Raw genomic sequence first — 57,671 nt, 5'->3', positions numbered from 1 at the left:
TCCAGTGCATCGGCGTGCAGCCAGCCATCCCGCGCCATGCGTGCGGCGGTGGCGGCCCAGTCGTCACGTTCGCCGTCGTGCGCATCGCTCCATGCCGCCAGTGTCACGAAGCCGCGTCGCCCATGTTCGCCGATGCGGTCGAAGCGGGTGGATTCCAGGCAGGCGCGCCCCTGTGACCAGACCAGCTCGGTGTGCGCACAGGCATGGCCGTGCTCGGTCAACAATTCGGCGGCCAGGTGTTCGCCGATCAGCAGGTCGGCCCAGCGGCGCGCGGTGGGGCTGGTGTCCAGCGGTTCGCTGAACTTCACGATGACGTGGCGCGGGTTGCCGTCGGCATCGGTTACACAGGCGGTGAACTTGGGCTGTTCGCCCGCAGCCGAGGGGGCCATCCGCTCACCGGCAAGCGCAGCCTGCGCCCATTCGGCGTAGCGCTGTTCGCGTGTCGCGAGCGGGATCGCGGTGGGCGTGGCGCGCAGGGCGATGTCCAGCGCGGCTTCGCCCAGCACGAAATTGCCGGGGCCATCGTCGCCATGCAGCAACAGCGCGGCGAGCACGGCGTCCTCGTTCCAGCGCAGGATGTCCGCCGGCAGTCCCAGCTCGCGCGCCCAGTGCTGGGCGAACTGGCGGCCGAGAAAACCTTGCGGGCGCTGGTCGTCGAGGAACCAGGGCAGGCCGGGGAACAGGCCATCGACGAATTCGCCTTGCAGCCAGTCAGTGGGCGTGGTGGTGGTGACCAGGCAGCGGTCGCCATGCAGGGCGGTCAACTGGCCGAATGCGTGGGGCTGGCCATGGGTGTCGATGCGATACAGCGGCCAGTGCGAGCCCAGTCCGCGCACGTCGCGCACGCTGGCGTAGCGACGGCGCCGCGCCTGGCCGATGGGGGTTACACGTGAGCCGGCCGTTGCCAGTGCCCGCGAAATGCTGGGCTGGCTGAGGCCCAATGTCTCGCTCAGCTCGCGTGCGCTGGCGACCCCGCGCAGGCGCAAGGCGTCGAGCAGGCGCTCGGTCGGGGTGAGTTCGTCAGCCATGAAATGAATAGATACATGAATAGATACTTCGCATCAAATAGAAGTATATTCAGTGAGTTATCGAATTCATCAGGCCGTTCTTGAATAGATTCTGGAATGGCTGACCGGCCTCCCGTCATCGGCGAGGCCGGCCATGCTTCTTACTTCGAGGCCGGCAGGTACTTGGCGAACCAGTCCAGCGAGCGCTGCAGCACGTCACGCACGTGCTTGGGGTTGGCGAAGTGGTGGCCTTCGTTCGGGTACACCACCAACTGCGTGGGCACGCCGAGGGTTTTCAGTGCGTGCCAGTATTCGAACGACTGCGGCGCGGGGCATTCCTCGTCGCGGTCGCCGACCACGATCAGGGTGGGCGTCTTCGCCTGCTTGACGAAGTTGATCGCCGAGCTCTTGGCATACACGGCCGGGTCGTCGTACAGCGAGGCGCCGAAGAACGGGATCATCCACTGGTCGATGCGGTTTTCGCCGTAGTAGCTCTGCCAGTCGGAGATGCCGGCGCCCGCGACCACGGCGCGGAAGCGTTGGGTCTGGGTCGGCGCGAACATGCTCATGAAGCCGCCGTAGCTCCAGCCGGTGAGGCCGAGGCGGTGGTCGTCCACCGGCACCATCTTCTCCACCGCATCGACGCCGGCGAGGATGTCGCGCAGGTCGCCGTAGCCGAAGTCGCGACGGTTGGCCTGCACGAAGGCTTCGCCCTGGCCGTAGCTGCCGCGCGGGTTGGGCATGAACTCGAAGTAGCCGGTGGCGGCGTACATCGCGCCGGTGCCGGGCCAGCTCGACAGCACGCCCCAGGCCGGGCCGCCGTGCACGCTGACGATCATCGGGTAGGTCTTGTGCGGGTCGTAGTTGGCCGGGTACAGCAGCCAGCCCTGCACGTGGCGGCCTTCATTGGTCCACTCCACCGAAACGGCCTTGCCCCAGCTTGGCTTCAGTGCGGCGTTGAACGCGGTGACGGCTGGCGGCGGGGTGTGGCCGAGCGGGCCGGCGTGCACTTCCGGCGCATGTTCGAACGAGCTCTGCGAGAAGGCGACGGTGCGATGGTTGGCCGACAGCGACACGCCCAGCACGGCGCGACCGTTGCCGATCATCGCCGGCACGGTGAAGTACGGCGTCTGCGCCTTGGCGCGATCACCGGACACCGTATAGGCGGCCAATTGCACCTTGCCTTTGGCGTTCTGGCTGACCAGCAGCGACTGCGGGCCGGTCCAGCTGAACCACGACAGCGTGACGTCCACGCCCGGGGTGAGGTTGCTCAGCGCGCCGCCGTTGGCCGGCACGCTGTAGATGTCGCCGCCGGTGGCGCCCTGGTCGCTCATCAGGCCGCCGATGAAGGCCACGCGCGAGCCGTCCGGTGACCAGCGCGGCAAGGCCATCTGCAGGCCGTGCAGCGAGCCCTTCACCGTGGACGGATCGACCACCACGCGCGGCGTGGCACCGGGCTTGGCGTCCTGCACATAGAGCTTGTTGATCCACCAGTTGTTGTCGCCCGGCGGCGGTGCCGCGGTATAGGCGATGCGCGCGCCATCCGGCGACCAGTTGAATTCATACGCGTACAGCGAGGCCGGAGTCAGCTCGTGCAGCGTGCCGCTAGCCACGTCGAGGCTGGCCACGTGCTGCACTTCGATGCCTTCCTCGCCGATCACGCCGACTTGCTCCTTGCCTGCCGCGGTGGCGCTGGCATGGCGGGTGGCGCCGGGCACGAACAGGAAGCCCAGCGACTTGCCGTTGTTCGTCCACGCCATCGCACGGGCGTAGCCGGTCAGGCTCGCCACTTCGCGTGGCGTGGCCTTGCCACCGACGTCGGCGAGATAGACGTCGTTGTGCATCGGCTTGGTATTGGTCAGGTCGTGGCTGCAATCGGCGATGAAGGCGAGCTGGCGCGAGTCCGGCGACCAGGCGATGTCGCGCTTGCTGCATTCGGCAAGCTTGGCGCCCACATCCAGCACATGCGCGTTGCGACCGTTGGCATCGGCCAGTTCGATGACCGGCTTGCCCTTCACCGACATTGTCCAGGCCAGCTGACGACCATCGGGCGAGATCGCCACGTCGCCGATGTGCTGCACCTGATCGAGCTGCTTCAGCAGGTGTTCGATGCGCGGATCGGTGGCCGGCGTCGGCGTGGTATCGGCAAACGCCGTGGGAACGAATGCGGCTGCCAACAGCGGCAACAGCAGGTGGACAGGCTTGAGCATGACGACCGTCTCGGTGCGTGGGGAAGCCGCCACCTAAACGCATGGCATGGCTTCCGTGCAAGTGCGGCAAGGCATGCCCGTTGGGGTCGGGGGCGGGAAAAGCACCCCACCCCGACCCTCCCCTGCGTCGCAGGGGAGGGAGAAAAGCCGGCGACACCGAGGAGAGAATCCGGCGGTGCGTTGACCTTGAAGAGAAAGCCAGCGATCCGGATGTTGGCTCCTCCCCCTGCATGCAGGGGGAGGCCGGGAGGGGGTCAGCCCTTCGGTGTGGGCCCCTTTACCGCGGTGACAAACGCGTCGGTGCGGATGTGTTTCGCATAGGCCTGCTGCACGTCCTTGGCGGTGAGCTTCAGGTAGTGCTCGCCGGCGACGGTCATCGCGTTCAACGGCTTGCCTTGCTGCGACAGCGTGAGCAACTGGTGGCCGATGGCGCCGAAGCTGGATTCACGCAGCGGCAGCTGGCGCAGCAGGATGCCCTTGGCGCGCTTCAGGTCGCTGGCGGAGACCGGCGTGGCCTGCATCTGCTTCAGGTCACGCAGCACCATGGCGCGGGCGGCGGCGACCTTGTCCGGATCGCAGCCATAGCTCACGTTGTAGGTACCACGGTGCTTGTCCAGGTCGAAATGGCTGCTGACGGTGTAGACCAGCCCGGCCTTGTCGCGCAGGTCGTGGTAGAAGCGCGAGGCGTAGAAGCCGCCACCCAGCACCTGGTTGCCCAGATTGAGTGCGAAGCGCGCCGGGTCATCGCGGGTGACGTTGACGGTCTGCGCCAGGGTCACGCTGTCCTGCACCGCGCTGCTGTCGGGCACATGCAACTGGCCGACCTTGTTCGGCGGCACCGCGGCGTAGTCCACGTCCGGCTTCGGGCCGCTGGCCTTCCAGCCGCCGAAGGCCTGTTCCACCGCCTGCTTCGCCTGTGCCGGGTCGACCTTGCCGACCACCACGATCGTGGTCATGTCGGGACGGAAGGCCTGTGCGTAGTACTGCTTCACCTTGTCCAGGCTCAGCCCCATCACGCTCTGCGGCGTGGGATGGCGCAGGTCCGGATCGTGGGCCGGGAACAGCGCCTTGGCCAGCCCCAGCTGCAGCAGGGTGCCGGGCGATTGCAGCTCGCCGGCCACGCCGGCGGCGGTCTGGTGCTGGACCACGGCGAAGGCTTGCGCGGGCAACGCCGGATGCAGCTCGCCAGCGGCCAGCAGCTTGATGCCCTCATCGAAGTGCGCCGAAGGCACCGCCAGCGAGAAGCTGGAACCGTTGCTGACATGCGCGCTGATCTGGTCCAGCGCCTGCTGGAACTGCAAGCGGTTCATGTCGGTGGTGCCGAACGGGAACAGGCCGTCGAGCACGTCGGCGACGCCTTCCTCGCCCTTGGGCGCCTGCAGGTCCTGGTTGGTGTTGATGTTGCCGAACACTTCCACCGTGTCGCTGACCGATTCCGGTTGCACGATCAGCTTCAAGCCGTTGGGCAAGGTGTAGCTCACCGGCTTCAGCGCGGAACGCGGCACCTCAAGCTTGGCGAAGGCGTTGGCGGCCCAGCCCGGCAGGGTCACCGGCTTGTCCGGGCTGGACGCGAAGCTTTCCGCGCCGCCGAAACCCTTGCCGGCCACCGGCTTGCCGGAGCTTTGCGGCGTGAGGATGGCGGTGATCGCATGGGCGGGATCGAAGGTGGCCTTGGCCAGCGCGTTCACCTGCGCCGGGGTCACCGCCTCGATCGCCTGCTTGATCTCGTCGGGCGATTCCGCGCCCTGCATCGCCAGCGCGCTCGACCAGGCGTTGGCCAGGCCGTCCACCGAATTCTTCTTGAACTCCAGTGCGGCGATGGCCTTGCGCTTGGCCGCCTCCACCAGTGCCGGGTCGACACCTTTGCTCGCCGCGTCGGCCAGGATCGACTGCATGCGCTTGAGGATAGGCTGCGGGTTGCCGCCGCGAGGGAAGATGCCGATGGCGTAGTCGACGCCGGCATGCGGCAGCGCCTGGCCCATGAAACCGCCGAACAGCGCGGTACCGTCAAAGCGCATGCCGGCCAGCGCGGCGCGCTGCGAACCCAGCGCCTGGCTCAGCACCAGCGAGGTGGCGTAATCCTTCGAGGTCAGGCCCGGCGTGCGATAGGCGATGGCCACCGTGCCGTACGGCGTGTCGGTGGGCAGGCTGACCGTCTTCGCCTGTACCGGCTTGAAGTCGAACGCGGGCTTGGCCGGAACCGTGCGACGCGCGATGCCGCCGAACTCGGCCTTCACCTTGGCCAGCGTGGCGGCCGGGTCGACGTCGCCGGCGATCACCAGGATCGCGTTGTTCGGCGCGTACCAGGTGTCGTGGAATTTTTTCAGCATCGGCGCGGTGGTCTTGTCGAACGACTCGCGCGTGCCCAGCGGCGTGTGCGCGTACGGCGTGCCGGCGAACATCTGCGCCATCAGCTGGGTGCGGAACTTGAACGACGGCGAGGACAGGTCGCGCGAGACCTCCTGCTCGATCGCTCCGCGCTCCTTCGCCCATGCGGCCGGTGCCATGTCCACGCCGCGCATGCGCAGGCTTTGCACGTGCAGCGCCACATCCAGATCCTGCGACGGCGCGACGAAGTAATACTGCGTCACGCCCTGCGTGGTGTCGGCGTTGAACGCGCCGCCCATGTTCGCCGCCACCGCCGCCAGCTGGTCCTTGGAGAGCCCCGGGCTGCCGCGGAACATCATGTGTTCCACCGCGTGCGCCGTGCCGGGGAAACCGGCCGGCACTTCGTCCGAACCGGCCAGGTAATTCATCTCGGTGGTCACCACCGGCGCCAGCGTATCGCGCACGATCACCACGCGCATGCCGTTGTCGAGGGTGGCGCGGGTGACGTTGGCGTCATGCGCGGCGGCCATCGCGCCGGTGGCTGCCAGGCCTAGTGAAATGGCCGCGCTCAGGCGAAGTACTCGTTGCTTCATCGTGCTGTCCTTGTGTGAATGGCGAAAACGGACGCGTGTCTTGCGCCCGAGGTGAAGTCATGCGGTGGGTTTGTTCTTCGCGTTGTCACGCCATGCGCGTGCGGCAGCGAGGATGGGCTCACGGGAATCGCGATGCATCAGATACAGCTGCAGGAAGACCAGCACCAGGCCCACGAACCAGCATGCTGCGCTGATGGCTTTTGGCCAGTGCAGATCGAAGATGCCGGAGGATGCCGACGCCAGCACACAGATCGTGGCCACCAGCCACAGGGTTCGATGGCGTCGGGATGCCGCGCTGCGGTGTTCGTTGATCAGCGTGGACGCCTTGAGAATCGGCAGGCCGAACTCTCGCTGCAAATATCTGACGGTGACGAGTGCCATGCGCATTTCCCTTGTTTGGCATCAATTCGCAAGGAACGGATGCGGCCGTGCCAGCAAGCCGCGCCAACCACGCCGTGCCAGCCACAGCAGCGCCGCCACCAGCACGACCCAGCACGCCAGCAAGCCGTGCTCCAGGGGCGCGAGGCCATCCCATGGATGGTTGTCCGTACCCAGCAATGGAACGAAAGTGCTCAGGCAGAACAACACCGTCAGTACAACGTAAATCGGCGCCAAAACCCCCATGTGCAACTGGCGACCACCCAGCGTGCACAGCACCTGGGCCGCCATCGCACCGATGGCGGCGAACTGGGCCAGCGCTACCAGCAGGATGGCGAGCGGTGGCAAGTGCATGACGATGGCGGCTGCCAGCACACAGGCCAGCAACAACAGCTGGGCCTTGACCGGCGCGCCGAAGGCGGCATGCAGCAGTGCATGCCGGCAAGCGCGGGCATCGCCCAAACCCGGCAGCAGCGCCAGCAGTGGCAGTTCCGCATTCACGCGCTTCCAGCGTTGGTGGATCACCAGTGCAGCCATCGCGGCCAACATAAGGCCGCCGAACACGCCCAGCCAACCCACCACGCCGATACCGATCGACAGCAGTACGGATCGCACGGCATGGCCGTGGCGGGCTTCGCCGGCCTGCATGAATGCCATCACCGGGATGTATAGCAGGATCGGCAACAGCACCGGCGCCGTCGCGCGCAGATGGCCCGCCAGTGTCTTCGGCATGTACCAGCCGCCCAGCGCCACGCGCAATGCGCGTACCGGCGACTGAGGTCCCACCTTGCCGAGATTGGCGCGCGGCTGCATCCAGTCCGGGCGCTGGCGGATCAATTGGCCGCCGTCGAGTTGTTGCAAACCGTTCCATCCGCCAGTCCCGCCCTGGCGGCGGAGTTGCAGCAGCATCGAGCTGGTAAAACCCAGTTCCTTGTCGGCATCGCTGCGCAGCAATTGACGCCAGCGCAGCGCGTCGATCAGCAGCAACACGAGCAGCGCCGCCATGCCCCAAACCAGCCAGCGCGGATCGGACCACGGCGGCAGATGCGCCAGGCGATGCAGCCCGCTACCCAATGCTGGCGCGAAGCCGATCACCATGGCGCACCAGCGCGGCAACAGCACGAAGGCCATGCCACCGGCCATCGCCAGGGCCACCAGTTCGGCCACGTAGCGCATGTCCGCACCGCAGGCGCCCAGCACCAACACCGGCAGCAGCAGGCTCGGCAACGCGTACAGCCACAAGCCGAGCGCCGCCGCCCGCTGCATGCCCGGCAGGCGCAGGCGGCGGGCGTCGATCGCCAACAGCAACATGGTGGGCATCCAGAACGCCCATGCGAACCCCACGCTGAAGCAGTAGACCATCGTGCTGGCCAGCCACCAGTGCGGCTTCGACGAATACACGCCGATGGCCATCGCACCCAGGCTGCAACCCAGCATGAGGAACAGCATCAGCCAGTGCAGCGAACGGCGGCTCGAGCGCCACGGCGCGAGCAGGGCGCTGCCGAGGGCGATGCGCGGTGAGTCAGGAGCGTTCATGTCCATCGATCAGTCCTGCGGCAGGAAGGAATGCGGGCATGCATGCACGGCTATGCCACTTCGTTGGAGATTCACTTGGCGAGTTGTATCGGTTCGTAATGTCGTGATCGCCATGGATTTACCCTCGGACATTCGCCAGAAACGGATGTGGCTGCCGCCGCAATCCCCGCCAGCCACGGAAACCCAGGATCGCCAATGGGATGAGGAAGGTGGCCCATAGCATTCCCATGGCGACGGCCATGCCGGTTTTCAAAATCTGCGCGTGACCGTCGAACAACGGCAGTGCGACGACACTGCTGGCAATGATGACCAGATAGCCATAGATCAGCAGTGTGGTCGCCCATCCGTAACCGATGGCGACATGGCCCAGGACAGACAGATCGAGTGCCACCAGCAGGCCCATGCCGGCCAATTGGCTGAGCAGTAGCAAGACATCGCCATCGACATCCAGATGCAGATGGTCGGCGAGCGCGATCGTCGCCAGCAACAACACGGCTTGCAGGCCGAGCGCGGGGAACAAGCTGGCATGCAGCAGCGCACGCTGCGCTTGTGCGGCATTACCCAGGCCGGGTAATAGAGCCATCAGTGGCACCTCAGCGTTGCTGCGACTCCAGCGACGTCGCAGCAGCTGCGCATGGACGATGGCGACCATGGGGCTGACCATGCCGATGTAGAGCATCAGCATGTCGGCACCACCGATGAGCGAAAGCACATCCGCGTGCCGGTGGTCGCCTTCCAATGACAACCCGAGCAGCACGAAGGCCAGAAGCGCGGTCACCAGAAGAACACCAAGTTGCCGTACGCGGCTGGCCGGTGTCTGTGGCATGCCCCAGCCGCCCAATGCCACGCGCAGGCTGCGCAGCGGGTGACCCGGACCGCAACCGCGCAGATCGACGGTGGGTCGCAGCCAGCGTGCGCGCCCGCCGATTGCTCGCGTATCCGCATCGACGTCAACGCCGTACCAACTGCGGGAGCGCAGGATCAGCAGCAGCGGCCTGCGGCTACCTTGCATGGCGTAGCCTTGGCGCACGCCGCAGCGCCAGCGCCATCCGATCAGCAACCACAGTGCGACCGTGAAGGGTGCGGCCCATGCAAGGAAACCGGTGGGTGATGTCAGTGGCATCGGCAACCAGCGGCTTAAGTGATCGTGGATGTCGGGTGTGACGATGACCAGCACGCCGAGGACGGGTGGCAACGTGGCATACGCCATGCCGAGCCCGGCGCCCAGCGCGATCTCCGTCACGATGGCAGCCCCATTGCCGCCAATCCATGTCAGCAACACGCTGGGCAAGCCGATGCTGAGCAGCGCATACAACGCCAAACTGGCGTTCACCTCGCGACCCAGCGTGGGCAGTCGTAGTCGCCATGCCTCACGTGCCAGCAGCAGCGATTGCGACATCACGCCAGCCCAAAGCAGGGCATCCATGACGGCGACGCCGCGGGCAGCGTTGTTGATCCACGCTGTGCCGGAGCTGTAGCTGAACACGGCAACCAGTACGGTGCCGCCGATGACGGTGGCGGAACATGCCGCCACCACGCTGCGTACCGTTCGCGACCACGCCATCCACGGCAACATCAGTAGCCGCCACGCTTTCACTCGGCAATCTCCACGAACAGATCCTCCAGCCCCAGTGCGTCGATGCGCGCGCCGGGCAGCTTGGCCGCTTCCGGCCACTGGTCGTAGGCATCGCGTTCAATTACCAGGCTCAGGCTGCCGTCTTCGTGGCGGCGTCGGCTGAGTGAGTTGTCGGGCGCGGCGGCGCTCATTTTTGCCGGCAGCCACAGGCGGGCGTAGCGTTCCTTGGTTTCGTCCACGCCACAGCGCAGCAGCAGGCGGCCTTCGTGCAGGAAAGCGATCTCCGAGGCCACGCGTTCCAGGTCGGACACGATATGCGTGGAGAACAGCACGGTGGTGCCGGATTCGCCTGCGCGCAGCGCCACTTCGCGCAACAGCTCGCGACGCGCGACCGGGTCAAGTGCGGCGGCCGGTTCGTCCAGCACCAGCAGTTCCGGCTGCGAGGCCAGCGCGCGAATCAGGTCCACACGCTGGCGCTCGCCCGGCGACAGCTTGGCCAGCAGCTTGTTCGGCGCGATCTTCCAGCGCTCCAGCGTCTTGCGCGCAAACGTGGCATCCCAGCGCGGGTAGAAGCGGCCCACGTAGTCGAGCATCTGCTGCGCGGTGAGCCAGGCCAGCGCTTCGGGTTGCTGCGGCACGTAGGCGAGGCGGGCCTTGCTGTCGTCGGACAGTTTCAGCGCCGGCTCACCGAACACGAAAGCCTCACCGGCCAGTGGTTCGAGCAGGCCGAGCATGGCGCGGATCAGCGTGGACTTGCCCGCCCCGTTGCGTCCGATCAAGCCCAGCACGCTGCCCGGTTCCAGCACCAAGTCCACGCCGGCCAGCACGCTGCTGCCCTCGTAACAATGCGCCAGGCCACGCACGGCAAGCGGTGCGGTGGTGTGTACGGTGTCCTTCAGTACGGCATTCATTGGTCCTTCCCCCAATCTCGGTCAACGGTCGTCGCGATGGTGCGGCGAATGGCATGGTGAGTGATGGCCGATGCCCCTACGCCGGCCTGTGCGAAGCCTTATGGCGGCGGGTGTGCGCCAGCAAATGGGACGTCAGCCGGCACGCGCACCAGCATGGCGCGCAGGTCGATCAGCACGTGCAGCAGCATCGGCAGCAGCAGACTGCCGGTGGCCCAGTACAACCAGGCGAACAGACCACCGAGCGCGGCGGTGGCCAGCACGCCCGTCCAGCCCTGGTAGAGGTGCGCCCAGCCGAACGCCAGCGCAGCCAGCACGATCGGCACGGCGATCGGCGCGTACGGCAGCAGCGCGAACAGCAGGCCGAGGCCGAAACCGCGCCAGATCACTTCCTCGGTGATGCCGGCCGTCACGGCCAGCGCGGCGAAGCTCCAGCGTTCGGCGCGGGTACGCGGAAGCATGCGCAACAGCTTGTCGCCGCCGGCGACACGGGGCGAATGCGTGGGCGTCGCATCCTTGCGTCGGCGCGCCAGCGCCAGCCCGATCACGATGCCGCCCACCGCGGCCAGCGCCGTACCGACCGCGAACCCGGCGATCAGGCTGCTGCCAGCCGCACCGGATGGCAAACCCGTCGGCCAATGCGGTACGCGCAGGCCGAGTTGCGCCGGAGTCCATCCGGCCACGCCCAGGGTCACGAACAATGTGACCAGCAGCAAGATCCAGCCCTGCCATGTCCATTGACGGTAGAAGCGTCGCCGCGCGCCCGGTGCGTCCGCATCCAGCGCGGCCAGCAACTGGCGATGCGCATGGCGGCCCAACAGCGGTTCGGCGGTCAGCAGGTAAAGCGCGAGTACGGCGATGGCGAGCGAGGCAAGCATCTCAATCCCCCAGCAGCTTGGTCAGGCGACGCAAGACGGGTTCGGCGGGCAGCTCCAGTTCGCGCACGTGCCGCGCCAGTTCCAGCAACTGCGGTTCCAGCAAGGCCAGCCGCTGGTGCTGGGTGTGCGAAGCCTTTTGCGTGGCCGCCACCGCCATGCCCTTGCCGCGCAGGCGTTCCAGCAGGCCCTCGCCTTCGGCGATGCCGTAGGCGCGCGACACCGTCATCGGGTTCACCGCGTGGAAACCCGCCATTTCGCGCACCGACGGAAGCAACTCACCCGGCGCGATCTGCCCACCGGCAATCAATCGGCGCAACTGTTCCACGAGCTGGCGGTAAATCGGCTCGGGTGCGGCGGGTTGAATGGTGAACAGCGATGCATCCATGTGTATCAATACAACAATACACTTGAGTGGGTGTCAAGCGTGACTTGTGGCAGGAAGCGTTCGTCAAGAAGCTGTTGGACAAATAGCGAAGACGTGACTGCGCCGAGTTGGCACAAGGAGAGCGGGCCTGACCAGCGCGTCATGCCGCACATGATCGTGCGTATTCATGGCCCTCCTTGAAAACGCCCATCCGTGCTCTGGTTCAAGGCTTTGCCAAGACTGAGTCTAGGCGTCTGGCACTGCGCCTGCGTTTGCATATCCGCATCAGGCTGGCCGCACGATGAGCGGCGATGCCTGCACCCCAAGCCAGCAAGCCATATGCGACGCCAGCCGATGCACTGTCGTCGTTGACGCCCTTCGCAAACAGCAACGCGGCACCGAGGCAGATCACCGGCAGAGGGATCGTGATCATGTCGAGTATGGAACGCCGCAGACTGAACGAGGCGGCTGCTCTGGTAGAAAAAACAAGTCTTGCAAATTCAGCCTCGCCTCCTGCGTGGCGGACCAAGGGGGCCATCTGCATGTTTGAAAAGGCCATCACGCAGGACATTGTCCCAACCACGATCCCGAGAAAGGGCGAGGCAAACGCGAACAGTGCCAGAAGAACCGACGCCAAGACATATTTCCAGCCGAACCGGTGTGCCAGCCAGTTGCCTTCCAGCCGGAGCGTGGGGGTAACCAGGAATGTCGACGTCACGTCCAGCACCCTCCCTGCCAATGCAAATCCGAACGCGTACCAAATGTCTATAGCGCTTGTTGTCGCCATGCCACACCCCTGACTCGACTGGGAGGAATCTTGCACCGAGCACGACAGACATATCCACTGGAAGGGCCGGCCATCGTCCAGTCGCAACCGATGACGTCGTTACGGGACTTTTATCTGATTAGCTTCTCAATCCCATGTCGAGGCAGGTGTTCGTTTCGACCGTTGCCGTTGCCGGGTACCAAAAAGGGCGCGCATCGGCACCGATTGTGGCGCATCGATGCACGGCGTGAGTCGGCTTGCTGATGTTGTGCGCGGGATGCGCCGGAGGGACATGTCGTCCATGTACCCTTGCGGTGTGGAAGGGTGCGGAGGTCCGCGCCGTTGGTTCACTGGATCGGGGGAACACGGAAGATGAGCACGCTGCAACGTTGCATGATCCTCGCCGCCACCTGCGTGCTGGCGTTCATCCAGACCGGCGCTGCGCGCGCCGCCGATGGCGACTTGCAGGTGCGTCGCATCTCGCCGTCGGGCACGAACGTGCAGCCGGGGCAGGAGGCGGTGATTCAGTTCGATCGGGCGATGGTGCCGCTGGGCCACATGGGCCGCGACAGCGCCACGCTGCCGGTGCATATCAAGCCCGATCCGGGTTGCCAGTGGCGCTGGCTGGATACCAGCGAACTAGCTTGCCGCCTGGCCGGGCAGCAACGTTTCAGTCCGGCCACGCGCTACACCATCACCGTCGGCACCGCGCTCAAGGCGATGGACGGCAGCCACTTGGCCGCGCCGGTCACGCAGGATTTCACTACCTGGCGTCCGCAGGTGTTGTGGAGCGAGTTCCGGCACTGGCTGTCGCCGGTGATGCCGCAATACCTGTTGCGCTTCAACATGCGCGTCACCGCCGCCGAAGTGGCGCGACATATCGGTTTCGATGACGGTCACGGCCACGTGGTGGCAGCGAAGGTGACACCGTTCACCAGGAAACGGCAGGGCCCACTGTGGCTGCCGGTGCCGGGTGCGCCGGGCGCCGTGGTCGAGGTGGATGCGCCCAGCCCGGATACCCCGCTGGATGCTCACGCCGACGCCACGCAGGGTCGGCGGGTGTGGCTGGTCAAGCCGGCGCATGCGCTGGCGCCGGCGCAGCATTACACGTTGCTCGCGCAGCCGGGCATGCGCTCGCCGCTGGGCCCGTTGCCGAGCAAGCAGACCGATCTCGATGGCGATACCGGCATCACCACCTACGGCGCCTTCGCCTTCGCCGGCATCGGGTGTCGCGACAGCGGCGACCGTGCACAGATGCAGGCGCCCGGCGATGCCGTCGGTTCGCGTTGTCGCCCGAACAGCCTCAATCTGCTGTTCAGTTCGCCGGTGCCGCGCGCGACGCTGGCGGCGATTCGCTGGAAGCCGTTGCCGATGCCGCGCGATCGGCTGGCGGCGATCTGGCGTGATTACCCGCAATGGTTCCTGCGCGAGCCGCGCAGCCCGACCGATGCCGAGCGTCCGGACAGCTTCCCGCTGACCTTCAAGCTCGATCCGATGCGCGACTACGCCGTGACCGTGCCGGCCGGGGTGAAGGATCGCTTCGGCCGCACGCTGGCCAAGCCGGTGACGCTCACATTCCAGACCGGCCATCGGGTGCCGTTCATCAATCCGCCACCCAGCGAAGCCGTGCTGGAAGCCGGCCAGGCCACCATCGCGCCACTGAGTTTCACCAACCTCGACCGTCTCGATTTCAACTATCGCCGCCTGTTCGCCGGTGATCTGGCAGCCGGCACGTCGCCCGCGCCGGCACAGGATGCGGATCTGCTCAAACGACCCGACCTGGCGGTGGCGCCGGATCGGTTGGTGCGTGGCCGGCTCGGCGTGCGCAAACTGCTCGATGGCCGTTCCGGCGTGCTCTGGGGCACGCTGGACTGGTCGCCGAACCATCCCTGGCAGCCCTATGACTTCATGGGCGAAGTGACGCCGTACCAGGTGCTGGCCAAGGTCGGTCATTTCGACACTCTGGTCTGGGTCAGCCGCCTGGACACGGGGGCGCCGGTAGCCGGCATGCGCGTGGGCATGTACGTCGGGCAGGACAATGCACTGGACCCGCTCGCCCTCGTCGCCGGCAAGCCGGTGTCTACCGACGCCCATGGCGTGGCCGTGTTGCCGGGCGCGGCGACGTTGCCCACGTCCTGGTTCGAGCCGTGGAAGACGCACAAGCACTTCTACATCGGAGCCACCCGCGCCGACACGCTGGCGCTGCTGCCGCTGGACTGGTCGTTCAAGCGCTCGGTAGGTGATGCCAGCCACTACGCCTTCAGCGCCAGCAACGCGCCGGCGCATGGCCACATGCGCGTGTGGGCGGTGACCGAGCAAGGCATCTACAAACCCGACAGCGACGTGCGTTTCATCGCCTTCGTGCGCGACGAAGGCCGCGCCACCCTGGTCGCGCCGCCGGCGCTGGATTACACGCTCCAGATCACCGACCCGACCGGCAACACGGTGCTGGAGAAGAAGCACGTCAAGTTGTCGGACTTCGGCGGCATGGACGGCCAATTGCACATACCGGCTACCGCCACCACTGGCAGCTACAGCATCTCGCTGAGCTGGCCGACCGCCACCGGCACGATCAGCCAGCAGGCCGGGCAGTTCATGGTCACCGACTTCGTGCCTGCCACGTTCCAGGTGCGCGCGTTGTTGCAGGGCACGCGTTTCGGTCCCGGCGAAAAAGTGGATGTGCGCGCCACCGCCGCGCTGCATGCCGGTGGCCCGTACACCGATGCCAAGGTGCGCTTCACCACGCAACTGATCCCGCGCGCCTTTGCACCGGATACACCGGTGGCTGCAGGTTTCGACTTCAACGACGACGAGGCGACCTACGTCGGCCCGACCACCGTGGCACAGACCGAAGGCATGCTCGGCCACGACGGCGCGGCCGCCACGCAGGTGGTGTTGCCGAAGGACAGCCCGGTGCTCTACGGCGATATCGCGGTGGAAGCCGCGGTGGAATCGGCCCGCGCCACCTGGGTGGCCAACAGCGCGCATGCCGTCTACGCCGCGCGCGACCGTTTCGTCGGCGTGCGCACCAGCGACTGGATGCAGATCGCCGGCAAGCCGTTCGACGTACAGTACCTGGTGGTCGATGCGGCGGGCCAGCCGCAGGCCGGCAGCCCGGTGCAGATCGAACTTCAGCGCCAGGTGATCAGCAGCGTGCGGGTGAAGAACGGCGCCGGCGATTTCACGCCCGACCAGAAAGTCGACTGGAAGACCGAGGCCGAATGCAAGGCCAGCTCCGGCAAGGCTCCGGCGAAGTGCGCGTTGACGGCGAAACAAGCTGGCAGCTATCGCATCGTCGCCCACGTCACCGACACCCGCGGCCGCGTGCAGCGCAGCACCCTGTCGACCTGGGTCACCGGTGCCGGTGGCGTGGTCTGGCCGCAAGGCAAGGGCGTCACCCTGGTGCCGGACAAGTCCAGCTACCACGTCGGCGACATCGCCCACGTGCTGGTGCAGAACCCGTATCCGGGCGCCCGCGCGCTGATTACAGTGGAACGCTACGGCGTGCTGTGGAAGAAACTGGTGACGCTGAAGGGCGGCGCGCCGGTGATCGACGTGCCGATCGGCGCGGACTGCTTCCCCGGCGCCTATCTGTCGGTGGCGATCTTCTCGCCGCGGGTCAGCCCGCCGGCGGATCCCGATCTCGGTCGTCCCGAGCTGGCGCTGGGTTACATGGCGCTGAAGGTGAGTGGCAAGGGCAGCGCGTTGAAGGTCGACGTGAAACCCGCAGCGGCGCAGTACAAGCCGCGCCAGACCGTGCAGGTGGACGTCGACGTGCACGGCCAGGATGGCCACGCGCCCGGTAGCACCCGGCTGGTGGCGATCGTGGTCGACCAGTCGGTGGTCGATTTGTTGCAGCAGGGTGCGAAGTACTACGACCCGCTGGCACGCTTCTATGCACCGCCGGACGGCCCCGATGTCACCAACTTCAGCCTGGCCGAGCAGTTGCTGACGCAGTTGCAGCCGAAGGCCGGCAAGGGCGAAAGCCCGGGTGGCGGCGGTGGCGAAAGCGCCGGTCCGAACGTGCGCAGCAACTTCAGCTACGCCACCTACTGGAACGACAAGCTCACCACCGATGCGGCCGGCCACGCGCACTTCAGCTTCACCGTGCCGGACAACCTGACCCGCTGGCGCATCCTGGTGATCGCGATGCGGCCGGGCGCGGAGATGGGCCTGGGCGACGGCAGCGTGCAGGTCAATCTGCCGTTGCAGATCCAGCCGGCCTTGCCAAACCAGATGCATGTGGGCGACCAGTTCGGTGCCGCGTTCAATGTCACCAATCGCACCAGCAAAACCTTGCACGTGCATACCCGCATCGAGGCCAGCGGACCGATCGAAGGCGGCAAGGCCGCGGCGACCGATGCGTTGAAGCTGGGCGCCTTCGGCCACGGCCTGCGCTGGTTGCAGCTGGCGGCGACCGCGCCGGGCAGCATCACGCTCACCGCCAGTGCGCAGGCCGGCAAGCTGGGCGACGCGGTGCGCGCGCAGATTCCGGTGACGATCGCCGGCACCGAGGTGGTGGCGGCCGAGTACGGCAGCACGCTCGGCGCCAGCGCGCAGGTGCCGGTGAAGGTGCCGGCGCAGGCGTTGCCGGGCACGTCGAAAGTGGAAGTGAAACTCGCGCCGACCCTGGTCGGCGGCCTCGACGGTGCCTTCGCGGTATTGCGCGACGACTTGCTGCGCACCTGGGAAATCCGCCTCAGCCGCGGCGTGCTGGCGTCCGATTACCTGCGCCTGAAACCGGTGCTGGGCGATACCGTGACATGGCCGCACGCGGCGAAGGACATCGACGCCACGCTGGCGGCTGCCGCCGATTTCCAGGCGCCGGACGGCGGCATGGCGTTCTGGATTCCGCGCGACCATTTCGTCAGTCCCTACCTCAGCGTCTACACCGCGCTGGCCTTCGACTGGTTCGAGGAAGCCGGTCATCCGGTGCCGGCCTCGGTGCGCGAGCATCTGCAGGGTTATCTGCAGCAGAAGATCCTCGCCAAGGGCGCCAACCCGGATGATGTCGCCGCGCCGGTGTTGCGCGCCGGTGCGATGGCGGCCCTGGCGCCCAGCGGCAAACTGCCGGCGGGTGCGGTGGCCGGCATGCTGCCGGAACTGCCGAAGCTGCGGCTGTTCGGCCAGGCCTTGCTGCTGGATGCGGCGCTGGGCACGCACGACCATGCCAGCGCGCAGGTGATCGTGAAGTCGTTGCTGTCGCACGCCGAGGAATCGGCCGGCGAGATCTCGTTCAACGAGGACGAGCCGGGCATCTACCTCGACCTGCTGGGCACGCCGCTGCGTTCCAACTGCGCCGTGCTCGACGCGCTGTCGCGTTACAAGACCGAGATTGGCGACCAGGGCCTGCTCGGCACCACGCCGCAGAAGTTGATGCGCTGGGTGGCCTCGCGGCGGCGCAATGCCGGCGGCTGGCCGAACAGCCAGGAGAACGTGTTCTGCACCAGCGCCATCGTGCATTACGCCGATGCCTACGAGCCGCCGGTGCACGACTTATCGGCACAGGTGCAGTGGCCCGGGAAGGCGCCGGCCACGGCGACATTCGCGGCGCGCAGCACGCCGGGCACGTCGATCTCGGCGCCCGCGGCGGCGCCAGGCCAGAACTTCAACGTCGACGTGACGCATGGCGGCCAGGGCCGCCTGTACTACAACGTGCTGGTGAGCTACGCGATGGCGCCCGATGCGCTGCCACCGGCCGATGCCGGCTTCACCCTCAAGCGCAGCTACGCCGTGCAGCGCGGTCGCGACTGGGTGCCGGTGGGGCCGGCCAGCGTGCTCAAGCGTGGCGATATCGTGCGCGTGGCGCTGGACGTGGACGCGCCCACCGAACGCCACCACGTGGTGGTGACCGATCCGTTGCCCGGCGCCTTCGAGGCGGTCAACCGGCAACTGGCCACCGCCGCGCAGACCACGCCGTCGGCGCAGCCCGGCTTGTCGGTGCTGATGTTCGACAGTGGCCCGTGGCCGAACATGTCAATCGTCGACGGCGGCTTCTACCACCGCGAGACCGCCTTCGATGCGGTGCGCTTCTATGCCGACGACCTGCCGCCCGGGCATTACCGGCTGGTGTATTCGGCGCAGGTGATCGCGCCGGGTCGGTTCATCGCGCCGGCACCGCAGGTGAAGGAGATCTACCAGCCCGACGTGTTCGGCCGCGGTGCGCCGCAGCACCTGCGCGTGATCTTGCCGGAGAATTGAGGCGATGCGGCGGTGGCTGACAGGACTGGCTGCGCTGGCCGTGGTCGCCGCCGTCGCCCTGGCGGTGGCGACCTGGCGTGCGTTGCCGCCCCTGCCGACGACGCTGGTCTCGGCGGCGCGGTTGTCCGCGCCGCTGCATTTCGTGGCGGCCGACGGCACGCCGCTCAACCGCAGTTATCGCGGCCGCTTCAACCATGTGGATGCGCTGCCGGCGTGGCGCATTCCGGCGCTGCTGCGTACCGCCTTCGTGGCCTCCGAAGACCAGCGCTACTGGCAGCACGGCGGCGTCGACTGGCGTGCGCGTTTCGCGGCGCTGTGGGGCAATTTGCGCGCGGGGCAGGTGCAGCGCGGCGCCAGCACCATCGGCGAGCAGGTGGCGCGCATCCTGCAACCGCGTCCGCATACGTATTGGAGCCACTGGGTCGCCGGTATCGAGGCGGGCCGCCTGTTGCGCCGCTTCGGCCATGCGCAGGTGCTGGATTTCTACCTCAACCAGGTGCCGTACGGCGCGCGCCGGCGCGGCGTGGCACCGGCGGCGCACTATTACTTCGGGCGCGATCCGGACGCACTTGATCCGGCCGAACAACTGTCGTTGGCGGTGCTGGTGCGCTCGCCCAGCCGCTACGATCCGCGTCGGCATCCGCAGGCCTTGCGCCAGGCCGTGGATCAGCTGGCCGGACGCATGCGCGCAAGCGGAGCGATCGACGCGACGCAGGCCGAGGCGATTCGACGTGCGCCGATCCAGCCCGGCCAACAGGCGCTGGCGGTCGAAGCCGGCCCGTTCGTCTTGCATGCTGCCGAACGCGCCCGTGCGCTGGGCCTCACTGGCCCGGTGCTGAAGACCACGCTCGACCCGGACCTGCAGCGTTTCGTCCAGCAGGTGCTGGGTCAGCGCGTGCGCACCCTGGCCACGCGCGGCGTGCGCAACGCCGCGGCGCTGGTGGTCGACAACGCCACCGGCGCGGTGCTGGCCTGGGTGGTGGCGCCGCAGGATGGCCCGTTCGCGATCGACGCCGTGCTGGCGCCGCGCCAGCCCGGTTCCACCTTGAAACCGTTCGTCTATGGTCTGGCGATGGCACGCCTGGGCTGGCAACCGGACATGGTGATCGAGGACACCCCGCTGGCCGAGAACGTCCGCGAAGGCCTGCATCGTTATCGCAACTACAGCGGCCGCTACTACGGCAAGGTCAGCCTGCGTTACGCGCTGGCCAACTCGCTCAACATCCCCGCGGTGAAGACGGCGCAGGCGGTGGGCGTGCCGACAATCCTGGATCTGCTGCACCGGCTCGGCTTCGGCACCTTCGACCAGACGGCCGATTTCTACGGCCCGGCGATCGTGCTGGGCGATGGCGGCGTGCGTCTGTTCGACCTGGTGCAGGGCTACGCGAGTCTGGCCCGGCACGGCCGCTACCTGCCGTTGCACGTGCTGGCGGATACCCCGCAGCCCGATCCGGTGCCGGTGTTGCCGGCGCCGGTCACCTCGCTGCTGGCCAGCATCCTGTCCGACCCGAATGCACGCAGCGCCGAATTCGGTGCCGACAGCGTGCTCGACCTGCCGGTGCCCACGGCGGTGAAAACCGGCACCTCCAGCGACTACCGCGACATCTGGGCCATGGGCTTCGATGACCGCTACACCGTCGGCGTGTGGATGGGCCGGCTGGATGGCGGTTCCACCGATGGCCTGACCGGCTCCAGCGGCCCGGCGCCGGTGCTGCGGCAGATCTTCGCGCGCCTGCGCACCGCCGCGCCGTATGCCGGCTTGTGGCACAGCCCGGTGTTGCAGCCGGTGCACACCTGCGAGTGGATCGGGCCGCCGCCGTGCGTGCAGCGCGACGACTGGCATCTGGGCGACGTGCACGCGCCCGTGTCTGCGCCATCGACCACGACGCGTCGCGTGGCCATCGCCCGTCCGCTGCCCGGCGAAATGCTGGCCATCGATCCGCGCCTGCCGGCGGCCACTCAGCGCTACCGCTTCTCCCTCGACACGGCCGGACAGGCGATCAAGCGTGTCGTCTGGCAACTGGACGGCAAGCCGCTCGCCACCACCACGGAGGCCGCCACTTCATGGCAGATCGTGCCCGGCCCGCACACGCTCAGCGCCCGTGTCTGGCTTGATGACGGGAATCCCGGCCACGCGCTGGAACTCGGCCCGGTCGCGTTCAGCGTGCTGGGGCAGGCGCCGCCGCATGAGGGAAGTCCCGAATAACGCGTTTTTGTAGGAGCGCACCCTGTGCGCGATGCCTTTCGTCACGTTATGAGAAAGCATCGCGCACAGGGTGCGCTCCTACCGGCGGCTTCGACAGGGTTTTTGAGGTTGCCATTCGAGGCGCCCCACCGCCGCTCGTCCGCCCTGTGCTGCGGACCTGTCACGCCGCATCCCCTACAATGACGCGATGAAAATCGCTTCCTGGAACGTGAATTCGCTGAACGTGCGCCTGCCGCACCTGCTGCAATGGCTGGCCGATGCCCAGCCGGACGTGGTGGCGCTGCAGGAAACCAAGCTGGAGGACGCGAAGTTTCCCGCCGATGCGCTGGCCGCGGCCGGCTATCGCAGCGTGTACTCCGGACAGAAGACCTACAACGGCGTGGCGATCCTGGCCCGCGACGAACTGCATGACGTGGTCACCGACATTCCCGGGCTGGACGATCCGCAGCGGCGCATCCTCGCCGCCACCGTCGGCGATGTGCGTGTGGTTGATCTCTACGTGGTCAACGGCAAGGCCGTCGGCGACGAGAAATACGCCTACAAGCTGCACTGGCTGGAACGCGTGCACGCGTTCCTCGAGGGCGAGCTGGCGCGCCATCCGAAACTGGTGGTGCTGGGCGATTTCAACATCGCGCCGGACGACCGCGACGTGCACGATCCGGTGGCCTGGGGCGAGGACATCCTGTGCTCGCCGCCCGAGCGCGCGGCGCTGAAGGCGATCACCGACCTCGGCCTTGCCGACAGCTTCCGCCTGTTCGAATCCGCCGGCGAGCACTACAGCTGGTGGGACTATCGACAAGCCGCGTTCCGGCGCAACATGGGCCTGCGCATCGACCTGATCCTGATCAGCGAGGCACTGAAAGCCGCGGCCGCGGCGGCCGCCATCGACCGTACGCCGCGTGGCTGGGAACGGCCCTCCGACCACACGCCGGTAACGCTGGACCTGGACCTGTGATGAGTACGAAAACCGATTGGCCCAGCTCGCTGGACGACAACGAACTGGACGAACTGGACCGCTACCTGCGCGCGCATGCGCAGGAAGGCGACGGTCGCCTGCTGCTCGACGGCGTGCACGGCATGCTCAGCGCGCTGGCTGTCGGCCCGCTGCAGGTATTGCCCGAGGAGTGGCTGCCCGAAGTGCTGCACGAGCCGTTCACCAGCGAGGCCGAAGGCAACCGCGTGCTGGCGCTGCTGGCCAAGCTCAACGACTCGATCAGCGCCGAAATAGACGTGGATGCCTACGAGCCGATCCTCGGCGAGGTGGAAGCCGAACCGATGCCGGTGCTGTCCGCCGCGGGCTGGTGCGAAGGCTTCAGCCGCGGCATCGATCTGCGTGCCGGCCTGTGGGAAAAACGCCTGGCCGACGACCCGTCACTGATGGAATTGCTCGGCCCGGTGATGGCGCTGGCCGTGGACGAAGGCGTGCTCAGCGCCGACGCCACCTTCGACAAGCTCGGCGACGAGGAATACGACGAGTGCCTGTCGCGACTCCCGGCCGTGCTGGTCGCGGTAAGCCACTACTGGTACGAACACCCCGCCACCGAAGAAGAACTCGAAGCGCTGGTGACGGAGCCCGCCAGCGAGGACGATGCGCAACATCCGCCGCGGCAGCGCAGTGGGCATTGGGTGCATTGAGGCAGCGCGCGCAGTGACGCTTTGGTAGGAGCCCGTTCACGGGCGATGCTTTTCCGAGCTCCGCGTTCCGCAGAAAGGCATCGCCCGCGAGCGGGCGCCGGCCGGTCGTTTCGACGCCGGCGCTGATCTCAGGTCCCATCGCCGCGCAAGGTCAGCACCTCGACGCCATCGCGGGTCACTGCCACGGTGTGCTCGAATTGCGCGGACAACTTCCGGTCCCGGGTGACGACCGTCCATCCATCCGGCTCCGTCGAAACCATGCGGGTACCCTGATTGAGCATCGGCTCGATGGTGAACACCATTCCTTCTCGCAATTTCAGGCCGGCGCCCGGCCGGCCGTAATGGAGCACCTGGGGGTCCTCGTGCATCTCCCGGCCGATGCCATGTCCGCAATATTCCCGCACGACGGAATAGCCATTCTTCTTGGCGTGCCGCTCGATCGCGAAACCGATGTCGCCCAGGTGCGCACCGGGGCGAACCTGCTTTATCCCCTGCCACATCGCCTCTTGCGTCACCCGCACCAACCGTCGCGCAGCCGGTGGCACGTGGCCCACGAGATAGGTCTTGCTCGAATCCGCAATGAAGCCGTGCTTTTCCAGCGTGATGTCGAGATTGATGATGTCGCCATCACGGATGATCTCGTCCGGATCGGGCACGCCATGGCACACGACATGGTTGATCGAGCAGTTCAGGACATACTTGAAACCGTACTGCCCCTTGCTCGCCGGCCGCGCGGCAAGATCCACCGTGATGAATCGCTCGACCAGGTCGTTGACCTGCATTGTCGACAGCCCGGCAAGCGCCTGCGTGTCCAGCATCTCGAAAACCGATGCGAGCAGCTTGCCCGATGTCCGCATGAGCGCAAGCTCATCGGGGCTCTTGACCACGTCAGGCAACCGCTCTGCCAGCCATCTTCATTTGCGCACTCTCGAGTTGCATCTTCACGATGTCGTTGAAGGACAGGGTGGGATTCGCCTCGGCAAGCATCCCGACCTTCATCCAGAACTCGGCCTGGGCATTGATCGAGCGGCACATGACCGTACTGGCCCGGCGAGCGTCTTCGTGAAGCTCGTCTTCGATTTTTACGATGCCCATCGAGTGCTCGGCAGAAAGTTGGAATATACGAATCATATATGTTTCGTATATTCATGTTCAATGGGGATGATCCAAGAATTTCCGGCTTGATGGTCATGGGATTTGGACTCGGACGCCTCTCTGCTTGCACCCCACTAACACTCCCCACGCAACAATCCGTTCGCATAACGGGGCTTGGACAATCCCTCGCGCGGGATCATCTTGGCGGCATCCATTTCCCACGGGAGACTGTCATGAGTGAGCGTCGCATTCTTCGCCGCATCCGCGGCACCGATACTGCCGATGGGGCGGGGGTCAAGCTCAAGCGCATCATCGGGCAGCCGGGGTTGGACATGCTCGATCCGTTTCTGTTGCTGGACGAGTTTCGTTCGGACAGTGCGGACGATTACATCGCCGGCTTCCCGGAGCATCCGCATCGCGGCTTCGAGACGGTGACGTACATGCTGGCCGGGCACATGCAGCATGGCGACAACAAGGGCAACCGCGGGGATCTGGTGCCAGGCAGCGTGCAGTGGATGACGGCCGGTCGCGGCATCCTGCATTCGGAGATGCCGCAGCAGGAAAACGGCCTGATGTGGGGTTTCCAGTTGTGGGTGAACCTGCCGGCGGCGGACAAGCTGACCGATCCACGCTACCAGGACATCGGCCCCGAACGCATCCCGAGCGTGCAGCCGGCTGAAGGCGTCACGGTGAAGGTGATCGCCGGCGAGCTGGCCGGCGTCACCGGTCCGGTGGCTGGCATCACGACGGCGCCGGTGTATCTGGATATCGCGCTGGAACCCGGTGCGCAGGTGACGATTCCGTTGCCGGAAGGTCATCATGGTTTTGCCTATGTGTTCGATGGTGCGGATGCGCAGGTGGCCGGTCAGATCCTGCGACGCAGCGAGCTGGCGGTGCTGTCCGAGGGCGACAGCCTGGTCGTGGGCGGCAACGAGGCGCCGGCGCGGGTATTGCTGGTTGCCGGCCGGCCGCTGGCCGAACCGGTGGCGCGTTACGGCCCGTTCGTGATGAACACGACCGAGCAGATCCACGAGGCGATTGCCGACTTCCGCGCCGGCCGTTTCTGATATATCGCAGGTGCTGGCTATCCCGATCACCGTCACGGCGTGACCGGGTTCGGCATGGGGCGCCGATGCCGAACTCGCCGGTGGACCGGTTGAAGCCCGGCACCATCCGCGGACGCCGGAAACGCGACACGCCGAAGCGACGCATCGGCCTCGGTCAGGCGACCCGAATCGTGCCGCGGATGCAGTTGCGGCCCGAGCGCTTGGCTTCGTACTGGGCCTCGTCGGCGTCGTGCAGCAGCGCTTCGTGGTCTTCTTCCGTGAACAGGTGCCGGCTGGCGATGCCGGCGCTGATCGTGACCTGGCGGGTGGCTTTTCCCGCTGACGTCACCACCCGCCGGGCCACTTCCGCGCGCATTTGTTCGGCGATCACGCGGGCCTCCGGCAGGTCGCAGTGGCGCAGCAGGCAGGCGAATTCCTCGCCGCCGTAGCGGGCGACCAGGGCGTCGGCGGGCGCATGCTTGCGGATGGCCTCGGCGACTTCGCGCAAGGCCTGGTCGCCGGCCAGGTGGCCGAAGTCGTCGTTGAATGCCTTGAAGTGATCCACGTCGATGAAGATCAGCGAGGCGAGCGTGCCGTGCGCTTCGCGTTGCAGTGATTCCATCAGCCAGCGGCGGTTGGAGACGCCGGTGAGGGCGTCGTGGTGGGACAGTTCCAGCAGCCGGCGGTTGGCGCTGTTCAACTCGGCGGTGCGCGCGCTGATGCGCTGTTCAAGTACACGTTGCCGCCGACGCAAGGCATGCGTGCGCCAGCGCAGCAGGATGGCGGCAAGCAGGCCCGCGGCCACCGCGAGCAGCAGCCGTGCCCACCAGCGCTGCCACCAGTGCGGCGACACCACGATGGGCAGCAGGACCGGCGTGCTGAGGTTGCCCGCGTAGTCGCGCGCCTCGATGTGCAGCACGTAGTCGCCGGGCGGCAGCGCGCCGATCTCGCGAAAGTTGTCCTGCGTCCACGCGCCGGGCGTGGCGCTGAAGCCCTGCAGCCAGGTGCGGAAGCGCGATGCGTCCTCGTGCTGCCAGAACAGCAGCGCGAAATCGACGCGCAATTCGTGGTGGCCGGGCGGCACGCGCACGCGATCGGCGTCCGTGGGCTTGCCGTCCACGAGTACCCGGATCAGCTTCAGCGGCTTGGCCTCGTGGTCCGGCTTGAGCGCACCCGGGTCGTGGACCATCAGCCCGCCCAGCGTGCCGGCCCAGTAGCGGCCATGCGTATCGATGAACTGCGCGTTGGCGTTGCATTCGTTGTTGACCATGCCATCGCGCACCGTGAACACCTGCGAGCGGTAGCCATCGGCGTGTGGCGTGAGCATCTGCACGCCGGAGTCGGTGCAGATGTAGATGCGGCCGTCGATATCGGCCAGCGCATCGTCGGCGGTTGCATCGGGTGGTGCGGGCAGGTTGGCCGGCAAGGTGTGCGGGTGCAGCGGATCGCTGGCATCGACGCGGATGATGCCGTGCGCACGGCTGCCGAGCCAGAGAATCGGTTTCCCCTGCGCATCGGGAATCAGCCGCATGCCGAGCAGGTCGGTGCCTGGCAGGCCAATGTCGCGTCCCAGCAGCATCCATTGCGTGCCGTCGAAACGGGCCAGTCCCTGGTTGCTGGTGGCCCATAGCCAGGCATGTCCGTCGGGCGTGGTTTGCGCCAGCAGCTTCACCACCTCCCAGCGGCCGTGGGCGGACTTCGGACGGAAAGCCGTCCATACGCCCTCGCGCAGGCGGTAGATGCCGGATGCATCGGTGGCGAACCATTGCTCGGTCTGCCCGCCGATGCGCCGGCTGAGCATGGCGTTCACGCTCTGCCCCGGCGGGTGTGGCCACGGCGTGGCGACCGGCTTGAAGTGCAGCGTGTCATCCACGCGCCACAGGTGGCCGGCGCCGGTTCCCAGCCACACGGTCGGCTGGCCTTGCCGGTCGTCGGCGTGCGCGATCATGTTGACGACGGAGTCGCCGCCCACCTTGCGGAAATAACGCCAGCGGCCGCGCGTGTACAAACCCAGGCCGTCGCCATCCGAACCTGCCCACAGGCGCTCGTTGCCGTCGTGGTCATGGTCGACCAGCACGCCGAGCACGCCGGTCTGGTTCGCACCCAGCAGGGACACGGCTTTCCACGCATGCGTGCCCACGATGACCCGCGCCACGCCATCCTCGGTGGCCAGCCACAGCACGCAGGTGCCGTTGGGACTGCGCCACAGGCTGAGGCCGCGAATGGCGTTCGAGAGCAAGCCGTAGCGTCGGTCGAACACGCGCACGCGGTCGTGGTAGATGCGCACCAGCCCGTTGCGCGAAGAGGCCCAGATCGCCTGGCCGCCGTCCGGCGTGGGCGTGGCAACCATGTTGTACAGCACGTCAGTCGGCAGATCGCCGGTGGCCACGCTCCAGTGATGCAGGCCGTGGTCGTCCAGCCGCCACAATCCGGAATTGAACACGGAAATCCACAGCGCTTCGTGGCCCTCGTTGCGCGTGGCCAGCAGGTATTCCAGGCCGTTGCCGGCGTCGAAACCGGGAGCGCGGAAGCGCTGCCAGTGGCCGCCTGGTGCGCGATACCACAGGCCGCCGCTACCGGCGACCCAGAGGCGTTCCTGTCCGAGCAGCGTGTGGGTCTGCGCCAGCGCCAGCGTGTAGCCGTGCGGCAACTGGGCGTTGCCCGGGTCCGCCTGCCAGCGACCGTGGTCGCGATAGAACAGGCCCTTGTCCGTGGTCACCGCCCACAAACGCTTGCCGGCCGGGGTGTCGGTTTCCACCAGCCGGCGCACGTTGTGGTCCGTCAGGCCGTCGGCGGTGCCCTCGACATGCCAGTGCTTGCCGTCGTAGCGCGCCAACCCGAACGTGCTGGCACAGGCCCACAGCGTGCCTTCGTGGTCGACGAACAATTGCTGGATGTAGCCGCGCAGGGCCGGGTTGTCGAGCGCGTGCCAGCGCAGGCCGTCGTACCACGCCAGCCCGTGCGGGGTGCCGACCCAGACGAAACCTTGCCGGTCGGTACGCACCGTGACGGTGACCGGCCCGGGCAGGCCGTCGCGCGTGGTGAAGGTGGTGAACGAAGGCGCGCCGAGATCGAACAGGTCGAGCGGCTGCGTGTCGCGCGTGGTGGTCGCGGGGTGTGCCGATAGCGGGCCGAGCACGCCGAATGCCATCAGCGCGACCCAGGCCAATCGAATCAGTCCCCCTGATCCATGTCCCATCGATTTTTTACCCAGGTACGCGCGGCAATGGTGAAGGCGTCCGTCGGGCGCTTCGTCGCAGAATATCAGAGGGGATTCATCACACAGGTGAAGCGCGCACGCGGTTGCGGTGGATCGGTGATGCCTGGCCGCCGCGCGTCAGCGTCGCAGGCATACTGGGCTTTTCGCCCGGGTCGTGCCGGCTTGCATGTGAACGAGGAAGCCATTCCATGAAAGTGCGTGAAAGCGGCATGCCCGAGGAAGCCCGCTGGGCCGGCTTCTTCGATGGCGAGGCCGCCATCGGCCGCTTGCTGGGAGCGACGGTGCACGGCGACGTGCTCGAGTTCGGTTGTGGCTACGGTTCCTTCACGGTGCCGGCGGCGCGACGCACAAGCGGCGTGGTCACCGCGCTGGATATCGAACCGGCGATGATCGAGCGCGTGCGCGGGAAGGCGGCCAGCCTGGGCTTGCGCAACATCCGCGCCGAGCTGCGCGATTTCATCGCCGATGGCAGCGGCGTGGCGGCCACGTCGCAGGCGCACGCGATGATTTTCAACCTGCTGCATCTGGCGCAACCGTTGCCCTTGTTGCGGGAGGCGCACCGGGCATTGCGCGATGGCGGCGTGCTTTCGGTGATGCACTGGCGCAGCGACATCCCGACCCCGCGCGGGCCGCCGCTGGCAATCCGTCCGACGCCGCAGCAGTGCCGGCAATGGCTGGAGGAAGCGGGGTTCCACGGCATCGAATCCGTCGATCTGCAGGATGGCTGCCCGTTTCATTTCGGCCTGATCGGACGACGCTGATTCACCCGCGAGTGTTGCGCATGCCAGCGTGAACGCGGGCGGCAGCGAAGGCGCCGCGTGATGACACGCGAATCAATTCGCGGCGGATTCGCCCGTCGCCAGCCATTGCCGCGTTTGTGCCAGCAGCTCGCCGGGCGGGGCGGGCGGCAGGATCAGCGCGGCTTCGTCCACCGTCGGCGGTTCCAGCGTGGCGAGCTGGCTGTCCAGCAGCGACGGCGGCATGAAGTGTTCGCGTGCGCGCATGCGCCGGTCCAGTTCGTCGCGCGGCACCTGCAGGTAGACGAAGCGCACCGCCCCGGCCCGACGCAACCCGTCGCGGTAGCTGCGCCGCAGCGCCGAGCAGGCCACCACCACGCTGTATCCGCCGCGCAGACGATCGCTCATCCACGTTTCGATGGCGGCCAGCCAGGGCGCGCGATCGGCATCCGTTAGCGGTTGGCCGGCCTGCATGCGGGCGATGTTGGCGGGCGAGTGCAGGGAGTCGCCTTCCAGGAAAGGCCAGCCCTGCGCGTTGGCCAGTGCCGCGCCGAGGCCACTCTTGCCGCAGCCGGACACGCCCATCACCACCACCACCACGGCCTTGCTCATCTGTTTGCCCTTGCACCGGTTTGCGACCGGCCACCGTAAGTGCGGCGGCCTGCTGGCGCAAATGATGCTTTGTCTTCGGGCGAGGCAGTGGGCTTGTTTGGCCCCTTCAGGCCCCTGCGGGAGGCTGATGTTCAAATTTCGTGATGGAACCGCTTGAAAGACGTTTAAAATCGGCGTTAAATTAGGATTAAGCCAAGAGCATTCAATTGCCTGTAAGCTGTTGTTGCAAGCCAAACAAAAGAAACATCATATAACTGGTTGTTTTCAAGATGATTATCTGGACCACCTTGCTGCTGTGCCTGTCGACCATCGCGTTCTGCGCGGTGAAGCGGGTGCCTGCGGGGCAGGTCTACAGCCTGTACCGGCACGGCAAGCCGACGCGCCTGCTGCAGCCGGGCACGCACGTGGTGCTGCCGCTGCTGGACCGGGTGGCACATCGCATCGACCTCGGTGGTCGCGTGCTGCGTTTCCAGGAAGCGCTGGCCGATGCGCGCGACGTGCACGGCACAGTGTATTGGCAGGTGCTGGAACCGGATCGTGCGGACGCCATGATCGACCAGGCCGACCAGCTGATCCGCCGCGGTGCGCTGGAAGCATTGCAGAGCGAGCCAGCCAACATCGCGGCCGACCGTCGTGAGCTGGGCATGCAGCTCAAGCAGCGCCTCAACGGCGTGCTGCGCGAGCGCGGCGTGATGGTGACCCGCGTGGAACTGGATATCGCCTGAGCCGACGATATGAAATGGGGATGCAGGGCTGCCCGAGAGCGCCCGCACTGGGGAAATTGCAAGTCTTGACCCGCCACCCGGCGGGTTTTCCTTTTGGCGGCCACGCCGGATACTGGCCGACCCTTTCGTCATTCCATGGAACGCCGCATGACCGCTCGCACCGCCTTGCACAGCCGACTGGAACAGGGCGTGGCCACGCTCGGCCTGTCGCTGCCCGACGGCGCGCTGGAACGGCTGCTGGATTACCAGGCCTTGCTGGAGCGCTGGAACGCCGCCTACAACCTCACCGCCGTGCGCGATCCGGTCGAGATGGTCACCCGCCACCTGCTCGATTCGCTGGCGATCCTGCCGTACGTGCAGGGCGAAACCCTGGCCGACCTCGGCACCGGCCCGGGCCTGCCCGGCATCGTGCTGGCGATCGCGGCGCCGGGCCGGCAGATCCTGCTGGTGGATTCCAATGGCAAGAAGGTCCGCTTCCTGCGCGAGGCGATCCGCGCGCTGAAGCTCGATGGCGTGCGTGCGCTGCAGTCGCGGGTGGAACAGGTGGAAGGCCAGTTCGATTGCATCACCGCGCGCGCCTTCGCCAGCCTCGCCGACATGCTGGGCTGGGGCGGCCACCTGTTGGCGCCCAACGGCGTGTGGCTGGCGATGAAGGGCCGCGATCCGGCCGACGAGCTGCCCGGCGTGCCGGCCGGTTTCGCGCTGCGCGGCATCTACGCACTGGCGGTGCCCGGGCTGGAGGCGGAACGTCGCCTGGTCGTGCTGGGCAGGAGCGACGCTTGAGCTTCGCCCGCGGCCCGACCAACCCACCAAAGCCCGACAGGCTCCCGGCCGGCCTGCTAATCTAGCCCTCCTTTCGCTCGCTTACGGTATCGACGACCCATGGCCCGCATCATCGCCGTCGCCAACCAGAAGGGTGGCGTCGGCAAGACCACCACCGCTGTCAACCTTGCTGCCGCGCTGGCCGCGGCCAAGCGCAAGGTGCTGCTGGTCGACCTCGATCCGCAAGGCAACGCGACGATGGCCTCGGGCGTGGACAAGCGCGAAGCCCGCCCGAACGGTTGCGAGGTGCTGCTCGACGAAGCGCCGATCGAGCAGGCCATCGTGGCCACCGAGGCGCATTTCGACCTGCTGCCCGGCAACGGCGACCTCACCGCCGCCGAACTCAAGCTGATGGATGCGCTGGCCCGCGAGAGCCGGCTGAAAGAACAGCTCGCCAAGATCGCGGACAAGTACCAGACCATCCTGATCGACTGCCCGCCGTCGCTGCACCTGCTCACCCTCAACGCGCTGACCGCGGCCGACGGGCTGCTGATTCCCGTGCAGTGCGAATACTTCGCGCTGGAAGGCCTCTCGAGCCTGCTGGAGACGGTGAAGGCGGTGCGCCAGCGGCTGAATCCCGCGCTTGAGATCGAAGGCCTGTTGCGGACCATGTACGACGTGCGCAACAACCTCGGCAACGAGGTTTCCACCCAGCTCACCGAGCACTTCGGCGACAAGGTGCTGCGCTCGATCATCCCGCGCAACGTGCGCCTGGCCGAAGCGCCCAGCCACGGCCAGCCGATCCACCTGTACGACCGCAGCTCACGCGGCGCCATCGCCTACATCGGCCTGGCCGGCGAAATCATCCGCCGCGAACGCGGCGCGCAGGCGGCGGTGAACGCCTTGCACGACATGCACGACGACGGTGTCCACGAAGAAGTGGTCGACACCGCCGCGTATCTACACCAGGAGCACTAAGCAGATGGCCGCCGCGAAGAAACGGGGATTGGGACGCGGGCTCGACGCCCTCTTGGGCGGCGAAGGCAGCGCCTCGCCGGCGGTAACCGAACAGGAAGGCGAGCTGCGCAACCTGCCGATCCAGCAGATCCAGCCCGGCAAGTACCAGCCGCGCCGACATTGGAACGAAGACGCGCTGGACGAACTGGCCGCGTCGATCAAGGCGCAGGGCCTGATCCAGCCGGTGGTGGTGCGTGCCATCGGCAAGGACAAATTCGAGCTGATCGCCGGTGAACGCCGCTGGCGCGCCGCGCAACGCGCGCAGATGAGCGAGATCCCCGCGCTGGTCAAGGAAGTGGCCGAAGCCGCCGTGCCGGCGATGGCGCTGATCGAGAACATCCAGCGCCAGGATCTCACCCCGCTGGAAGAGGCCGACGCGCTCAAGCGCCTGGTCGAGGATTTCGACCTTACCCACCAGCAGGCGGCCGACGCCGTGGGCCGTTCGCGGGCCTCCGTGTCCAACATGCTGCGCCTCACCGAATTGCCGGCGCCGATCCGCAAGCTGCTCGACGAAGGCAAGCTGGAGATGGGCCACGCCCGTTGCCTGCTGACCCTGGACGAAGCCATCGCGCTGCCGCTGGCGCGCCAGGCCACCACCATGGGCTGGTCGGTGCGCGAGCTGGAAGACGCCGCGCGTCGTGCGCAGACCGCGCCCAAGGGCAAGGCGAAAAGCGTTTCGCGCGATCCCAACATTGATGCGCTGGAGCGCGAGCTGGCCGAACGCTTCGCCACCCGGGTGGAGCTGGCGCAGGGCCGCGGCGGTCGCGGCAAGCTGGTGATCCACTACCACAGCAATGACGAGCTGGACGGCATCCTCGGCAAGATCCGCTGAAACAGCAGCAGCGAGTGAACAGAAGTGAGGAGTGAGAGCCGAACTTCAGGCCTTCTCTCACTTCTCGCTCCTCTCCACTCACTTCTCACCAGGTTATTTCCTCATGCCACAACTCTCCGTCGTCGTTCCCGTGTTCAACGAACGGGACAACATCCCGCCGCTGCTCGCCGAGATCGCTGCCGCGCTGCGTGGCAAGGTCGACTACGAGGTGATCTACGTCGACGATGATTCCGTGGACGACAGCCGCAAGGTGCTGACCGTGCAGAAGGCCAGTCATCCGGAATTGCGGGTGTTGCACCACGTCACCCGCAGCGGCCAGAGCACGGCGGTGTGGAATGGCGTGCGCGCGGCGAAGTCGCCGTGGATCGCCACGCTGGACGGCGACGGTCAGAACGATCCGGCCGACATTCCGAAGCTGCTTGCCGCGCGCGCTGCCGCTTCACCGGAAGTGAAACTGTTCGCCGGCTGGCGCACCACCCGCCGCGACAGTTTCAACAAGCGCATCTCCTCGAAGATCGCCAACGCGGTGCGTTCGCGCATGCTGAAGGACGCCACGCCGGACACCGGTTGCGGCCTGAAGTTGTTCGAGCGCGAGGTGTTCCTGCGCCTGCCGTATTTCGACCACATGCACCGCTACCTGCCGGCGCTGGTCAAGCGCGCCGGTTTCCAGAGCCAGAGCGTGCCGGTCGGGCATCGCCCGCGTACCGCCGGCACCTCCAAGTACGGCATGCTCGACCGCCTGTGGGTGGGCCTGGCCGACCTGCGCGGCGTGGCGTGGCTGATGCGTCGCGGCAAGGTGACCCGGGTCGAGGAATCCTGAAAGCCCGTCCAGAATCTTCCCCCGTCGAGCGCACAACTTGACGGGGTAGGTGCCCGCTCGCGGGCGATGCTTTTGCTCTGGCGCCCTTCGACACGTTCAATACAAAAGCCTCGCCCCCTGGTGGGTTCCTGCAAGCTGTTCCTGGTGACAGAAGCGGCGTTGCCTGGGCAAGGCTCTGGATCGGCGCTACTGATCTGCGTCACGCCGCGTCGATGACGGCGGCGTATGCTTGAAGCTTCCCGCCAAGGGAGGTTTGTCGTGAGCATCAGTGTCAAGCGTGTGTACGAGCCCGCTGCGAAATCCGATGGCCAGCGCGTGTTGGTCGATCGCCTGTGGCCGCGGGGAATGAAGAAGGAAGACGCCGCCATCGATCTGTGGATCAAGGATCTGGCGCCATCCACCGAATTGCGCCAGTGGTTCGGCCATGACCCGGCGCGCTGGGAAGGTTTCCGCCACCGCTACGCCAGCGAACTGGACGAGTTGACCGAGCATTGGCGAGCGCTGGCCGAGCAGGCCGAGCGACATCACATCACCCTGCTGTTCGGCGCGCGCGACGAGGAGCACAACAACGCGGTGGTGCTGAAGTCGTACTTGGAAACCTGGCTGAAGAAGCACGGCCCGGGTTGAGATGCCGGAGCTCCCTTTCCCGCTTGCAGGACAGGGTTGGGGAAGTGACCAGTGGTGCTACGCGCGCCCCGGATGATGCTCGCGCCAGCCTTCCAGCACCTCGCGGGTGCGCTCGCGGCCCAGCTCGATCAGTTCCCGGGCGCGGTAGAACTCGTAGACGGTGGAGACATTGCGCGGCAGCTGGATCAGCAGGTCCGGCTCGTAGGCGGCCAGGCGCAGGCGTGCCAGGTTGGCCTGCATCAGGTCCATCGAGCGCCCCATCAGTTCCAGCACGCCCGGTTCGTGGGTCTTCACCTCCGGTTTGTCGCCGCCATGCGGCAACAGGCGGCGCAGCAGGCCGCGATGCCGGGTCTTGTCGTCCAGCGTGTCCGGCGTGGCGGGTTCGGCCGCGCCATCCAGGCTGACCGCGACCAGGTAGTCGGCCGGATCGCGGATCAGCGGTGTCACCGGCACCGGGTTGAGCAGGCCGCCATCGAGCAGCCGGCGGCCGTTGATGGTGTGCGGGCGGAAGATGGTGGGAATGGCGATGGAGGCGCGGATCGCCTCGAACAGCGAACCGCGGCTCAGCCATATTTCGCGTTCGCGGTCGATGTCGGTGGCCACCGCGGTGAAGGACAGCGGCAGGTCCTCGATCTGCTCGTCGCCGATCATTTCCAGCAGGGTGCCGATGATCTTCTCGCCCTTGATCAGGCCGCCACCTCTCAGCGTCCAGTCGACCAGCTTGAGCACGTCGAGCTTGGCCAGCGTGGTGACCCAGTCGCGATATACGTCGAGTTTGCCGGTGGCGTAGATGCCGCCGATCAGCGCGCCCATCGAGCAACCGGCGATGGCGGTGATCTGGAAACCCTGGGCGGTCAGTTCCTCGATCACGCCGATGTGTGCCAGCCCTTTCGCGCCGCCCGCACCCAGCGCCAGCGCCACGGTGGGCTTGCGTGGGGCATCGCTGTCGGTGAGGGCGGGAAGCGTGGTGTCGTTCGAAGGCATGTTCGGCGGCTTGCGTGGGATCGGGGTGGAGGTTTCTTGCGGGCGGCAGGGCGCGAAGCGCGGCGCCGCTGGTGGGCTGTCGTTGCGCCAGGCACGTGCCCGTGTAGCATGCGTCCATGCCCTGTCGGCAGCAACCCAGCATGCGCCATTCCGTGAGATTCGTGAAAACGCCAGTGTGCCGCGCCGTTTCCTTCGTCCGCATCGACGGGGAGCGCGCATGAGCTGGCAGGCCTGGGCGACGGTGGCCATCATCGTGCTGGCCATGGCGCTGTTCGCCAGCGAAAAGGTGCGCATCGACCTGGTGGCGCTGATGATGCTGGCGGCGTTGGTGATCCTGGGCATCGTCAGTCCGCTCGATGCGTTGAGCGGTTTCAGCAACGAGGCCACCGTCACCGTGGCGGCAATGTTCGCGCTGAGCATGGGCATCGAGCGCTCCGGCGCGCTGGAACCGCTGATCCGGCTGCTTTCGCGGATCCGGCAACCCTGGTTGCTGACTCTGGCGATGATGCTGGCGATCGCGCCGATCGGCGCCTTCGTGAAGAACATCGCGCTGGTGGCCACGTTCCTGCCGTTGGCGTTGCGCGTGTGCCAGCGCACGCACACCTCGCCAGCGCGGGTGCTGATGCCGATGGCCTACGCGGCGCAGATGGGCGGCGTATGTACCTTGATCGGCACCTCGTCCAACCTGCTGGCCGACAGCTTGGCGCGCAAGCATCACCTGCAGGGCTTCGGCGTGTTCGAGTTCGCGCCGCTGGGCGTGGTGCTGGCGGTGGTCGGCATCACCTACCTGATGCTGGTCGGTCGCTGGCTGCTGCCACGTCATGTCGATGCCGAGCAGCCGGTGCAGGCCGATGTCGGCAAGTACGTGACCGAGCTGGAAGTGACGGCCGATTCCGCGCTGATCGGGCAAAGCATCGCCGCGGCGAAGCTGGGCGAGAAATACGGCGTGTACCCGCTCGAATTGCTGCGCGGCGAAAAGCGCATGTGGTCGCCGCACTCGCAGGAGATCGCCGAGGGCGACGTGCTGCTGGTGCGCGGCGACTGGGACAAGATCGAGGATTTCCAGCACCGTGCCGGCCTGCGCAACGCACCGGAAAGCCGCTACGTGAAGGATCGCGAACGCAGCCGCGTGATGATCGAACTGATGGTCGCCCCGGCCAGCCCGGTCGAGGGCCGGCGCTTCGCCGAAACCGGCATCGGCTGGCGCTACGACGCGGTGGTGTTGGCGATCCACCGACGCGGCCAGGTGCTGCGCGACAAACTCAGCGACGTCGGGCTGGCGGTGGGCGACGTGTTGCTGGCGCTGGTCGACGAAGACGCCCTGGCCAACCTGCGCAACGACGAGGCGTTCATCGTGCTGAGCGAGCGCGACGAAGCCCATCGCACCCCGCGCAAGGCCTTCTACGCGGTGGGCATCATGCTGGCCGTGGTGGTGGTTTCGGGCATGCGCTGGTTGCCGATCCCGATTGCCGCGATCTGCGGCGCCGTCGCGATGGCGCTGACCGGCTGCTTCGGGCGCAAGGACGTCTACGAAGGCATGGACTGGAAGATCATCATCCTGCTCGGCGCGATCCTGCCGTTGGGCATGGCGATCGACAAGACCGGGTTGTCACACACCTTGGTGCAGCTGGGCCTGGGCGTGGTCGGTTCGCACGGGCCGCTGGCCGCCCTGCTGATGGTGTACCTGCTCACCGCGCTGCTTACCGAACTGATGGGCCACAACCCGTCGGTGGTGCTGATGGTGGGCATCGCCGCGTCGGTGGCCGGCGCGATGCACGTCGACCCGCGGCCCTTCGTGGTGGCGGTGGCATTCGCCGCGGCCACCTCGTTCGCCACGCCGGTGGGTTATCCGACCAACACGATGGTGTACTACGCCGGGGGCTACCGCTTCACCGATTTCATGAAGGTCGGCATTCCGCTGATCCTGGTGTTCTGTGCGCTGTCGATGTGGCTGATCCCGCACTTCTGGCCGTTCCATCCCGCCGCCGCACACTGATGCCTGACTCCCTCTCCCCGCCGGGGAGAGGGTTGGGGTGAGGGGCCAACCTCGCTGAAGGTGGCATCGGAACGAGCTTCGTGCCGTACATGATGGTGCTGCGCGTTTTCATTCCCTCGCGCTCAGGCAACGTAGCCGCCGGCGTCCTTCATCGCGCTCAGGCGTAACCGCTCAGCGACAGGTGCAGCAGCGATTTCATCTCTTCGCGCAGCGGCACCGGCGCCACGATTTCCGCGTCCGGGCCGTACTTCAGCACGTCCATCAGCAACTCCCTGGAATTGGAATACGGCAGTTGCAGTTCGTAGCGTCCGTCGGGCAGCCACGTGCCTTTCTGCTGCGAATGCCAGTGTTCGTCGGCGACCCAGCGGGAGGCATGTTCGGAGAAACGGATGGTGGCCCACGCCTTGGGCGTGCCGGCGAAGATGCCGTAGCTGGAGGCCAGGGTCTGGTCGAGCTGGGCTTCGGCCACGTCGATGGCGGCGGTGTCTTGCGCGCGTGGTTCGACGATGCGGTCCACCGCGAAGCTGCGCAGCGCCTCGCGGTCGTGGTCCCACACGTCGAGGTACCAGTTGTCGCGATAGTGGGTAAGACGCTGCGGCGATACCGTGCGCCGGCTGTCGCTGTTGGTGGTGCGCGCGCGATAACGGAAGCGCAACTGCTTCCGTTCGAGCACGGCACCGGCCACGGTGCGGAATACCTGCTGGTCGAGCTTGCGTTCGCCCCACGGGATCACCCGGATGCGTTCGATCGGCAGCACCTTGCCGCTGCCCTGGTCGCTCAGCAGGTGTTCGATGCGCGCCTTGAACGGGGCCAGTGCGCCGGCCAGCACGCCGGGTCCGCTGCGCCCGATCAACTCGTTCAGCGCCAGCAAGGCGGCGAGCTCGTCGGAAGTCAGCCACAGGCCGGGCAGTTCGAAGCGTTCGGCTTCGCCCTGCTCGTAGCGGAATGCCGCGTGCTCGCCGCCGGCGCTTTCGATCGGTGCGCCCAGCGCATCGCGCAGGAAGCCGATATCGCGGTACAGCGTGGCGCGCGAGCAGTCGAGCTCGTCCATCAGGCTGGGCAACGGCACGGGATAGCGTGCCGATTTCAGCACGCGGTGCAGGGTATTGATGCGCTCGTAGCGATCCATGGCAGTCATCGGAAGCAGGCTTTGTGTAGCATGGGGACGCCGCGCCGTGGCTGCAAGCCCGTGCCGGTTGCGCAGATTCCCCCGTTCCCGCTGCCAGAGAGGATGCATGCCCGACGAAATCAGCCCGCCCACCGGATGGGCCGCGACCGTGTTGCGAGTGCTTGCGGTATGCGGCTATGGCATGTGGATGCTGCTCGGGCTGGGGTTGGCGCTGGGCGTTTACAGCAATGGCCGTGGCGAATCGCTGGTGCCGCTACTGGTGGGCGCCGTGTTCGCCAGCCTCGGCCCGCTGCTGGCCAGTGTGGGCGTGCCGGGGTTGCGTGACTGGCGCGGCTGGCGGCTGGATTCGAGCCTGCGTCCGAGCCGCGAGGCGCTGCTGGCGATGCTCACCTACCTGCCGATGCTGGGCGTGGCCGCACTCGCACGTGGCGACAACGATTTCTGGGCTACCCGGCTGGTCAGTGCCGTACTGGCCGCCTGCAGTTTCGCCTGCCTGGTGTATGCGGCGCGGGGCCAGCGCCCGCGTCGACGCGGCGGCCTGACCGGGCAGTTGCCGGTCGATCGGGTGATCACCGCCTGTTACGGCGGCGGCCTGTGGCTCTTGCTGTGCGTGGTCTCGCAGGATCCGCTGGTGCGTACCGGCACCACCCGCATGTGGATCATCGGCCTGCTGTTGCTGGCCCTGCTGCTGGGCTTGGCGGAAGGCATGCGCTGGCAGTCGGTGGCCGGTCCGGTACGCAGTGCGCCGCGGCGCTGGCAGCGTCGCTTCATGGCCGCCGTGCTGACTTACGCGGTGCCTTGCCTGGGCTTGTTGCTGACGCATTACTGGGCCGATGCGCGCTGGCTGGTGTTGCTGGCGGCGCTGTGTTGTGTCGTGGGACGCAGCATCGAGCTGCGCTTGTTCGAAGCCGTATCGGGACGCTAGGCGCGTGGCTGCCTGGTCCGGCCGGCTTCGGCAGACACGGGCGGCAGGTCCGGCTCGCTGGCCGCCAGATAAACGCCTTGCCGGGATTGTTCACGGCGGATTCAAGCCATCCAGCTATGGTGCTCATCCAACATTGTTTTAACAATAAGGGACCTTACCCCATGAAAAAGATCCTGCTTGCCAGTCTCGTCCTCGCCTCGCTCGGCTGCTTTGCCGTCCAGGCCCAGGATGCACCGGGCACCAATGTTCCTGCCAACGGCGACTGGACGGGCTCGGGCGAGCTCGGTTTTGCCTCCACCACCGGCAACACGCGCTCGCAGAACCTGGACGCCAAGCTGGGTCTGAACCAGGAAAACGCGCAGTGGAAGAACAGCTTCTTCCTCGACGCGCTGCGTTCGAAGAGCCAGGTGAAGGTGGTGAATCCCGACGGCACCACCTACAAGAAGTACAACACCACCGCCAACCGCTACGACGGCGGCGCGTCGGTGGGCTACAAGCTCGATCCGCGCAGCTACATCGTGGGCGCGGGCCGTTACGAGCATGACGACTTCGGCGCCAACCGCTGGCAGGCGATCGTCTCGATCGGCTACGGCTATATCGCCCTGAAGACGCAGCGCACCGAGCTGTCGTTCGAAATCGGTCCCGGTTTCAAGGAATACCAGCCGGCCGACACCACCGTGACGGTGAACGGCGTCAGCCACCCGTACACGCAGGATCGGCAGAAGGAAGTGGTTGCACGTGGCCTGGTCAACTACAAGTACCGGCTCACCGCCAACACCTCGTTCGAGAACACGTTCCTGATGGAAGCGGGCTCGAAGGACAAGTACTTCCAGGATGATGCCGGCCTCAACGTCAGCATGACCAAGAAGCTGTCGCTGAAGGTGGGTTACGAAGTGCGCCATCACAGCACCGTGCTGCCGGGCGTGAAGAAGACCGACACGCTGGCCACCACCAATATCGTCTACAACATCTGACCGGGCGGCAGCGCCTCGTAGATGCCGCCTTGCCGCCGTCAGGCCAGGGCGATGCTTTTGTGGAGCCCGCTCGCGGGCGATGCTTTCCCGTGCCCCCGCACCAAGAGCATCGCCCGCGAGCGGGCTCCTACACTCGTTGCTGCAGCCCCAAGGGGTGCGCCCGGAATGGATTGAACCGGCGCTTGTCCGCGTAGAGCGCGAAAAACCTGTCGCGCATGTATGGCTTCAGCCTTCCAGCAAGGCGCGTGCGCCTTGCGCAAACAGCATCTCGGCGACTTGTAGACCCAGGGCCTCGGGCTGGTCGTGCGTACCGGTGGCTTCGGCCAGCAGCAGGCGACCGGTGGCGGCCTCGCCGACCATGCCGCGCAGGTGCAGGCCGTGTTCGGCCACCGTGCACCATGCGCCGACCGGCACCGTGCAGCTGCCGCCCAGGGCGTGGTTCATCGCCCGCTCGGCACTCACCGCCAGGCGCGTTTCGGCATCGTCCAGCACGGCCAGCCGCTCGTGCACCGCGGCGCGCTGCACGCGTGCCTCGACGACAATCGCTGCCTGCCCCGGGGCCGGCAGCCATGCCGGTGCCACCAGCCGGCTGCGAATGCGCTGGTGCAGGCCCAGCCGTTCCAGCCCGGCGCAGGCCAGCACGATCGCGTCGTAGTCGCCGTTGTCGAGCTTGGCCAGTCGCGTGCCCACGTTGCCACGCAGGTCGAGCAATTGCAGGTCGGGCCGCGCGGCGCGCAACTGCGCCTGCCGGCGCAGCGACGAGGTACCTACGCGCGCGCCCTGTGGCAGCGCGGCCAGGTCCGCGAAGGTGTTGCTGACGAAGGCGTCGGCGGGGTCGGCGCGCGGCAGGATCGCCGGCAGCGCAAAGCCCGCTTCCAGTTCCGCTGGCATGTCCTTCAAGCTGTGTACGGCCAGGTCGGCGCGGCCGTCCAGCATCGCCACTTCCAGCTCCTTGAGGAACAGCCCCTTGCCGCCGATCGCCGCCAGCGGCTTGTCGAGGATTTCATCGCCGCGTGTCGTCATCGGCACCAGTTCCACGCGCAGGTCCGGATGCGCCGCACGCAGCAGCGACGCCACGTGTTCGGCCTGCCACAGCGCAAGCGCGCTCTGGCGGGTGGCGATGCGCAAGGTGGTGGGGGACATGGCGACTCCGCGACGAAACAGGACAGGGCGATATTGTCGCGCAATCGGCTCACGCCCGCGGGCGACGTGTTGCCGCGCCCGGGAGCCTCGAAGACACCGTCATCCCAGCGAAGGCTCACTGCTGTCCGGAATAAAAATGCGCAATGCGTGGAAAGCCCCGAGCCGTACAACTTTGCAACCATTGAGTTCGCATGAGACTCAAATTTCAGAGTTATCGGACACGCCTCGCCTCGTCATCCCAGCGAAAGCTGGGATCCAGTCAAGATGCTGTGCGAAGCACACTCAACTTCTTGTTTTTGTGTGCTTCGCACGCATGCCCGACTGGATTCCAGCTTTCGCTGGAATGACGGATTCGGCCGCCGTCATGCCTTCGCAAAATTTATTCCTGACAGCAGTGAGCAAAAGCTGGAATCCAGCGTCCTTGGTTTTTCAACGGCCTGAAGTCGCTGGATTCCGGCTTGACCGGCCCTTCGGCCGCTGAGAGCCGCCGGAATGTCGTATTCAACGGAGTTATGCGGGGCGCCTAGCCCATGCGCAGCAGTTTGCGCACCGCCGGCAGGTTGCGCCGGCTGACTTCGGGACTGAGATCGGTACCGGCAAGGCGCGCCAGCACGCGGCCGTCAGGCAGGCTTTTCAGACCAACCAGGCGTGGCGTGGGCACCAGGCAGTTGCGGTGCAGGCGGGTCAGCTGGTCGGGGTAGGCGTCTTCCAGCTGGCGCAGCGATTCATCGATCAGCAGTTCGCCGCCGGTGTGGCGCACCAGCACGTATTTCTCCTCGGCGAGCAGACAGATCACCTCGTCCAGCGCCACGCGCACCTGTTCGCCGCGCACGCGTGCGTGCAGATGGCCGGATGGCTCGCGTGGCGTGGCGTCGAGCCGCTGGCGTGCACGCTGCACGGCTTCGCGCAGGCGTTCCAGCCGCACCGGCTTCAGCAGGTAATCCACCGCGCCCAGCTCGAACGCATGCAGCGCATGGTTTTCGTAGGCAGTGCAGAACACCACCTGCGGGCGCGCGCGTCCGGCCAGCCGTGCCGCCAGCGCGGTGCCGTCCAGGCCAGGCATGTTGATGTCCAGCAGCAGCAGGTCGGGCTGCAGTTCGCCGAGTGCGTCGAGCGCGGCGTCGCCGTCGCCGACACTGCCGGCGATATCCGTGCCGTCGCATTCGCCCAGCAGGGCGGCAAGCCGCGCGCGGGCCAGCGGTTCGTCATCGACGATCAGTACGCGCATCGTCGTTTCCCCCTTGATTCAACGTGTGTTGCTTGTCGTCCAGCGGCAAGTGCAAACGCACCACGAAGCGGTCGCCCTGCGGACCGGCCTGCACCTGTGCCCGCGTACCGTAACGGAAGGCGATGCGTTGGCGCACGTTGTCCAGGCCGTGGCCATTGCCGGTGCGCGCCGGCGTGGCGGGCAGCGGGTTGTCGATCACGATGACCAGTGCGCGCGTTTCGCGGCGGCCCTGCAGGATCACCTCGCCGCCTTCGCGCAGCGGCTGGATGCCGTGGCGCACGGCGTTCTCCACCAGCGGTTGCAGCAGCAGGCGCGGCAACGGGAAGTCGCGCGGAAGTTCGTCCAGTTCGCGGCGCACGCGCAGGCGTTCGCCCAGCCGCAATTGCTCGATGGCCAGGTAACGCTCCACCAAGGCCAGCTCGTCGCCCAGCGTGCCGTCGCGCGTTTCGTGCTGGCCCAGCGCGGCGCGGAACAATTCGGAGAGATCCTCGATGGTGCGTTCGGCGGCGGCCGGATCCACCCGCACCAGCGCAGCTACCGTGTTCATGCTGTTGAACAGGAAGTGTGGCCGGATGCGTGCCTGCAGCGCCTCCACCTGCGCGCGCGTCACCGCCGCCAGCCGTGCCTGCCACTGCGCCAGCACATAGAAGTAGCGCAACATGGCGGCGCCGAGCAGGGCGGCGATCAGCGCGTTGTCGCCGATGAAGCGCAGGTTGCCGCCGTGGATCAGCTCCAGTTGCAGCGCGCTGTCCATCCAGCGTGCGACCGCGCTGGCCAGCACCACGATCAGTACCATCAGCAGCCACACGCCGGCATACGGCCCATAGCCGGGCAGCCGTTGCAGGTACGGCGACAGCTTGCACAGCGCCACCGCCAGCAGCAGCGCCAGCCATGCCACGAAGGCCATGCCGATGGTGAAGGCGCGCCAGTCACGCGCGCCGTCCGGCGCCAGCCACATCACCGCCACGGTGAGCGCGCCGACCACGAACAACGCGAACAGCGCCGGCAGGCTGCAGAAGTCCGGCAACGGATTGCGTTCGGCGCGTGGGCGGGCGGGTTCACTCATGCGGCGCAGTATGCCGCAGCGGAAGGTTCAGCCGGCGAGCCGCTGGCCCAGCCAGTGACGCAAGTCGGCAATTTCCTCGGCGCAGACGGCGTGGGCCATCGGGTAGGTGTGCGCATCCACCGCGTAGCCCAGCGCTTCCAGGCGCGCGCGGGCATCGGCGCCACGCGGCGGCACGACCACCGGGTCGAACGTGCCGTGGCCCTGGAAGATCGGCGTTGCCGCATTTGCCGCGTTGCGTTCGGCTGCCAGCGAATCGCCCAGCACCAGATAGGTGGACAACGCCACGATGCCGGCTAGCCGGCGCGGATGGCGCAGCCCGGCCGCCAGTGCGATCGCGCCGCCCTGCGAGAAGCCGGCCAGCACGATGTGCTCGTCCGGCACGCCGCGCGCGTTCTCGCGCGCCAGCAGCGTTTCCACGGCCTCGATCGAGGCGCGCATGCCGGCCTCGTCCTGGCGCGCGTGCAGCTCGAAATCGGCGATGTCGTACCACGCCCGCATCGGCATGCCGCCGTTGATCGTCACCGGTCGCGTGGGTGCATGCGGAAACACGAAGCGCAGCGCCGGCCACTCCGGCGCCACCAGCTCCGGCACGATCGGCGCGAAGTCATGGCCGTCGGCCCCCAGGCCGTGCAACCAGACGATGCTGTGCGTTGGGTTCGACGCAGTTTCGTGTTCGACGGCGGGCAGGAGTTCGGACATGGCGGGTATCACTGCGGGAAAACCTGCAGCTTACAAAGTCTGCGCATCGCCTGCCGCGGAATGAGCCCAGGGTGCCCTGGACTCATTCGTCGTGCCGGGCCTATTTCGCCGGCAGGCCCAGCTCCTGCGCGAAGAAGGTCAGCATGATCGCGGTGTTGCCCACGCGCTGGCTGAACGGGGCGCCGAAGCCGTGGCCGGCGTTCATGCGGGTCAGCAGCAGGATGGGTTGGCCCGAGTTGCTGGCGCGTTGCAGGGCGGCGGTGAACTTGCGCGATTGCCACGGTGCCACGCGCGGGTCGTTCGCGCCGGTGGTCATCAGCACGGCCGGATACGCGGTGTGCGCTTTCACGTTCTGCAGCGGCGAGTACGCCAGCGTGGCCTTGAACTGCGCGGCATTGGCGATGCTGCCGTATTCGGGGATGTTGTACGCGCCATTGGAGAAGTTCGTCTCGTGGCGCAGCATGTCGTAGATGCCGACCAGCGACACCACTGCGCGGTAGTCGCCCGGATGCTGCACCAGCGAGGCGCCCATCAGCAGGCCGCCATTGCTTGCGCCGAGGATGCCGAGGTGCTGGCGGTCGGTCCAGTGCGTGTCGAACAGGGCGAGTGCGGCGGCGTGGAAGTCGTCGAACACGTTCTGCTTGTCCAGTTCCTGGCCTTGCGCATGCCAGCTCTGGCCGTCCTCGTTGCCACCGCGGATGTTGGCGAAGGCCAGCACGCCGCCGCGCTCCAGCCACGCCATCTCGGCGCCGACGAAGTGCGGCACCACGGGCAGGTCGAAGCCGCCGTAGCTGTACAGGATGGTGGGACGATGGCCGTCGGGGTCGACGCCCTGCATCGCCAGCACGGTCACCGGAATCTTCGTGCCGTCCTTGGAGGTGCCGTCGATGCGGTACGTGTGCACCTTGGAATAATCGGCGGCGGCCTTCACCTCGAACACGGTTTTCAGCGTGCCGGCCTTGGCGTCGTATTCCACCCAGCGCGAGGGTGAGGTCCAGCCGCTGTAGCTGATCAGCGCGCGGTCCTGGCCGTGTTCGGCGGCGATGCCACCGATGCCGATGCCGTGCGCAGGCAAGGGCAGGCGGCGCACGAACTGGCCGTTGTCGGCGTACTGCTCCACCCACCAGTCCGGACCCCAGCTTCGCACCAGCAGGAAGCCGTCGGCGATCGGTTCGATGCTTTGCACGGCGCCTTTGCGTTCACCCAGCACTTCGGTGGTGTTGCCGTGATCATCGACGGCCAGCAGCTTGCCGCGCGGCGCGTTGGCAAAGCTCGCCACCAGCAGGCGGTTGCCCACCCATGCCGCGGTGCGCACGTTGGCGGCGTCGCCCAGCAGCTTGGTCCAGTGTGTGCCCTCGCGCAGATACACCTGCGTCGGGCCGCCATCGCCCACGTTGGCCAGCACGGCCAGCCGCTTCGCGCCCGGCGAAGCGAGCAGGCGGTATTCGGCGATCTTCGAGAAGTCCTTGCCGAACACCACGGTGTCCTGTGTCGCCGACTCGCCGAGCGTGTGGTGCAGCAGCGCGGCATGGAACGGTTTCACTTCGTGGCCGGCCGGCGGTGGCGGCAGGCGCACATAGGTGAAGCCCTTTTCGTCGGCATCCCATGCCAGTCCCTGCGGGGTGGCGCCACCACCGGCCCACGGCATGGCATCGGGCAGCACCTTGCCGCTGGCCACGTCGAGCACGTGGATGGTGGTCATCTCGCTGCCGCCCGCGGCCGTGCCGTAGGCGAGGTAGCGGCCACTGGGCGATGGCCAGTAGGCGACGATGGCGGTGTTGCCGCCGTTCGCGTTGAGATCCACCAGTACGCGCGGCTGGCCGTCGGGCCACGGCTGCGCGATCAGCTGCGGTTGCGGCTGCGGCGGGGTTTCCTGCATGTAGAACAGCGTGCCGCCGGCCAGCATCGGCGAGGAGCGCGTGGTGGAGGTGATCGCCAGCTGCTGCACGCGCGCATTCATCGCCTTGCCGTCGGGCATCGCCGCCAGCACCTGGTCGGTGTAGGCGTTCTGCACCTTGATCCATGCCAGCACGGCGGGATCCTCCGGATTTTCCAGCCAGCGGTAAGGATCGTTCACGGTGACCCCGTGCAAGGTGCTGGAAGCCGTGTGGCGTGGTGTGGCCGGCGGCTGCGGCGCGGCCCGGGTGCTGCCGGGTTTCATGGCTGGGGCTGCAACGATCGGCATCGACGCACAGGCCAGCAAGAGGATGGAAAGGGCGAGACGCATGAGAATTCTCCGCGGCGGGATGGCAGGAAAACACGATGTGTTCGGTGTTTGCGTTTGGACGTCCATACGATGCAAGCGGCGATGGCCGTCGATGTGGATGCCCGGATCATGGCGCGCCTGATGTTCAATGCGAAGCGGCATCAGCCCAGGGCGAGCGGCCGCCGTTGGCGACAAAGCGGTCGATGTGCTGTTCCAACACGGGCAGGGGCACCGATCCCGACGCCAGCACGGCGTCGTGGAAGGCGCGCAGGTCGAAGCGCGGGCCGAGTGCCTGTTCTGCCTTCGCGCGCGCCTGCACGATGCACATCTCGCCAAGGTAGTACGACAGCGCCTGGCCGGGCCAGGCGATGTAACGGTCCACCTCGGTGCGGACTTCATGCTCGCTGAGCGCGGTGTGCTCGCGCAGGTAGGTGCACGCTTGCGGGCGGCTCCAGCCGAGGTGGTGCAGGCCGGTGTCGACCACCAGCCGGCACGCACGCCAGGCCTGGTAGGCGAGGTAGCCGAAGTGGTCGTACGGGGTTTCGTACAGGCCCATTTCCACGCCCAGCTTTTCCGAGTACAGCGCCCAGCCCTCGATGTAGGCGGAAATGTGGGTGAGCCGACGGAACTCCGGCAGGCCATCCAGCTCGGCGGCCAGCGGCATCTGCAGCGCGTGTCCGGGCGAGGCCTCGTGCAGGGTCAGCGCGGTCAGCGCGTACAGCGGTCGCGAAGGCAGGTCGTGGGTGTTGAGGAGATACATGCCCGGACCGCCGCGACCGCTGGTGTAGAACGGTGCCAGTTCCGCCGGCACCGGCTCGATCGCGAAACGCCGGCGTGGCAGCCGGCCGATGTAGCGTTCGATGCAGCCGTCCACGCGACTGGCGATCCATGCCGCCTGCCGCAGCAATTGCTCGCCGGTCTGCGGGTAGAACTGCGGATCGGTACGCAGGTAGTGCAGGAACGACTCGAAGCCGCCGTTGAAACCAGTGCGGGTGATGGTGGCCAGCATCTCCTCGCGCAAACGCGCGACTTCCTGCAGGCCCAGCGTGTGGATGGCTTCCGGCGCCATATCCAGCGTGGTGAAGCGGCGGATCTGCGCGCGGTAGAACGCGGCGCCGTCGGGCATCGCCTCGGCGCTCAGGGTGGCGCGTGCCTGCGGCAGGTACTCGTCGCGGATGAAATCCAGCAGCTTCGCGTGCGCTGGCAACACCACCGTGCGAATGGCCGTGGCGGCGCGCTCGCGCAGATGCGCCTGCGTGTCCGCCGGGATATTCGCGGGCATCGTGCGGAACGGCGTGTAGAACAGGTTGTCCTTGATGCACGCGGTGTCGAGCACTTGCGCGATCGATTGCTCGCGGCCGGTCAATGTCACCCGCGGCACGCTGAAGCCGCGCGCCAGCCCGGCACGCATGTTGGCGATGTGCTCATTGAAGTAGCGCGGGATGTCGTGCAACTGGCCGAGATAGCGTTCGTAGTCGTCCGCGTCGTGGCGTGCGCGTCGCGCGGTGAAGCCGAGGTCGGTCCAGAACGCACTGTCGCTGTTGAACGGCATTTCCCAGCAGCGGAATTGTTGCTGGCTCAGCAGGGTTTCGATTTGTGCGCGGTAGGCAGCGAAATCGGTGGCGTCGCGTTCGCCCAGCTGGTCGAGCGGGAGCGCATCGAGTTGGGCGAGCACGTCGCGCCAGTAGTGCTCCCGCTGCGATTGGGTGGCGGCATCCACGCGCGGCAGATGGTCGGCGGGAGCACCTTCGCCGTCCTCGTCATCGAAGCCGGCGAACTGCTCGCGCCGCCACGCCCACTCGCGTTCGTACAGCGCGCGCAGGCGGGCGCCGGCTTCGTTCGGTGGGGCGTTGGTCGGGGCAGGCGTGGCGGTCATGGCGGCTACTCCGCGAAGGGTTGGTCGATCGCCGGCGAGGGCGGGGTGAACCAGGCGGCGCCGTCGTCGGTGATGTGGAAGTGGTCTTCCAGGCGCACGCCGAAACGGCCCGGCACCACGATCATCGGTTCGTTGCTGCAGCACATGCCCGGTTGCAGCACGGTGCGGTCGCCGCGCACCAGGTACGGCATCTCGTGGATGCTCATGCCGCAGCCGTGGCCGGTGCGATGCGGCAGGCCGGGCAGGCGATAGTCGGGACCGAGGCCGGCGGCTTCCAGCACGGCGCGCGCGGCCTGGTCCACCGACTCGCAGGTGGCGCCGGGACGCGCCGCCGCGAAGGCGGCCTGTTGCGCGGCCTGTTCCAGCGACCAGATGCGCGCCTGCTCGGCGTCGGGCTGGCCGAAGATGTAGCAGCGCGTGATGTCGGACTGGTAACCCTGCACGCTGCAGCCGGTGTCGATCAACACCAGCTCGCCCTCGCGCAGGTATTGCTCGCCGGGAATGCCGTGCGGATACGCAGTGGCCTCGCCGAACTGCACGATACAGAAGGTGGAACCGTTGTCGGCGCCGAGTGCACGATGCGCGTGGTCGATGAATTGCTTCAGCTCGCCCGTGCCGATGCCGTCGTGCATGGCGCTGGCGGCCAGCCGCTGCACCTGCAGCGTCATCGCCGTGGCCTGCTTCATCAACGCCAGTTCCGCCGGCGACTTGCACATGCGGCAACCGTCGACGATCGGGCTGGCATCGAGCAGCCGGATCTGCGGCGCGACCGCGCGCAGTCGCGTCGACACCACGAACGGCGCGGCCGGGTCCAGTGCCAGGCTGTCGGCGTGGCGCTCGGCCAAGGCCGCGGCGACCAGTGCCTGCGGGTCCTCGTGTTCTTCCCATAGGCGCAGCCCGGCGGGAATGCGCAAGGCGTGATCCAGCGAGCCTTTCTCGAACGCGGGGCAGAACACCAGCGGGTCACCGTCGAGGGTGATCAACATCGCCACCAGCCGTTCACTGGCGCCCCAGGGAATGCCGCTGAAATAGCGCAGCGAGGCACCGGCCGTCAGCAGCAGTGCGTTGCCACCATGCTGGCGCAGCAAGGCGCGGGCGCGTTCGGTGCGCTGCCGGTATTCCGTGTCGCCGATGGGCTTGGCGCGCGGTTCGAACGGCACGAGTGAATCCATCGCCGCGGCCAGGCTGCTGCCGCCGATCTGGCCGCTCATGGTGTGGCTCCCGTCGACGGCGTGATGTTGGCGCAGGTCCATTGGCCGTCGACCAGACGCGGGATGGCACCGGGGTTGCGGTCGCGCAATTCCATCGGCAGCAAGTCGTCGGGCACGCCGTCGTAGCAGTGCAGCGCGGCGAAACGGCGGATTGCCGACGGCATGCCGACGGCGGTGAAGCCGGCGTGGCTGGTGCTGGGGTAGGGGCCGCCATGGTTCATCGCCGGGCTGACGGCGACGCCGGTCGGCATCTTGTTGCACGACAGCCGGCCCACGCGCGGACGCAGCACCGCGGCCACTTGCCGCCACGCGTCGTCGTCGCTGCCATCGGTGGCGCGATACAGGGTGCCGGTGAGGTTGCCTTCGAAACGGCTGGCGATGGCCACCATTGCCTCCACGCCGGAGGCGCGCACCAGCAGGCTGGCCGGCCCGAACGCTTCGCCCTGCAGCGCATCGGCGTGCGCAAGGAAGGTGGCTTCATCCACGCTGAGCAGGGTGGGGGCGTAGTGGTGGCCGGGACCATCGCCCGGTGCGCCGCCGGCACGCAGCTCGGCACCTGCATCGCGCAGCGCACGGACCGCCTGTTCAAGCCGGTCGCGCACGTTGCCGGCGAACAGCACGTTCGGCGCCGCCGTGGCGAAGTGTTCGACAGCCGCCGCGACGAAGGCATCGCCGGCCGGGTTCATCGGCACGATCACGATGCCCGGGTTGGTGCAGAACTGGCCGCTGCCCATCGTGCACGAGCTGAAGAATTCCTGCGCCAGCGCCGCACCGCGTTCGGCCAGCGCACCGGGCAGCAGGAATACCGGGTTGACGCTGGACATCTCGGCGTAGATCGGCACGCCGGCCTTGTCCGCCGCCGCCTTCAACGCCAGCCCGCCGCTGCGGCTACCGGTGAAGGCGATCGCGCCCAGTCGCGCGTCGCCGGCCAGTTGCAGGCCCAGTGCGCTGTCGAAGTGGTACAACATCTGCACGCTGGCCAGCGGCAGACCACTGGCACGCAACGCCTCGTGGGCCAGCTCGGCCAGCCGCTTGCTGGTCGCCGGGTGCGACGGGTGCGCCTTGGCGATCACCGGATTGCGCGCGACGATCGCCGAGGCAAAGTCGCTGCCGGACACCGCGTTGAACGCAAACGGGAAGTTGTTGGGGCCAAACACCAGCACCGGCTTGCCCAAGGGGGCGTAATGCGCGCGCAGGCCCTTGCTGGTGTCGATCACCGGCTGCGTCCAGCTGAAACGGCGGGCGGCCTTGGCCGCCTGGCGCAACTGGTCGCTGGTGCGTGGCAACTCGTTGCCGGCCAGCCGGGTCGGCGCCGCCAACGCGGTTTCCGCGTGGGCCAGCGCCACCAAGGTTTCGGCGTCCTTGTCGATCAGCGTGGCATAGGTGTCCAGGAACGCGGCGATGCATTCCGGTGCGGCGGCCGCCAATGCGGCGGCGGCCTCGCAGGCGGCGGCCACGGCCGCCTCGATGTCGGCGCCACCGCAAACCGGAAACGCCGGGCCGATCGGCTCGCCACGGGTCGGGTCCTCGGCACGGAAGCTTCCGCAGACCTCGCGGGCCGCCTGCCATTGCCCGGCGATCAATACCGGTTCGGTGGCGCTCATCTCAAAGCTCCGGGCGGGTGGCGTTGGCGTGGCGGATGACGTCCAGCGCCTGTGCGCGTTCGTCACCTTCCACCGGCAGCCGCGGCGCGCGCACGCGTTCGCTGCCCAGATCCAGTTTTTCCTGTACCAGCTTGATCAGCTGCACGAAGCGCGGCACGGTATCGAGCCGCAGCAGTGGCAGGAACCAGCGATACAGCTTGTCGGCGGCTTCGTGGTTGCCGGCACGGGCCAGTTCGAACAGCTTCACCGACTCCTTCGGATAGGCGTTGACCAGGCCTGCGATCCAGCCGGTGGCGCCGGCGGCGATGCCTTCGACGATGGCGTCATCCATGCCCACCAGCAACTCCAGTCGGTCGCCGAGCAGATGACGGATGGCGGTGATGCGGCGCACGTCGGTGGACGATTCCTTCACCGCCTGCAGGTTCGGATGGGCGGCGGCAAGCTCGGCGATCTGCGCGGGCAGGAAGTCGGTCTTGTAGGCCGGCGGGTTGTTGTAGAGCATGCACGGCAGGTCGGTGGCGCCGATCACCGCGCTGGCGTAGGCGCCCATCTCGCGCCAGTCGGTGGAATACACATAGGGCGGCAACACCATCAGGCCGCGGCAGCCGATCGCCTTGGCTTCGCGTGCCAGGCGCACGGCCTCGTCGGTGGACAGCGAGGCGATGCCCGGGATCACCGGCGCGCGATCACCCAGCGCTTCCACCAGCGTGCGCATGATCGCCAGCTTTTCCTCGAAGCCCAGCGTCGCCGCTTCGCCCAGCGAGCCCAGCGGCACCATGCCGACGCAACCGGCATCGATCATGGTGCGGGCATGCGTGGCGAGGAAGGCGTGGTCGACCGTGCCGTCGGCGGCGAACGGCGTGGTGATGGCGGGAAGCACACCGCGCCAGAGCGAAGTCGGATTCATGGATATCTACCTCAACAATCAGCAGTAACGGAAAGGTCGCCGGCGGATGCCGCAAGGCTGTCCAGGCGGACGGGAAACAAGGGGGGGCGACCGCTGCCGGCCGGCATGAAGCGGCCCAGTTCGGCCAGTGCGCTGCCGCAGATGCGGCCCTGGCAGGCGCCCATGCCGCAGCGGCTGGCCAGGCGCGCGGCGCGGGTGTCGGAAAAATCGTCCAGCGCGCCCAACGGCACGTCTTCGCAACGGCATACCGTGGTTTGCGGCGTGGCCAGTGCGTGCAGACGCGGGTCGAGCGCAAAGCTGCGCGCCAGCAAACCGGCGAAACGGCGTGCACGCGCGCGGCGCGGCAGCAGCGCAGTGGCCGCGGCGTTGTCACCGGCGGCGGCATGCCCGGCAATGGCGCCTTCGATGCGCGCCACCGCCAGGCCGCCGATACCGCAGGCTTCGCCGGCGGCGAAGACATTCGCCACGCTGGTGCGGCCGAGCGGATCGACGCGCACGCCCGGGTGCACCGCACCGTCCTGCAGCGCGCAGCCGAGCAGGCGTGCCAGTCCGGTATCGGGAACCAGCCCGTAGCCGACAGCCAGGTGATCGCAGGCCACGCGTTGCACCCCGTGCGGGCCGACGATCTCCACCGCTTCCAGCGTGTCGTTGCCGAAAGCCGCGCGCACATGCGAACCGAAACGATAGGGCACGCTGGCCAGCCGGGCGCGCAGGCCGAGTGCCTGCACGACGCGTTCGGGCCAGCGCCAGAGTTGTGCGGTGAAAGCGGCCATCGCGCGCGCCGACGCCTGTTCGTGGATGCCCAGCACCTGTGCGCCGTGCGCGCGCAGACTGTCGGCGGCGGCTAGCAGCAACGGCCCGCTGCCGGCGACGACCACGCGCTTGCCGGCGATCGGCCAGCCCTGCTTGACCAGCGCCTGCAGACCGCCGGCGCCGGTGACGCCGGGCAGCGTCCAGCCGGGGAATGGCAGCAGCAATTCGCGGGCGCCAGTGGCCAGGATCAGTGCGCCGTATGCGAGGTCGTGCGCGCCGTGCGCGGATTCGGTGCGCAGCGTGTGGCCTTCGCTGGCGATCACCGTGTGGCCGGCCAGCAGCTTGACGTGCTCGATCGCCGCGATGGCGGCTTGCGCGGCGCGGGCCGGTGGCTTCGCGATGTCGTGACGCCAGACCTGGCCACCGGGTCGCGCCTGCGCGTCGATCACGCCGACGCGTCGCCCATGACTGGCCGCCGCTTGTGCCGCCGCCAGGCCGGCCGGGCCGGCGCCCACCACCAGCACGTCGTAGCGCTCAGTCATCGGTCTGCACCTGCATGCCTTCGCGTACCGGCGTCATGCAGGCGCGCAGGTTGGCGTGGCCGTCCACGCGCACGCGGCATTCGAAACACACGCCCATCCCGCACAGCGGCGCGCGTGGTTCGCCATGCACCGAACGGCGGAAACGCGTGGTCACCTGCGCCACCGCGGCGGCGACGTTGGCGCCTTCGGGCACCGCCACCGACTGGCCATTGACGCACAGGTGGATCAGGTCGCCGCTCATGTCGTCACCCGCGATGGCGCAAACGGCGCGGGATCGATCGCCGGGGTGTCGCCGCGCAACAGGTCGATCAACAAGCGCGCGCTGCCCAATGCGGTAGTCACGCCCAGGCCTTCGTGGCCGGCGGCGGCCCACACGTCGCGATAGCCGGGTACTGCGCCCAGGTAGGGCCGACCGTCGATCGGCGTGGGGCGAAAACCGGTCCACGTGCGCAGCGCCTGCAAGTCGCGCAAGCCCGGCATGAAGGTGAACGCGCGTTGCAGCATGCGTTGCACCATCGGCGGCGACACCGCGCTGTCGCCATCGCCGAATTCGCGCGACGAACCGATCAGGATCTGCCCGGTCGGCCGCGGCTGCACGTTGAAGGCCACGCTGCTGTCGGCGTCGCCGTGCGCGCTGTCGGCATAACCCAGTTCCAGCACCTGATGATGCAGCAGGCCGGGATAGCGGTCGGTGATGACAAGATGGCCCTTGCGCGACCGCATTGGCAATTGCGGCAGCAACTGCGGCAGTGCGCAGCCCGTAGCGACCAGCACCGGGCCGAGCAGGCGACTGCCGTCGTCCAGCGTCACGGCGCCATCGTCCAACGTGAGCACGCGGCGGCCGTGATGCAGAGTTGCGCTGTGGGCGCACGCGCGCTTTACCAGATGCAGCGCCACCCGTGGCGGATAGACCACCGCGTCGCCGGGCACCCGCAGGCCACCGGCCATGCCGGGCGCCAGCAGCGGTTCGAGTCGATACAGCTCGTCGGCATCGACGGCGCACGCCTCGATGCCGGCCGCGGCCAGTCGCGCAATGCGTGTGTCGATGGCGCCGGTTTCCTGCGGGCTACGCGCCACCCACAAGGTGCCGCAACGGCTGAACTCGACCTCGGCCAGATCGGCAAAGGCTTCCCACAGTTGCAGCGAATAACGCGACAGCGCCAGTTCCGCCGGATCGTCGTCCATCGCCACCAGATGCCCCATCGCCGCGGCGGTGGAGCCGCCGCCGATCGGGCCCGGTTCGACGATGGCCACGCGCAGCCCCGCTGCCGCGGCCGCATCGGCACACGCTGCACCGATGATGCCGGCGCCGACGACGATGAGGTCGACATGGCTCACGGGTGGCCGAAGCCCCACGCGAAGGGGTCGTTGTCGTGGATCAACAGGTTGGCCGTGGCGGTGATATACGCGATGCCGGTGATGTGCGGATGGATGCCGCACGGGCTTGGCGTGTAGCGACCCTCGAACACACTCCCGAGGATGCTTTCCTGTCGCCATGTTTCACCCGCGGCAAGTTTGCCGTCGGCGGCAAGGCAGGCCAGCTTGGCGCTGGTGCCGGTGCCGCATGGTGAGCGATCCCAGGCCATGCCGGGGCACAAGACGAAATTGCGCGAATGCACGCCCGCTGTGGGCGATGCTCCGCTGAGCTCGATATGGTCGATCTCGGCACCGTCGGCGCCGGTGACATGCGCCGCTTCCAATGCGTGGCGGATCGCTTCGGTATACGCGCTCAACTCGCGCTGGTGGGCCAGGTCCAGCGGCAGCGGCACGTCGCCGGTGATGAAGAACCAGTTGCCGCCCCAGGCGACGTCGCCACACACGCGGCCGTAGCCGGGCACGTCCACGCACACGTTCGCGGTGTGCCGATAGCTTTCCACGTTGTCGATGGAGACGCGGTTGTCGTCGTGCAATTCCACGTCGACCGTGCCCACCGGTGTTTCCAGCCGATGTCGGCCAGCAGCGATACAACCCAGTTGCGCCAATGTGCGAACCACGCCGATGGTGCCGTGGCCGCACATGCCGAGATAGCCGACGTTGTTGAAGAAAATCACGCCGGCGCAGGCATCGGCCGATCGCGCCGGCAGCAGCAACGCCCCGACCATCACGTCCGAACCGCGCGGCTCGCAGATCACGGCGCGGCGCCAGTGGTCGTGATGCTCGGCGAAAGCCTGCCGCTGCTCCCGCAGGGTCGTGCCTTGCAGTTGCGGGAATCCGCCCACGACGACCCGGGTGGGTTCGCCGCCGGTGTGCGAGTCGATGATGTCGATGCTGTGCATGGCGTCATCATCGGCCTGCGGATCGGGTATGGTCTAGCAGCGTTTCTCGTTACTGGATGCGGAAGTCAGCACAATGGCCAAGGCGCGAAAATCTCCGGTTCGACCGGCTTCCGATGGCACGGGTCGTGGCGTCGTCGACCAGGTTGGCGGTATCGATTCCCACCCGCCGATGCTGGTGCCAGCCAGCGAACTGGAAGCGCTGCTGGACGCATTGCCGGACGTGGTGTTCTTCATCAAGGACACCGCCGGCCGCTATACCCACGCCAACCTCACCCTGGTGCGCCGGCTCGGCCTGAAACGGCGCGACGAAGTGATCGGACGCAGCGTAACCGAGCTGTTCACGGCGGCACTGGGCAGTGCCTACGCGCGGCAGGACCAGCGCGTGCTGCTGGGCGAAACGGTGGAAAACCAGCTTGAGATGCACATCTTCCCCAACCGCGCGCCCGGTTGGTGCCTGACCTGCAAGCGTCCGCTGCGCGAGCACGACGAAATCCGCGGCGTGCTGGGCATCTCGCGCGACCTGGGCCAGCCGGATGGCAAACACCCCATTTACCTGCGCCTGCGCCGCGTGCTCGATCACCTGAACGACCATTACGCGGAGAACGTGCGCGTGCAAACGCTGGCCGGCTTGGCCGATGTCTCCGTGGCCCAGCTCGAACGGTATTTCCGCCGCGTATTCCAGCTCACCCCGCAACAACTGCTGACCAAGCTGCGCATCGAAGCGGCGATGCGCCTGCTCGCTGGCAGCAGCAGTGTGGCCGCGATAGGCCAGGCCTGCGGCTTCGGCGACCAGAGCGCATTCGCACGCCAATTCAAGGCCACCGTAGGCATGACGCCACGTGACTATCGCAGCATGATTTCGCGCGGGGATGTGGCGCAGGTCGACTGAGCTGGCACCCGCAGACTGCATTTCGCCAGTAGTGGTGAGGTAAGGAATGCGCGTGCGTCGTCATCCCGGCCGGTTGCACTGTGCTTCCATCGCACATCGACAAATTCACCAACGACGGGTGCTGGCGGCGACGATGGTAGTGATTGGAGAGCACTGGCAGAACGAATTCCTCTGCCGCCGCATTGTGTATCCCGTCAGCGTGCGCGCGTGCAGTGGAGCGGAGTGTTCCGCTTGGAGCGCCTGGGTCACCGCGAGCGTGGATTGATTGACAGGGAGGCAGGCGAGATGCGCACGATGACATTCAAGTGGGTGGGGCTTTGCTTGGTAGGGCTGCTCAAGGTGGTCACGGCCCATGCCGGCACGGTGACGTATGTGTCACCGACCCGCAGGCACGCCGCTGGCCGAGGCTGATGCGCAGGGCCACATCACCGCCCGGTTCGATTACTCGCCGTATGGCAGCATCGCGCTGGGCACGGCGCCGAATGGACCGGGATATACGGGGCATGTGAACGACCCGGAGACGGGGCTCGTTTATATGCAGCAGCGGTACGATGACCCGAGTGGCGGTCGTTTCCTGAGCCCGGACCCGGTGGGGGTGAGCCCGGGGAATGTGTACAGTTTCAATCGGTATGCGTATGCGGACAATAATCCGATCAATCGCACCGATCCGGATGGGCGCGATAGCGTTGGCGAGATCATCGATGAGAATGCCCAGGCCTCGGCTAATGCTGGAAATCATCTAGCAACTTATGGTTGGGCATTTGCAGGGGCGGTGTGGAGTGCCCTCGGTGCAGAGCCGGTTAGCCAAGTGGCTGATAAAGGTACGGGTGCTGGCACCGGCAATATAGTCATGGCGGCCGTCACCATCGCGACGCTTGGCAAAGGTGAGGAGGCGGCTAATGTCGCCAAAGGGGTCGCCGAGGTAACTGAAGATGTCGCTAAAGATGCAGGGACTCTGTATCACTACACGGATGCTGAAGGAGCTTCTGCTATAAAGTCTTCTGGAGTGATTAAACCAGACAGTTCCGGGCGTGTTTTTTTGACTACCGATAAAATTGCTTCTAAGGATGCAAACAATGCGCTATTTATGGGTCAAGGAGGATCTAACAGGCTGTTGAGAATGTCGATTTCAAAGCTGCAGCGATAGAGTTTTTCTATCGCAGCAGGTGCATGTCCGTTTGGGT

The 57,671-nt window shown here is 67.1% G+C and carries 46 protein-coding genes (1 of these 46 running past the window's edge); 17 read left to right on the top strand and 29 right to left on the bottom strand.

Going from position 1 to position 57,671, the window contains the following annotated elements; all coding sequences use genetic code 11:
- The 10 genes from yjjJ to AB7849_RS16710 form a co-directional block, all read right to left on the bottom strand.
- Positions 1-1,028, bottom strand: the 5' portion of a protein-coding gene (gene yjjJ / locus AB7849_RS16755) for a type II toxin-antitoxin system HipA family toxin YjjJ (RefSeq protein ID WP_008212392.1). Its footprint begins 364 nt before the window's first position; 1,028 of the gene's 1,392 nt are visible here — the first part of the coding sequence; it begins with the start codon at positions 1,026-1,028; its stop codon lies off the left edge, out of view.
- A gap of 140 nt (positions 1,029-1,168) precedes the next feature.
- Positions 1,169-3,217: a S9 family peptidase gene (locus tag AB7849_RS16750; protein WP_008212394.1), complete on the bottom strand. Its 2,049-nt coding sequence runs from the start codon at positions 3,215-3,217 to the stop codon at positions 1,169-1,171.
- A 254-nt stretch (positions 3,218-3,471) separates the two neighbouring features.
- Positions 3,472-6,138 carry a M16 family metallopeptidase gene (locus AB7849_RS16745; RefSeq protein ID WP_037100227.1) on the bottom strand — a complete coding sequence of 889 codons (2,667 nt, stop codon included), beginning with the start codon at positions 6,136-6,138 and terminating at the stop codon, positions 3,472-3,474.
- A 57-nt stretch (positions 6,139-6,195) separates the two neighbouring features.
- Positions 6,196-6,519, bottom strand: coding sequence for a hypothetical protein (locus AB7849_RS16740; RefSeq protein ID WP_008212400.1), 324 nt, complete (start codon positions 6,517-6,519; stop codon positions 6,196-6,198).
- Between the two features lie 21 nt (positions 6,520-6,540).
- The gene (locus tag AB7849_RS16735) at positions 6,541-8,052 is read right to left on the bottom strand and encodes a hypothetical protein (RefSeq protein WP_157618099.1); all 1,512 of its coding nucleotides are present in this window, start codon (positions 8,050-8,052) and stop codon (positions 6,541-6,543) included.
- A gap of 118 nt (positions 8,053-8,170) precedes the next feature.
- Positions 8,171-9,649, bottom strand: coding sequence for a hypothetical protein (locus tag AB7849_RS16730; protein WP_008212404.1), 1,479 nt, complete (start codon positions 9,647-9,649; stop codon positions 8,171-8,173).
- Positions 9,646-10,539, bottom strand: a complete 894-nt coding sequence (locus AB7849_RS16725) for an ABC transporter ATP-binding protein (protein WP_008212406.1) — start codon at positions 10,537-10,539, stop codon at positions 9,646-9,648. Before AB7849_RS16725 ends, AB7849_RS16730 begins: the two co-directional genes overlap by 4 nt.
- Positions 10,540-10,637: 98 nt before the next feature.
- Complete coding sequence (locus AB7849_RS16720) at positions 10,638-11,414, bottom strand: CPBP family intramembrane glutamic endopeptidase (RefSeq protein WP_008212407.1); 777 nt, start codon at positions 11,412-11,414, stop codon at positions 10,638-10,640.
- Position 11,415: 1 nt separating this feature from the next.
- Complete coding sequence (locus tag AB7849_RS16715) at positions 11,416-11,799, bottom strand: GntR family transcriptional regulator (RefSeq protein WP_008212409.1); 384 nt, start codon at positions 11,797-11,799, stop codon at positions 11,416-11,418.
- A gap of 202 nt (positions 11,800-12,001) precedes the next feature.
- Positions 12,002-12,565: a hypothetical protein gene (locus AB7849_RS16710; protein WP_008212410.1), complete on the bottom strand. Its 564-nt coding sequence runs from the start codon at positions 12,563-12,565 to the stop codon at positions 12,002-12,004.
- 351 nt (positions 12,566-12,916) lie between these two features.
- Here AB7849_RS16710 and AB7849_RS16705 point away from each other — a divergent pair, with 351 nt between their 5' ends.
- The 4 genes from AB7849_RS16705 to AB7849_RS16690 all read left to right on the top strand — a co-directional run bounded on the left by AB7849_RS16705 (position 12,917) and on the right by AB7849_RS16690 (position 22,586).
- Positions 12,917-18,745 (top strand): MG2 domain-containing protein, encoded by a 5,829-nt coding sequence (locus tag AB7849_RS16705; RefSeq protein WP_369501416.1) that lies wholly within the window; start codon positions 12,917-12,919, stop codon positions 18,743-18,745.
- A 4-nt stretch (positions 18,746-18,749) separates the two neighbouring features.
- Complete coding sequence (locus AB7849_RS16700) at positions 18,750-20,951, top strand: transglycosylase domain-containing protein (RefSeq protein ID WP_369501415.1); 2,202 nt, start codon at positions 18,750-18,752, stop codon at positions 20,949-20,951.
- Positions 20,952-21,138: 187 nt separating this feature from the next.
- Entirely contained in the window at positions 21,139-21,906 is a 768-nt protein-coding gene (xth, locus tag AB7849_RS16695) for an exodeoxyribonuclease III (RefSeq protein ID WP_008215330.1), read from the top strand.
- On the top strand, positions 21,906-22,586 hold the full coding sequence (locus AB7849_RS16690; RefSeq protein WP_008215331.1) for a YecA/YgfB family protein: 681 nt from the start codon (positions 21,906-21,908) through the stop codon (positions 22,584-22,586). Before xth ends, AB7849_RS16690 begins: the two co-directional genes overlap by 1 nt.
- Positions 22,587-22,714: 128 nt before the next feature.
- Here AB7849_RS16690 and map read toward each other — a convergent pair whose 3' ends face one another.
- Positions 22,715-23,473: a type I methionyl aminopeptidase gene (gene map, locus AB7849_RS16685; protein WP_037101908.1), complete on the bottom strand. Its 759-nt coding sequence runs from the start codon at positions 23,471-23,473 to the stop codon at positions 22,715-22,717.
- Between the two features lies 1 nt (position 23,474).
- Positions 23,475-23,717, bottom strand: a complete 243-nt coding sequence (locus AB7849_RS16680) for a ParD-like family protein (RefSeq protein WP_008215336.1) — start codon at positions 23,715-23,717, stop codon at positions 23,475-23,477.
- Between the two features lie 197 nt (positions 23,718-23,914).
- On the opposite strand from AB7849_RS16680, the gene AB7849_RS16675 reads away from it, so the two are divergent.
- Positions 23,915-24,748, top strand: coding sequence for a pirin family protein (locus AB7849_RS16675; protein WP_008215338.1), 834 nt, complete (start codon positions 23,915-23,917; stop codon positions 24,746-24,748).
- A gap of 154 nt (positions 24,749-24,902) precedes the next feature.
- On the opposite strand, the gene AB7849_RS16670 is transcribed toward AB7849_RS16675, so the two are convergent.
- A complete protein-coding gene (locus tag AB7849_RS16670; RefSeq protein WP_037101911.1) occupies positions 24,903-27,926 on the bottom strand; it encodes a ligand-binding sensor domain-containing diguanylate cyclase in 3,024 nt (1,007 codons plus the stop codon).
- A gap of 209 nt (positions 27,927-28,135) precedes the next feature.
- Between AB7849_RS16670 and AB7849_RS16665 the strand changes: the two genes are divergently transcribed.
- A complete protein-coding gene (locus AB7849_RS16665; protein ID WP_008215341.1) occupies positions 28,136-28,708 on the top strand; it encodes a class I SAM-dependent methyltransferase in 573 nt (190 codons plus the stop codon).
- Between the two features lie 72 nt (positions 28,709-28,780).
- Here AB7849_RS16665 and AB7849_RS16660 read toward each other — a convergent pair whose 3' ends face one another.
- Complete coding sequence (locus tag AB7849_RS16660; protein WP_008215343.1) at positions 28,781-29,296, bottom strand: gluconokinase; 516 nt, start codon at positions 29,294-29,296, stop codon at positions 28,781-28,783.
- 269 nt (positions 29,297-29,565) lie between these two features.
- Between AB7849_RS16660 and AB7849_RS16655 the strand changes: the two genes are divergently transcribed.
- The 6 genes from AB7849_RS16655 to AB7849_RS16630 all read left to right on the top strand — a co-directional run bounded on the left by AB7849_RS16655 (position 29,566) and on the right by AB7849_RS16630 (position 34,079).
- Positions 29,566-30,021, top strand: a complete 456-nt coding sequence (locus tag AB7849_RS16655; RefSeq protein ID WP_008215345.1) for an SPFH domain-containing protein — start codon at positions 29,566-29,568, stop codon at positions 30,019-30,021.
- 147 nt (positions 30,022-30,168) lie between these two features.
- The gene (rsmG, locus tag AB7849_RS16650; protein ID WP_037101917.1) at positions 30,169-30,804 is read left to right on the top strand and encodes a 16S rRNA (guanine(527)-N(7))-methyltransferase RsmG; all 636 of its coding nucleotides are present in this window, start codon (positions 30,169-30,171) and stop codon (positions 30,802-30,804) included.
- A 99-nt stretch (positions 30,805-30,903) separates the two neighbouring features.
- Positions 30,904-31,761: a ParA family protein gene (locus AB7849_RS16645; protein ID WP_008215348.1), complete on the top strand. Its 858-nt coding sequence runs from the start codon at positions 30,904-30,906 to the stop codon at positions 31,759-31,761.
- 4 nt (positions 31,762-31,765) lie between these two features.
- Positions 31,766-32,632: a ParB/RepB/Spo0J family partition protein gene (locus tag AB7849_RS16640; protein ID WP_008215352.1), complete on the top strand. Its 867-nt coding sequence runs from the start codon at positions 31,766-31,768 to the stop codon at positions 32,630-32,632.
- A gap of 103 nt (positions 32,633-32,735) precedes the next feature.
- Positions 32,736-33,452 carry a glycosyltransferase gene (locus tag AB7849_RS16635; RefSeq protein ID WP_008215354.1) on the top strand — a complete coding sequence of 239 codons (717 nt, stop codon included), beginning with the start codon at positions 32,736-32,738 and terminating at the stop codon, positions 33,450-33,452.
- 258 nt (positions 33,453-33,710) lie between these two features.
- Positions 33,711-34,079, top strand: a complete 369-nt coding sequence (locus tag AB7849_RS16630; RefSeq protein ID WP_008215357.1) for a DUF488 domain-containing protein — start codon at positions 33,711-33,713, stop codon at positions 34,077-34,079.
- Between the two features lie 57 nt (positions 34,080-34,136).
- Here AB7849_RS16630 and AB7849_RS16625 read toward each other — a convergent pair whose 3' ends face one another.
- A complete protein-coding gene (locus AB7849_RS16625; protein WP_008215358.1) occupies positions 34,137-35,063 on the bottom strand; it encodes a patatin-like phospholipase family protein in 927 nt (308 codons plus the stop codon).
- 217 nt (positions 35,064-35,280) lie between these two features.
- On the opposite strand from AB7849_RS16625, the gene AB7849_RS16620 reads away from it, so the two are divergent.
- Positions 35,281-37,059, top strand: coding sequence for an SLC13 family permease (locus tag AB7849_RS16620; RefSeq protein ID WP_092704960.1), 1,779 nt, complete (start codon positions 35,281-35,283; stop codon positions 37,057-37,059).
- Between the two features lie 157 nt (positions 37,060-37,216).
- Here the strand turns inward: AB7849_RS16620 and AB7849_RS16615 are convergent, their stop codons facing one another.
- A complete protein-coding gene (locus AB7849_RS16615; RefSeq protein WP_008215362.1) occupies positions 37,217-38,188 on the bottom strand; it encodes a helix-turn-helix transcriptional regulator in 972 nt (323 codons plus the stop codon).
- A gap of 106 nt (positions 38,189-38,294) precedes the next feature.
- Here AB7849_RS16615 and AB7849_RS16610 point away from each other — a divergent pair, with 106 nt between their 5' ends.
- Both AB7849_RS16610 and AB7849_RS16605 read left to right on the top strand, forming a co-directional pair.
- Positions 38,295-39,113, top strand: a complete 819-nt coding sequence (locus tag AB7849_RS16610) for a hypothetical protein (RefSeq protein WP_008215363.1) — start codon at positions 38,295-38,297, stop codon at positions 39,111-39,113.
- Positions 39,114-39,274: 161 nt separating this feature from the next.
- Positions 39,275-40,087: a DUF481 domain-containing protein gene (locus tag AB7849_RS16605; RefSeq protein ID WP_008215366.1), complete on the top strand. Its 813-nt coding sequence runs from the start codon at positions 39,275-39,277 to the stop codon at positions 40,085-40,087.
- A 225-nt stretch (positions 40,088-40,312) separates the two neighbouring features.
- On the opposite strand, the gene hemC is transcribed toward AB7849_RS16605, so the two are convergent.
- From hemC to AB7849_RS16540, 13 genes are all read right to left on the bottom strand, one after another.
- On the bottom strand, positions 40,313-41,230 hold the full coding sequence (gene hemC / locus AB7849_RS16600) for a hydroxymethylbilane synthase (RefSeq protein WP_369501413.1): 918 nt from the start codon (positions 41,228-41,230) through the stop codon (positions 40,313-40,315).
- 523 nt (positions 41,231-41,753) lie between these two features.
- A complete protein-coding gene (locus AB7849_RS16595; protein ID WP_008213568.1) occupies positions 41,754-42,458 on the bottom strand; it encodes a LytR/AlgR family response regulator transcription factor in 705 nt (234 codons plus the stop codon).
- The gene (locus AB7849_RS16590; protein WP_008213569.1) at positions 42,436-43,524 is read right to left on the bottom strand and encodes a sensor histidine kinase; all 1,089 of its coding nucleotides are present in this window, start codon (positions 43,522-43,524) and stop codon (positions 42,436-42,438) included. The genes AB7849_RS16595 and AB7849_RS16590 overlap by 23 nt, the downstream gene beginning before the upstream one ends.
- Before the next feature lie 27 nt (positions 43,525-43,551).
- Positions 43,552-44,223, bottom strand: coding sequence for an alpha/beta hydrolase (locus AB7849_RS16585; RefSeq protein WP_008213570.1), 672 nt, complete (start codon positions 44,221-44,223; stop codon positions 43,552-43,554).
- 100 nt (positions 44,224-44,323) lie between these two features.
- Positions 44,324-46,450, bottom strand: coding sequence for a prolyl oligopeptidase family serine peptidase (locus AB7849_RS16580; RefSeq protein ID WP_008213571.1), 2,127 nt, complete (start codon positions 46,448-46,450; stop codon positions 44,324-44,326).
- Positions 46,451-46,574: 124 nt separating this feature from the next.
- Positions 46,575-48,305, bottom strand: a complete 1,731-nt coding sequence (locus AB7849_RS16575) for a DUF885 domain-containing protein (RefSeq protein WP_369501412.1) — start codon at positions 48,303-48,305, stop codon at positions 46,575-46,577.
- A 5-nt stretch (positions 48,306-48,310) separates the two neighbouring features.
- The gene (locus AB7849_RS16570; protein ID WP_369501411.1) at positions 48,311-49,516 is read right to left on the bottom strand and encodes a M24 family metallopeptidase; all 1,206 of its coding nucleotides are present in this window, start codon (positions 49,514-49,516) and stop codon (positions 48,311-48,313) included.
- Positions 49,513-51,120 (bottom strand): aldehyde dehydrogenase family protein, encoded by a 1,608-nt coding sequence (locus tag AB7849_RS16565; protein WP_369501410.1) that lies wholly within the window; start codon positions 51,118-51,120, stop codon positions 49,513-49,515. Before AB7849_RS16565 ends, AB7849_RS16570 begins: the two co-directional genes overlap by 4 nt.
- Before the next feature lies 1 nt (position 51,121).
- Complete coding sequence (locus AB7849_RS16560; RefSeq protein ID WP_008212317.1) at positions 51,122-52,027, bottom strand: dihydrodipicolinate synthase family protein; 906 nt, start codon at positions 52,025-52,027, stop codon at positions 51,122-51,124.
- Positions 52,028-52,038: 11 nt separating this feature from the next.
- Positions 52,039-53,322: an FAD-dependent oxidoreductase gene (locus AB7849_RS16555; protein WP_369501409.1), complete on the bottom strand. Its 1,284-nt coding sequence runs from the start codon at positions 53,320-53,322 to the stop codon at positions 52,039-52,041.
- Positions 53,315-53,563, bottom strand: a complete 249-nt coding sequence (locus AB7849_RS16550) for a (2Fe-2S)-binding protein (RefSeq protein WP_008213966.1) — start codon at positions 53,561-53,563, stop codon at positions 53,315-53,317. Before AB7849_RS16550 ends, AB7849_RS16555 begins: the two co-directional genes overlap by 8 nt.
- A complete protein-coding gene (locus tag AB7849_RS16545; protein ID WP_369501408.1) occupies positions 53,560-54,660 on the bottom strand; it encodes an NAD(P)/FAD-dependent oxidoreductase in 1,101 nt (366 codons plus the stop codon). The genes AB7849_RS16550 and AB7849_RS16545 overlap by 4 nt, the downstream gene beginning before the upstream one ends.
- Positions 54,657-55,598, bottom strand: coding sequence for a proline racemase family protein (locus tag AB7849_RS16540; RefSeq protein ID WP_008215961.1), 942 nt, complete (start codon positions 55,596-55,598; stop codon positions 54,657-54,659). Before AB7849_RS16540 ends, AB7849_RS16545 begins: the two co-directional genes overlap by 4 nt.
- A 169-nt stretch (positions 55,599-55,767) precedes the next feature.
- On the opposite strand from AB7849_RS16540, the gene AB7849_RS16535 reads away from it, so the two are divergent.
- Positions 55,768-56,487: an AraC family transcriptional regulator gene (locus AB7849_RS16535; RefSeq protein WP_037102155.1), complete on the top strand. Its 720-nt coding sequence runs from the start codon at positions 55,768-55,770 to the stop codon at positions 56,485-56,487.
- 370 nt (positions 56,488-56,857) lie between these two features.
- The gene (locus AB7849_RS16530) at positions 56,858-57,634 is read left to right on the top strand and encodes an RHS repeat-associated core domain-containing protein (protein ID WP_092704990.1); all 777 of its coding nucleotides are present in this window, start codon (positions 56,858-56,860) and stop codon (positions 57,632-57,634) included.
- Positions 57,635-57,671: the final 37 nt, after the last annotated feature.

Origin of the sequence: Rhodanobacter sp. FW021-MT20 (genome assembly GCF_041107475.1) — a bacterium.
Lineage (GTDB): Bacteria > Pseudomonadota > Gammaproteobacteria > Xanthomonadales > Rhodanobacteraceae > Rhodanobacter_A > Rhodanobacter_A glycinis.
Note: the sequence above shows the minus strand (reverse complement) of the source record. Positions and strands in the feature narration are given on the sequence as shown.

Excerpts from the sequence above, each read along its gene's own strand:
- AB7849_RS16635 (WP_008215354.1), top strand. The coding sequence starts at position 32,736 with ATGCCACAACTCTCCGTCGTCGTTCCCGTGTTCAACGAACGGGACAAC.
- AB7849_RS16565 (WP_369501410.1), bottom strand. The coding sequence starts at position 51,120 with ATGAGCGCCACCGAACCGGTATTGATCGCCGGGCAATGGCAGGCGGCC.
- AB7849_RS16645 (WP_008215348.1), top strand. The coding sequence starts at position 30,904 with ATGGCCCGCATCATCGCCGTCGCCAACCAGAAGGGTGGCGTCGGCAAG.
- AB7849_RS16570 (WP_369501411.1), bottom strand. The coding sequence starts at position 49,516 with ATGAGCGGCCAGATCGGCGGCAGCAGCCTGGCCGCGGCGATGGATTCA.
- AB7849_RS16745 (WP_037100227.1), bottom strand. The coding sequence starts at position 6,138 with ATGAAGCAACGAGTACTTCGCCTGAGCGCGGCCATTTCACTAGGCCTG.
- AB7849_RS16680 (WP_008215336.1), bottom strand. The coding sequence starts at position 23,717 with ATGATTCGTATATTCCAACTTTCTGCCGAGCACTCGATGGGCATCGTA.
- AB7849_RS16710 (WP_008212410.1), bottom strand. The coding sequence starts at position 12,565 with ATGGCGACAACAAGCGCTATAGACATTTGGTACGCGTTCGGATTTGCA.
- AB7849_RS16605 (WP_008215366.1), top strand. The coding sequence starts at position 39,275 with ATGAAAAAGATCCTGCTTGCCAGTCTCGTCCTCGCCTCGCTCGGCTGC.
- AB7849_RS16615 (WP_008215362.1), bottom strand. The coding sequence starts at position 38,188 with ATGGATCGCTACGAGCGCATCAATACCCTGCACCGCGTGCTGAAATCG.
- AB7849_RS16700 (WP_369501415.1), top strand. The coding sequence starts at position 18,750 with ATGCGGCGGTGGCTGACAGGACTGGCTGCGCTGGCCGTGGTCGCCGCC.
- AB7849_RS16560 (WP_008212317.1), bottom strand. The coding sequence starts at position 52,027 with ATGAATCCGACTTCGCTCTGGCGCGGTGTGCTTCCCGCCATCACCACG.
- AB7849_RS16705 (WP_369501416.1), top strand. The coding sequence starts at position 12,917 with ATGAGCACGCTGCAACGTTGCATGATCCTCGCCGCCACCTGCGTGCTG.
- AB7849_RS16715 (WP_008212409.1), bottom strand. The coding sequence starts at position 11,799 with ATGGATGCATCGCTGTTCACCATTCAACCCGCCGCACCCGAGCCGATT.
- AB7849_RS16585 (WP_008213570.1), bottom strand. The coding sequence starts at position 44,223 with ATGTCCGAACTCCTGCCCGCCGTCGAACACGAAACTGCGTCGAACCCA.
- AB7849_RS16535 (WP_037102155.1), top strand. The coding sequence starts at position 55,768 with ATGCTGGTGCCAGCCAGCGAACTGGAAGCGCTGCTGGACGCATTGCCG.
- AB7849_RS16580 (WP_008213571.1), bottom strand. The coding sequence starts at position 46,450 with ATGCGTCTCGCCCTTTCCATCCTCTTGCTGGCCTGTGCGTCGATGCCG.
- AB7849_RS16675 (WP_008215338.1), top strand. The coding sequence starts at position 23,915 with ATGAGTGAGCGTCGCATTCTTCGCCGCATCCGCGGCACCGATACTGCC.
- AB7849_RS16550 (WP_008213966.1), bottom strand. The coding sequence starts at position 53,563 with ATGAGCGGCGACCTGATCCACCTGTGCGTCAATGGCCAGTCGGTGGCG.
- rsmG (WP_037101917.1), top strand. The coding sequence starts at position 30,169 with ATGACCGCTCGCACCGCCTTGCACAGCCGACTGGAACAGGGCGTGGCC.
- AB7849_RS16625 (WP_008215358.1), bottom strand. The coding sequence starts at position 35,063 with ATGCCTTCGAACGACACCACGCTTCCCGCCCTCACCGACAGCGATGCC.
- AB7849_RS16665 (WP_008215341.1), top strand. The coding sequence starts at position 28,136 with ATGAAAGTGCGTGAAAGCGGCATGCCCGAGGAAGCCCGCTGGGCCGGC.
- AB7849_RS16620 (WP_092704960.1), top strand. The coding sequence starts at position 35,281 with ATGAGCTGGCAGGCCTGGGCGACGGTGGCCATCATCGTGCTGGCCATG.
- xth (WP_008215330.1), top strand. The coding sequence starts at position 21,139 with ATGAAAATCGCTTCCTGGAACGTGAATTCGCTGAACGTGCGCCTGCCG.
- hemC (WP_369501413.1), bottom strand. The coding sequence starts at position 41,230 with ATGTCCCCCACCACCTTGCGCATCGCCACCCGCCAGAGCGCGCTTGCG.
- AB7849_RS16660 (WP_008215343.1), bottom strand. The coding sequence starts at position 29,296 with ATGAGCAAGGCCGTGGTGGTGGTGGTGATGGGCGTGTCCGGCTGCGGC.
- AB7849_RS16735 (WP_157618099.1), bottom strand. The coding sequence starts at position 8,052 with ATGAACGCTCCTGACTCACCGCGCATCGCCCTCGGCAGCGCCCTGCTC.
- AB7849_RS16690 (WP_008215331.1), top strand. The coding sequence starts at position 21,906 with ATGAGTACGAAAACCGATTGGCCCAGCTCGCTGGACGACAACGAACTG.
- AB7849_RS16540 (WP_008215961.1), bottom strand. The coding sequence starts at position 55,598 with ATGCACAGCATCGACATCATCGACTCGCACACCGGCGGCGAACCCACC.
- AB7849_RS16595 (WP_008213568.1), bottom strand. The coding sequence starts at position 42,458 with ATGCGCGTACTGATCGTCGATGACGAACCGCTGGCCCGCGCGCGGCTT.
- AB7849_RS16590 (WP_008213569.1), bottom strand. The coding sequence starts at position 43,524 with ATGAGTGAACCCGCCCGCCCACGCGCCGAACGCAATCCGTTGCCGGAC.
- AB7849_RS16670 (WP_037101911.1), bottom strand. The coding sequence starts at position 27,926 with ATGGGACATGGATCAGGGGGACTGATTCGATTGGCCTGGGTCGCGCTG.
- AB7849_RS16740 (WP_008212400.1), bottom strand. The coding sequence starts at position 6,519 with ATGGCACTCGTCACCGTCAGATATTTGCAGCGAGAGTTCGGCCTGCCG.
- AB7849_RS16720 (WP_008212407.1), bottom strand. The coding sequence starts at position 11,414 with ATGCTTGCCTCGCTCGCCATCGCCGTACTCGCGCTTTACCTGCTGACC.
- AB7849_RS16555 (WP_369501409.1), bottom strand. The coding sequence starts at position 53,322 with ATGACTGAGCGCTACGACGTGCTGGTGGTGGGCGCCGGCCCGGCCGGC.
- AB7849_RS16530 (WP_092704990.1), top strand. The coding sequence starts at position 56,858 with ATGTGTCACCGACCCGCAGGCACGCCGCTGGCCGAGGCTGATGCGCAG.
- AB7849_RS16750 (WP_008212394.1), bottom strand. The coding sequence starts at position 3,217 with ATGCTCAAGCCTGTCCACCTGCTGTTGCCGCTGTTGGCAGCCGCATTC.
- AB7849_RS16655 (WP_008215345.1), top strand. The coding sequence starts at position 29,566 with ATGATTATCTGGACCACCTTGCTGCTGTGCCTGTCGACCATCGCGTTC.
- AB7849_RS16575 (WP_369501412.1), bottom strand. The coding sequence starts at position 48,305 with ATGACCGCCACGCCTGCCCCGACCAACGCCCCACCGAACGAAGCCGGC.
- AB7849_RS16610 (WP_008215363.1), top strand. The coding sequence starts at position 38,295 with ATGCCCGACGAAATCAGCCCGCCCACCGGATGGGCCGCGACCGTGTTG.
- AB7849_RS16725 (WP_008212406.1), bottom strand. The coding sequence starts at position 10,539 with ATGAATGCCGTACTGAAGGACACCGTACACACCACCGCACCGCTTGCC.
- AB7849_RS16640 (WP_008215352.1), top strand. The coding sequence starts at position 31,766 with ATGGCCGCCGCGAAGAAACGGGGATTGGGACGCGGGCTCGACGCCCTC.